Origin of the sequence: Sphingomonas sp. ABOLE, assembly GCF_003950455.1 — a bacterium.
GTDB classification, from domain to species: Bacteria; Pseudomonadota; Alphaproteobacteria; order Sphingomonadales; family Sphingomonadaceae; genus Sphingomonas; species Sphingomonas trueperi.
In genome coordinates this window covers 56,788-112,662 of the sequence record NZ_QQWY01000007.1, presented here as the reverse complement: position 1 = coordinate 112,662, position 55,875 = coordinate 56,788, and the positions used below count along the sequence as shown (strand labels likewise).

The window sequence follows — 55,875 nt, the reverse complement described above, 5'->3', positions numbered from 1 at the left end:
GACGGCGCGCGCCTCGCCGAGGAAGAAACGACCTGCATCGGTCAGCTCGATACCGCGACCGACGCGGTGGAACAGCTTGATGTCGTGCCGTGCCTCGAGCGTGGCGATGGCGGCGGACGCTGCGGACTGGGTGACGCCCACCGCCTCCGCCGCCCGCGTCATATGCTCGCGTTCGGCGACTGCGACGAAGATGCGAAGCTGTTCGAGGGTCATGTCGGGAGCGTAGCGGTTTCTCCGGATTTGTCATCGTCGGCGGCCGAGGGGGGCGACGATCGGTGATGCCCGATGGTCATGCTCCGCAGCACGCCGTCGCGCCGGACCAGCCCGTGCATCAGTGCCGCAGCGAGGTGGAGCAGGATCAGCGCGAAGAAGGCGAGCGCGATCGCGGTGTGTACCGCGCGCAGCAGCGCATAGAGCGCGAGGTCATGCGGCAGGATCGGCGGCAGCACGATGCCGTCCCCCAGTCGCACGGGATAGCCGCCGGCGGACAGCATGCCCCAGCCGATCAGCGGCAGGGCGAACAGCGCGGCGTAGAGCAGCACATGCGATCCCCAGGCGATGCGCTTCTGCAGCGGCGCCAGATCCTCCGGCAGCGCGGGCGCGCCGGTCGCGAGACGCAGCGGCAGGCGCAGCACCACGAGGACGAGAATGGCGATGCCGATCGGACGGTGCAGAGCGAGCAGCGTCCCATAGGCCGGGCCGCTGGTGGAAACCATGAAGACGCCGATGAACAGCATCGCCAGCACCAGCGCCGCCATCAGCCAGTGCAGCACGCGCAGGGCGGGGTTAAAATCGGGCGAAAGGCGGGTCATTGCTGCGCTCCCTTGGCCAGGTCTTCCCCCACGGCGCTGGGGTGTGGGCCTTCGGCGGCGCGGCGGGTGAAGGACGAGGAATAGCCCTTGGCGCGGGCGGCGAGCAGCGGATCGTCGGACAAGGCAATGCCCTCCGGCAGGATGGTGGGGTCGAAGTTGAAGTCGCGGCAGCTGCCGGTCTCTTCCGGCTGGGTGGCGCGGATCGTCAGCGTGCCGGCATCGATCGTGCGGTGCGGGCCCTGCCAGGCAACCGTGGCCTTGTCGGTCACATCGCCCGGATTGGCCTCGACCAGCAACAGGTGCCAGCGCGACGGGCCCTTGGCGGTCCGGGCGATCATCTCCTGGAACAGCGCGTCGCGGGGGAGTTGATCGAGGTGCTGCTTGTCGAGACCGGCGAGCGGCGCCTCGGGCACGAACTGCCATCGGACGAAGCGTGTCGTCCCGCCGGCATCGGTGAAGCGGAAGGCATTGATGCTGTAATAGGTCGCGTTGGCGAAGCTGTTCGGCAGCACCGCCTTCGCCATATAGCCCTGGAAAGCCTTCACTTCGGGATGCGCCGCCAGGAGGGCCTTGAGCACGGCCGGATCGGGCTTGCCGGTCTTCGGATCGGGTGTCGTCGCGCGTTGGAGCGCGATGAAGGAAGCGACATCGGCGACCGGGAAGATCGGAGTGTGGTCCAACGCCATGCGCCATTCCTGCCCGTCGGGCGTCTTCAGCAGCAGCGCCATCGAATGGAACACGTTGCGCCCGTCGCCCGCCAGCGGATTGCCGCCTGCCAGCGAAAAGCGCCCGAGCACCGGTAGCGTACCGGCATGCAGCGTTCGCGCCGTGGTGAGGGCGCTGCCCCTGCCGTTCGCCCCGAAATCGCCGGTGAAGCAAAGTCCCTTGGCATGGGCGCGACGATAGCCGGGCTTCACGCCGCCGCTATTCGCCTCGAGTGCGGTCGTGATGTCGCCGCCGCTGATGCGACGGGGGCCCAGCCAGCCGGCCGCCCAGGCAAAGCCCGTGAGCAGTGCCAGCACGGTTGCGCCGATCAGGGCGAAGGCGCTTATCGTGCGCCGGTCGAACATGGGCATATCGATTCCGGTTCAAACTGATGTCGCGGGAGTAGACGACGCAGCGCCGGCAATATTCCCGCAGTCCGGAAGAAAAAATTAGACACTGGAATAATGGCGCGCCTCGCGCGTCTCGCGCCTAGGATGGTGTCGATGTCGGTCAGCGCGGAGATGATCGCTGAAGTTCAGCCGCTGATACCTGCGTTGCGGCGCTATGCGCGCGCCATGCTGCGCCATCGCGACGATGCCGACGATCTGGCGCAGGACGTTCCGGAGCGTGCGCTCGCCCATTGGCGCAGCCGCCGTGGTGCTACCAGCCAGCGTGCTTGGCTGTTCACCATCCTGCACAATCTTGCGCTCGATCGGCTGCGTCGCCGCCCGCGCCGGGGCCCGGAAGCGGCGATCGACTCCGTGCCGGAGCAGTGGTTGGCGGTGCCGGCGGAACAGGAGCGCGCTATCGCGCAGCACGATTTGCTGGCGCAACTCGCGTTGCTGCCGGAGGATCGCGCGCGGTGCTTCTGCGCGTTGGCGTGGAGGATCTCAGCGGCCGAGGCCACGGCGGTGCTCGGCGCGCCGCTGGGCATGGTGATGTCCCGGCTGTCCCGCGCCCGCGAGCGACTCCGCCGGCAACTCGAAGAGGGGGTCGTGCAACCCACGCACTGAGGGTGGTATGATGCGCGGCGCCGATAACTGAAGCGGAACTCCAGGCCCATGTGGATGGTCGCCTTGCTCCCGAGCGGGAGTTGGAGGTTCGTGCCTGGCTTGCAGCGCATCCTGAAGACGCCGCGCGGTGCTCCGCCTGTCGCGCCCAGAAGGACGCGCTTCGGGAAGCACTGCGCGGCGTGACGGAGGAACCCTTGCCTGCCGCGCTGAACCTTCGGGTGCGGGTAGCGCGTCGCGCGCGGTGGACAGCACTGAGTCCGGCAGCCGTTGCCGCAGGTGCCGTCTTCGGGACGGCACCGGAGGCCGATCTGCACGGCGCCGCCAACATCGTTCGCTCCCCGCTTGCCCGCATCTAGGCGAACACGGCTCAGCGGCGCCCGCGGCGGCTTTTTCGCCAAGGGCCCCGGCGCCCGATGCTTCGCGACTGCAAAGCCTGCGGAAATAGGATAGACGGCGGGCGAGCCGTATCGAGGGGGAAATATGATGGCTTCGGGGTGGGGTGGGGCCCGCAACGCAGTTGATGCATCCGCTATCCGCGCGGACAGCGGGCCACCACCAGCATGGCATGCTAGGGCGCGGGAGGGGCGGTGAAGCGATGACTGCCGCTACGGTCCTGCATATAAGCTTCGATTTTCCGAGTCCGTTGGCGGCGCCGCACATGACCCGCGCGGTGGAGCGCCTGGTCGACAGCGCCGACGGCTTTCGCAACATCGTCTACAGCATGACGCGGGTCGGGAACCTCGGTCGCGAGATCGCCGCCCTGCGCTATGCACCCGATCGAGTCGCCATCGCCTATCGCGCGCTTCCCAAGGGGCTGGGATTGCGTCATGCGATGGCGCGGCTGGTGCGGTGGATCGCCGCCGACCTGCGCGACCGGGGTATCGCCATCGACCTGATCCATGCGCACAAGTTGACGACGGACGGGATCGTCGCGAGCCAACTCGCCCGCGAATTCGGCGTGCCGTATCTCTGCAGCATCTGGGGCGATGCGGACGGCTGGGTTTGGCGCGGGAGACCCGACCTGCACGGCCATTGGCGCGAAATCGCCGCCTCCGCGCATGCGCTGATCGCCACCGCGCCCTGGGCAGCCGAGCGGTTTTCGAAGATGCTCCGTCTGCCGCTGCGAGCGATCGCGGTGCTGCCGGTGATGGGCGGGGTGGCGGAGCCGACCCCCTCGAGCGTGTCCAGCGACCGGATCGTGTCGCTCTTTCATCTCGCCCATTGGCGCCGCAAAGGGATCTCGAAGCTGATCCCGGCAATGCAGGAGGTCGCCGAGACCGGGGCAGGGTGGCACCTCGACATCGTCGGCGGTGGCAATGCGCGGAGCCATCTCGAGGTGGACCGGCTGATCGCGCGTGCCGGCGCGCGCCGGCAGGTTCGTCTGCTTGGGCCGGTGCCGAATGGGTCGGTACGAGAGCTGCTCGGCGGCAGCGCGATGCTGGCGCTGCCGAGCCAGCAGGAGACTTTCGGCATGGTCTTCGTCGAGGCGCTGTTCGCTGGAATCCCCGTGCTCTATCCGGCCGGCTGGGCGATCGACGGGTATCTGCCCCCGGATCGGATCGGCTATGCCTGTCGCGCGGACGACCCTGCGGATATCGCCGCGGGCCTGCGGCATGTCATGACCAACCAGCAGGCACTGAAGGAGTCGATCGCGCGGCTACAAGCCGAGGGCGCGCTGGCGCGGTTTGCACCGCACAGCATCGCCCTCGACTATCGCCGCCACCTGTCAGCGGCGCTGGGCTGACGTTACTTCAGCGCAGTGCACCAGGTGCGCAGGCACGGCACGAGATGTTCGAGATAGGGGCGCAGCATGCCGCTGGCGCCACCCGCGCGCGCCGCTACATTCTCGGTGAACTCCGCCATCATCGTCAGATAGTCGGCAGGCGCGACCTCTGCCGAAAGGCTGAAGATCTCGATCGCTTCCTGGTTGACCATATGCGCGATATGCTCCTGCCAGATATTGCGCTGCATGTCGCCGGCCTTGCGATGTCCGATCATGGGGGCGCCGACGGTCAGCGTGTCGCCCGCGCGATCGACCAGCATCTTCAGGATGAAGCCGCCCCAGATGTCGCCATAGCGGTCGATCATCCAGTGCGGCAGCACCGGCACGTGCATCGGCAGCTGGTAGACCGCAGGGGTGACCTTGCGCCGGAACTGCATGTTCATCGAGCAGACCGACACCAGCGCGCCGGGGGCGATCGCCGCAGAGGGGATCGCGAGATCGACTTCGGGCCAGCGCCACTGCGGGCCGTTGATCTTGTCGATGCCGTTGACGTCGAACGCGTCGGTCCACAGGCCGAGGTTGAAGATCGGCGCCTCCCCGTTGGTCGCGTCGCCGATGGAAGCGCGCTGATAGGCGCCGCGGCATTCATAGGGAAAGCCGCGCGGGAACAGGTTGTCCGGCGTGCCTTCGTAGAGGTCGAGGATGTTGAGGTGGCGCAGGCCTTCGCCGAGCACCGGGCGCGGCTTGGCGGTGAGCGCCTCGGTCACCTCGGCGAAGAAGTTCTGCGACGTGACCTCGCAGTCATCGTCCAGCGCCACGATGATTTCGTCGTCGTCGCTCTCGTGCCAGGCGACGTAGAAGCCGAAATCGCGGCAGGCGCCATTGCGGCGCGGGAACCACGCGTCGGCATCGCCCAGCATCCGCTTCCGGTCTTCCCAAGTATAGATCCGGAAGCTCGGATGGTCGACGGTGACCGTTCCAGGTGAATCGTCGACCACGACGAAGCGGGCGCCCGCGTCGATCAGCGGCGCCAGGTATTCCAGAGATACCGAGCGATTGGAGGGAACCACTATGATCATGGTTTCTAGGCCTTTATATCGAACGAGATGAATGGGAGGTACGCATACTGATATTTGCGACCCTGCAGCTTTGTTCGTGCAGTTATCAGTTTTTCAGCTGTGCGCTTGAGCGCGCGCCGTGAAGAAGATTGTGATGCCAGTGATGGCTGTATCGATGTCGGCCAAGGCACTATCGGGAGGAGTCGGCGGCGGTAGGCGCCGTGGAGGTCAAGCCGCGTAGCTACTTGGCGCGATCAGCTTTCCCGGATTTCCACGGACCGTCGCTCCGTCCGGCACGTCCTCGGTCACCACGCTGCCGGGAAGCACGACCGCGCCCTTGCCGACCTTGAGCCCAGGCAAGACGATCGCTCGGGCGCCGAGCGTTGCGCCCTCGCCGATATAGGTGTGCTGCCAGACCCTGGTGGCGATGTCGTGGGTCAGCACCACGGCCTGTTCGCCGATGACTGCGCGGGCAGCGATGTGCACGCCTTTTGGAAAGGTGCGGTCGATGAGCGCGCTGTCCGCGATGACCGCGCTTGGATGAATATCCATCCCCCAGATGCGCGTTCGGACAAAGCGCCGCCATATGCGAGCGAACATGGTATCTGGCCCCCCTCCAGACTATTCGCCAATCGACTAAGCCCCTTCCCGATTCGCCTCAACCCATAATATACTGCCCGCATCATGTTGCGGTCGCTCGATCAATTGGATTTCATCCGCCTGCCACTGTATGCCTTGCGGCGTTGGTGGCTGCAGCGTCGTCACGGCATTGTGATCCATCCGAGTTCGCGCATCTCTTTGCAGGCCAAGATTCTCTCCGGCGGACCCGGCTGCATCCTGATAGGCCGCGACACGATGATCGCGTTCAAGACGCTGCTCGTCGCGCGCGAAGGCAAGGGCTTCGTTCGACCGATCATCATCGGCGATCGCTGCCTGATCGGCGGGGGTGCAATGATCCTGCCGGGTGTGACGATCGGCGATGGCTGCGTGGTCGGCGCGGGCGCGGTCGTCGCGGACGATGTTCCGCCCGGCTGCATCGCTGTCGGCAATCCCGCACGGGTCGTCAGGCGCGGGATCGAGACCGCAAGATTTGGGCGCCTCCAAGGCGTGGTAGGCAACGAAGGCCGTGATCCGCTTGCGATAGGGGACCGGGCCCGTGATCGGCGCTGTTCCAACGAAGAAGGGGAGCCGAGCGCCCTAGCGTTCGGCTCCCCAGTCGATCCCCCGCTAGAGGGGTGAGCGGTCGCAAGCGGGGGAACTGCTTCGATCAGAAGCGGGTGCCGACGCCGAAGCCGAACACCAGCGGGTTGATGTCGACGCTGGTCTGGTTGATGGCGCCGCCGGTGTTGAGCCGGGCAGTGGTGCTCATGTCGATGTACTTGACGTCGAGGTTCAGGAAGAACTTCTTGTTCAGATCGATGTCCACGCCCGCCTGCAACGCATAGCCGAAGCTGTCCTTCAGCGAGAGGCTGGTTTGGCCGAGCGCCTTGTTGAGCGAGTCGCTGGTCTTGGCCGAATAGAAGGTGGTGTAGTTGACGCCAGCACCGACATAGGGACGCACCGCGGCCTTGGGCATGAAGTGATACTGGAGCGTCAGCGTCGGCGGGAGCACCCAGGTGTGGCCGACCTTGCCGAGCGACGAGATCGCCTCGCGGCCCTGAATGTCGTGGCGGGTGCTGGAGACGATCAGCTCGGCGCCGATATGGTCGGTCGCCATGTAGGTGAAGTCGACTTCAGGCATCACCGCGTCGCCGACGCCGACCTTGGCGGTGGGGAGGGCAGGCGTGATGCCGCTCGACGATTCATTCGGGGCGACGACGATGCCGCGCAGGCGGACCAGCCAGTCGCCGGCCGTGATGCCCGCTCGGTCCTGTGCCTGGGCGCTCGCGGTCGAGGCCAGCAGACCGGCAGCGGCCAGACCGACAAAAAGCGAAGTACGCATGGTTCATTTCTCCTCGTGTTCGACGAGGCACCGGGTAGCCGCAACTTTCCGCCACGGTTTTGATCGGGCGCAACGTTGCGCGTAGGTAATGTTCCCAAGGTGGTCCCTTCGCCTGCCTGGGACCAATACGTAACGACACGCCGTACGCGCGCGATGCATGCCACGCGCGGAGGCGGATATGTTCATGGATCGAAACCAGCCGGATCTGGGTGCTGCGGAGTGGAGCCTGCCGGCGCGTTGTGCGGCTTGCGGTGTGCGAATGGCCTCCTTGTGCGGCGGCATCTCGGCGGGCGCGCTGGAGGCGCTCAACCGTATCGGGCGCAAGCGCGTGCTGCGCCGCGGCGAGGCGCTGATCTGGCAGGGCGACATCGCCGAGCAGGTCGGCATCCTCCATCACGGGCTGGTCAAGCTTTCCGCCTCGCTGGAGGACGGGCGCGAGCAGATGCTGGGGCTCGCCTTCCCGGCCGACTTCGTCGGCGCGATCGGCGACCGGCCGTCGAGCCACTGCGTCACCGCGCTGACCGAGACCGAGCTCTGCGTCTTTCCGCGCAGCGCGCTACCCGGGCTGGTCGAGGCGTATCCCGAGATCGGCCAGGCGCTGCTGACCCGCGCCTATGACGAACTCGACCAGCTCCGGAAATGGATGCTGCTGCTCGGCCGCAAATCCGCCGAGGAGCGCGTCGCCAGCCTGCTGCTGCAGTTTGCGGCGCGTGGCACCTGCAGCCCCGGCGCGCCGGTCGCGCTGCCGCTCACCCGCCAGCAAATGGCCGAGCTGCTGGGGCTGACGATCGAGACGGTCAGCCGCAAGCTGACCGCGATGAAGCGCGACGGGGTGATCGCGCTGCCCGATCTGCGCAGCTTCGTGATCCTCGATGCACCGGCACTTGCCGTGCTCGCGGCCGAGACTCCGTAACTAACCGCATGTCGGCGCGCAGTGCATCTGCCTAGCTTGCTTTCATCCAAGAAGAAGACCGGATGAAATGGAGGCGACCATGAAGAATGTACTCGTTCTGATGCATGACGACGCCGGACAGGAAGCACGGTTCCAGGCGGCGCTCGATTTGACGCGCGGGCTGGAAGGGCATCTGCGCTGCGTCGATATCGCGATGGTGCCGGCCTATGTCGGCGATTACACCGAATTCGGCGGCGGTGCCGCATTGCTCGCCGACGAGCAGACCCGCGAGGCGGCCAACCGCGTGCGGATGGAGGGGCGGCTCAAGGCCGAAGACGTGCCCTATGACTGGGTGGACGCCACCGGCTTTGCCCGCGAATGCCTGCGCGACGCTACCGCGCTAGCCGATCTGGTGGTGCTCAACCGCGAGCTTGACAAGATCGACTATCCCGACATGCGCGACCTGATCTGCGATACCATCCTCAAGACCGGCAAGCCGATCGTCGCGGTGCCGGAAAAGACGCTGGGTTTCGATCTCTACGGCCATGCGGTGGTCGCATGGGACGGCTCGCGTACTGCGGAAGCCGCGCTGCAGGCGACGGTATCGCTGCTGAAACATGCCGGAACGGTGACGATCCTGGTGGTCGACGAAGGGGCGCTGCGGCTGCCCGCCGCCGAGGCCGCGGAATATCTGTCGCGGCACGGCATCCGGCCCGAGGTGCGGGTGGTACCCAAGACCGATACGGTGGGCGGCGCGATCCTGGGGGTCGTGGAGGCGCTCAAGGCGGCCTATCTGGTGATGGGCGGCTTCGGCCACAGCCGCTTCCTCGAGGCGGCGTTCGGCGGGGTGACGCGGCGGATGCTGGCGGAAAGCCCCGTGCCGCTGCTGCTGGCGCACTGACGCGGGCGAATCGCCGGCGATTGCGATCGGCCTGAAAAAGAAAAGGGGCAGGCAACCCTGGGTGCCTGCCCCCTTTTACTGTTCGCACGGCCCCAACAGGCCGCAGCGACCTCGCTTACTTGACGTGCTTGGCGAGGTGCTTGTTCATTTCGAACATGGTGCACTTGTCGCCGCCGAAGATCGGCTTCAGCGTATCGTCGGCCAGGATTTCGCGCTTGTTCGCAGGGTTCTGCAGGTTGTGCTTCTTAATGTATTCCCACACCTTGCTGACGATCTCGCTGCGCGGCAGATCGGCGGTGCCCACAATCTTCGCCAGTTCGGGCGACGGGGTAACCGGCTTGGCAATGCCACCGCGTGCTTTGGTCTCGGCCATCGTGTCTAACTCCTGTTCGTACCCCTTATCGGGGCTATTCCTTCGTCAGCGCCTCGGGATTGAGAGGCTTCCTCCCCCTTGTCGCAACCAACGATGTACTGCGGTTCGTGCGGTGATGCACGCCCCTGTACGCCTTTGACTGCGGGAAAGGGCTTCTGTCCAGCGCAGACCGCATAGAAGCGCGGCGAACCGCTGCTTTGCGGCGCTGCGGTGGTGCAGCCGAGCAACACTTTAGGGCAAAAACGTAGCAATATTGCGCGTTCAGGCCAAGACTCGGGTCTGGACCAGCCCTTCGAAGGTGCCGCGCACGTCCGGTGATGCATCCGCCGTCAGCCGTTGGACATCGGCCAGGAAGCTCGCGGCGTCGGCGCCGGGGGCGCGATGCGCCGTTTCCCAATGGCCGAACTCGCGGCGGTCGACGATCCGGCGGGACAGCAGCACGATCGCACGATGCCGCGGATCGCACTGGATGCGCGTGAAAGCGGCCTCCACCGCAACCTCGGGACCTTCCAGCGCCTGGAGGAAACGTCCGCCATCGGCATAGAGCAGGCCGCTGATCCGGTCGCGCGCGTTGTTGCGGCGGGAGACGGTCAGGATGTCCTGGGTAGGGCAGGGCGCGGCGGGGTTGGCGGAACTGACATAGACGAGCTGCAGCATGGAAATCCTCTCCTGCGAGCGCGCGTTTTCGGCGTCGACTGGTTAATAGCAGATTAGGACGTCGATGCTCGCTTGTTTTTCAGCTATTTAGTCCAAGCTGGACAAGATCGTATAATTCCGGCATCAGGAGGGCGTGATCGACGCCCTGCGCCTTACCCTGCGACTTATCCGCCCTTAGGGGCCGATTTCGCACGCGCGCGTCTCCCCTAAGGGCAAACCGGAACTTCCCTATCGCATCACGGCTGCGCTAGGCGCGGCCAGACCTTGAAGAGAGACACGGCCCATGTTGCGCGACCCCAGCGTCAAATATCGTCCCTTCCCGCAGGTGGATCTGCCCGATCGCCAATGGCCCAGCCGCACCATCACCAAGGCGCCGCGCTGGCTCTCCACCGACATGCGTGACGGCAACCAGGCGCTGATCGATCCGATGGACGGCGAGAAGAAGACGCGCTTCTTCGAACTGCTGGTGAAGGTGGGCCTCAAGGAAATCGAGGTCGGCTTCCCGAGCGCCGGCGCCACCGAGTTCGACTTCATCTCCGGCCTGGTGCGCGAGGGCAAGGTGCCCGACGACGTGATCGTCCAGGTGCTGACCCAGTCGCGCCGCGATCTGATCGAGACCAGCTTCCAGTCGCTGAAGGGCGCCAAGCAGGCGATCGTCCATCTCTACAATGCCGTCTCGCCGGCCTGGCGCCGCATCGTGTTCGGCATGAGCCGCGACGAAATCCGTCAGATCGCCATCGAGGGCGCGAAGGTGCTGCGCGACGAGGCGGCCAAGCAGCCTGATACCGCGTGGCATTTCGAATATAGCCCGGAGACCTTCTCCACCGCCGAACTCGATTTCTCGGTCGAGGTCTGCGAGGCGGTGATGGACATCCTGCGCCCGACGCCGGAGCGCCCGCTGATCCTCAACCTGCCGGCGACCGTCGAGGCGGCGACGCCCAACATCTATGCCGACCAGATCGAATGGTTCTGCCGCAACATCCGCAACCGCGAGAGCGTGGTCATCAGCCTGCACACGCATAACGATCGCGGCACCGGCGTCGCCGCGTCCGAACTGGGCCTGCTGGCGGGCGCGGACCGCGTCGAGGGCTGCCTGTTCGGCAATGGCGAGCGCACCGGCAATGTCGATCTCGTGACGCTGGCGCTCAACATGTACACCCAGGGCCTCAACCCGGGCCTCGACTTCTCGGACATCGACGAGGTCATCCAGACGGTGGAATATTGCAATCAGCTCCCCGTCCATCCGCGCCATCCCTATGCCGGTGACCTCGTTTTCACGGCGTTTTCGGGCAGCCATCAGGACGCGATCAAGAAGGGCTTCGCCTCGCAGGCGGCGCGCAACGACCAGCTCTGGGACGTGCCCTATCTGCCGATCGATCCCAAGGATCTCGGCCGCGATTACGAGGCGGTGATCCGCGTCAACTCGCAGTCGGGCAAGGGCGGCGTCGCCTGGGTGCTCGAGCAGGACAAGGGCCTCAAGCTGCCCAAGCGGATGCAGGCCGAATTCTCGAAGCACGTCCAGGCACTGGCCGACGAGACCAGCCGCGAGCTCAACGCCGCCGACATCTGGGGCCGGTTCGAGCGGGTATATTTGCCCGGTGACAAGGATCGGATCACGCTGGTCGATTATGAGGAAACGGGCGCCGCGGGCAGCCGCGTGTTCGTCGGCCGCATTGCGATCGACGGTGTGGCGCAGTCGATCTCGGGGCGCGGCAACGGCCTGATCTCGGGTGTGGTCGATGCGCTGGCGGGCTCTACGGGGCCGCGCTTGGACGTGGTGGACTATAGCGAGCATGCGATCGGCGGCGGCGCCGATGCGCAGGCGGCGGCCTATGTCGAGTGCCGCACCGAGGATGGCCGGACGGTGTTCGGCGTCGGCATCGATGCCGATATCGCGACCGCCTCGGTGCGCGCGGTACTTAGCGCAGCGAACCGGGCCTGAGGCAAAAAGCCCCTGTCCTCGGAAGGTCAGGGGCTTCCTCTCCTATCAGTGCAGGGTCGCCAACTCGCCCGTGTGGACGGCGGCGCGCGTGCCGGCGGTGCGATCGAAGCGGAAGGCGCCGGCACGCTGCGCAAGCGCGTTGACCTCGCTCGACAGGTTGCGGATCGCCGCCGAGGTTTCCTCGACCATCGCCGCGTTCTGCTGCGTCACCTGGTCCATGCCCTTCATCGCAGTCGAGACCTGGCTGACTGCCGCCGACTGGGCGTGGTTGTCATGGTCGATGGCCGCGATCAGGTCGTGCACCGCCTCGACGTCGCTCGAGATGGTGTCGAGTGCAGTATCGGTGTCGTGCACGGCATCCGCAGCCTGGAGGATGTCGGCCTGGGTCTCGCTCAGCATGTCGCGGGCCTGCTTGGCCTGGTCCTCGGCGCGGAGTGCCAGCGCGGCGACGAGGTCGGCGACGACCATGAAGCCGCGGCCCGCCTCGCCGGCGCGGCCGGCCTCGACCGCCGCGTTCATCGCGAGCACCCGCGTCTGGAAGGCGATCTTGTCCAGGCCTTCGATCACGCCGTCGATATTCTTGGCGCTGCCGCTCGCGCGGTCCATCGCCTGCACCGCGCGGGCGGTAGTGCCGCGGCCGTCGCGCAGTGCCGTGGTCGCCTCGCCGGCGCGCTTCACCGTGTTGTCGGCTGCGATCATCGTGGCGCGCAGGCGCTCTTCGATCTTCGCCAGCGCCTCGGTCGCCTGGGCGAGGTTGGCCGCGCTCTTCTCGGTGCGGTGCGCCAGATCCTCGGAGCCTTGCGCAACCTCGGACGAGGTGTTGCGGATATTGTCGGCGCTTTCGCTGACCAGTTGGACGCGGGCGCGCAGCGAGGCGATTGCCTCGTTGATGTTGTGGCGCAGCACTTCATATTCGGCCGGGAAACGCTGGTCGATCGTGCGGCTGAGATCGCCCTCGCGCAGCGCTAGCAGGCCGTTGCCGAGCACTTCGGTGACTTCGCGCTGTGCCTCGAGCTTGCGCGCATCGGCCTCGCTCTGCGCGGCGGCGGCGGCGCGGTAATGCTCCAGGCCGCTGGCGATGCGGCCCATTTCGTCGGTGCGATCCTGATAGGGGATCGTCGCCACTTCGCCCTTGGCGAGGCGGTCGGTGAGCGCCGACAGCGTGCCGACCGGCTCCAGCACCCGGCGATACATGGTGATGTAGAAATGCGCGGCCTGGCCGCCGACGATCAGCGCCAGCGCCAGCACGATGCCGATCGCGAGGTAGAATTCGAATGCGCCGTTCGCAGCGACGCGCTGCTGGTCCGCCAATGCCATGGTGACGAGCTTGTCCACTGCGGTGCGGTGGGCGTCGTACAGGCCGGTCAGCTTGGCGTAGCTGGCCTCGATCGCGGCGCGGTCGCCCTTGCGGGCGGCGGGCAGGAAGCCCTGTTCGAGTTCGTTCCAGAAGGCCTGGGCGGCAGGGTGTGCCTGCTGGAGCAGCTGGCTGCGCAGGCTCTCGTCCACCCGCGCGGTCTGCCAATATTGGTTGCGCTCTAGGTAGAGCTTCTTGAGGCCCTCCAGCTTCTTGGCACGGGTGCCCACGGTGTCTGGATTACGGGCGATCAGCGTCGCTTCGAGAAACGGCTCGATGATATATTCGGGGGGAGGAAGGATATCTGCGATGAGGTCGGCATTGACCTGCTGGTGCAGCTGCACCTCGCCGCCCATGCGGATGCGATCCAGCCGCCAGGCCGCCAGCGAGCCGCCGACAACCAGAAGCGCCATCATGGCTAACGCGCTGTTGCGAACGAAACTTGCAATCGACATCCACGATCCTCTGGTGACAGGCGCACGCGTCCCCCAAGCGGGCCTCCGGCGAGGAAGGCCTTTGGTAGATTATAGGGGGAGGATCGGGGCGCGGTGCCTCGAATCGGGATTATTGCTGCATATTCGTAAGAATACGGACCACCTCGCAGCCGACGCGGGCGTCCGGGTAGATGTCCTGCTTGGCCGAACGGACGCGGACCTGGATGACGCGCGGATCGCGCATCGCCAGTGCGGCGACCTGCTCGCACAGCACTTCCTGCAGCTCGAAATGGCGCGAGCGGACAAGGGCGTGGATGCCCTCGCGGAGAAAGTCGTAATCGACCACCGCGTCGATCCGGTCCTCGGGCACGTCGGGGTAGCGGCAGGTCATCGCCACGTCGATGCGGACGCGCTGGGGGGCGGCGCGCTCTTCCGGGTGGATGCCGAGGCCCATCGAGACCTCCAGCGCTTCGAGATGGATCACATAGTCAGGCATCGGGGCGGTGCTCGCGTCCTTCGAACATCACGTCGCTGTCGCGCGCGAGGAAATGCTGGCCGCAATCGACATAGACATTCTGCCCGGTGATGCTGCGGCATTCGAGCAGGTGCGCGACCGTGGCGGCGATGTCGGCCGGGTCGACCGGGCGGCGGAGCAGGTTCTGGGTGCCGGTGCGGGCGAATTCCTCCGCGCTCTGGTCGAGGCTGGGCAGGGTGAGCCCAGGGGACACCGCGTTCACCCGCACCCGCGGTGCCAGCTTCTGCGCGAGCATGTGGGTGGCGCCCTGGAGCGCCAGTTTCGAGCAGGTATAGCTGAAGAAATCCGGGTTGAGATTGCCCACCTTCTGGTCGAGCAGGTTCACCACAGCACCTTCCGCCAGATCCGGCTGTGCGGCCAGCGCCATGGCGAGCCCGACAGGTGCGGCGAGGTTCACGTGCATGTGACGGTCGAGCAGCGCGTAATCGGCGATCGGCGCCTGATCATAGGCGAACAGCGATGCATTGTTGACCACTGCGTCGAGCGGGGCACCGAAGGCCGTGCGGCACGCCTCCACCAGTGCAGCGGGGGCCGCAGGATCGGCGAGTTCGGCGCAGACGATCGCGGTCGACGCGCCTGCCGCGCGGAGCTGGGCGGCAAAGGCTTCGGCTTCGTCGGGCGAGTGATGGTGGTGGATCGCCACGGCCCATCCGCGCGCGGCCAACCCCCGGCCGATCGCTGCGCCGATCCGCCGTGCGCCGCCCGTGACCAGCACCCGCCCGGGCATCAATAGCCCATCAGCTTGAGCACTTCGGCCCGGCTTCGCTCGTCCTCGCGGAACACGCCCATCATCCGGCTGGTAACCATGCCCACGCCCGGCGTGCGCACGCCGCGGCCGGTCATGCAGCCATGCTGTGCCTCGATCACCACCGCGACGCCTTGCGGGTGGAGATGGTTCCAGATGCAGTCGGCGACTTCCGCGGTGAGCCGTTCCTGCACCTGCAGGCGGCGGGCGAAGGCATGGAGGACGCGCGCAAGCTTGGAGATGCCGACAACATGGTTCCTGGGCAGATAGGCGATCGATGCCTTGCCGGTAATCGGCGCCATGTGGTGCTCGCAATGTGACTGGAAGGGAATGTCCTTCAACAGCACGATCTCGTCATAGCCGCCGACTTCCTCGAACACGCGCGACAAATGGTGCGACGGGTCTTCGCCATAGCCGGCGCAATATTCCTTCCAGGCGCGAGCGACGCGCTGGGGGGTGTCGAGCAGGCCCTCGCGATCGGGATCGTCGCCGGTCCAGCGGATCAGCGTGCGGATCGCCTCGGCGACATGCTCGGGCACGGGGATCTTGGGCGGGGGGGCGACGATGTCACCGTCTACAGGGTCATGGTGAGGATCGTGCATGTCTGTCTGTCCTTTCGCCGCGCGTGGCGGATTCGGACTGCAGAAACAGCAAAGTGGCTACAGGTGCAACCCAAGGTCAGCGTTCGAACAGCCGATCGAGCGGGCCGTCGGCCAGGCACCAGAGCAGCGCGACGAGCGCGGCGCAGGCGAGGCCGGCGGCGGGCGACGCGATCGCCACGGCGACGCCCGCCAGGTAGAGGCAGCAGGCAAGCATGCTCTTGCGCAGCGTCCGGCGGTGGTAGCGCTGGGCTTCGGCCGACTGGGCGCCGGTGCGCCGGATCACCCGCTGCAGCCAGTTGTAGGCGAAGGAGGGGAGGAGCATCACCTGCATGTACAGCAGCGTCGCCTCGCCGCTGAAATGCTGCTCGCCCAAATAGGCGGTGGCGAAGGGGATCAGGGACAAGGTGAACAGCAGCACGATGTTCGACCAGAGCAGCGCGTTGCCGGCGCGGGTGGCGAACTGGAAGAGCTTGTGATGGTTCACCCAGTAGATCGCCACATAGACGTAGCTGAGTGCATAGGCGAGGAAGACCGGCCACTGCGCGGCCAGTGCACGCAGCCCCGGCGCCTCGGGCGCGTGCAGTTCCAGCACCATGATGGTCACGATGATGGCGATCACGCCATCCGAAAACGCCTCGACGCGCTTGGCACCGTCGCGGCCTTCCTGGTCCTGCATATCCGTCCTCCTGCCCGCGGCCGTGGTGGCGCAGGCAGGAGGACAGGGCAATCAAACCAAGGGTTTACTTGGCCGAGAATGCCGCGTTGATGTGCAGCTTCACTTCGTCCGAGACGAAGGGGACGTATTTGTCCATGCCGAAGTCGCTGCGCTTGATCGCGGTGGTCGCCTCGAAGCCGAAGTTCAGCTTCTTCGACATCGGGTTGGTGCCGGCGCCGACGAGCGTGGTGTCGAGCGTGACGGGCTTGGTGACGCCGTGCAGCGTCAGGTCGCCGGTGATCTGCGCCTTGGTGCCGGTGACGACGACCTTGGTCGAGACGAAGCGGATCGTCGGATACTTGGCCGAATCGAAGAAGTCCGGCGAGGCGAGGTGCTTGTCGAGCGCCGCGACGGTGGTGACGATGCCGCTGGTGGGGATGGTGATGTCCAGCTTGGCGTCGTTCGGCTTGGCCGGATCGATCGTCAGCGAACCGGTGGTGCCGCCGGCCTGGCCGGTGAACTGGCTGAAACCGAAATGGTTGACCTGGAAGTCGACCTGGGTGTGACCGGTGTCGACGACATAGGTACCGGCGGGAACGCGGCTGGCGTCGGCTTGGCCGGGAAGTTCCTGGGCGAAGGCGACCGGAGCGGTCGCGAAAAGAGCGAGGGCAATGAGAGCGCGCATGACTGTTCCCCTTGGGTGGTTGCGTCATGCACGTAATGCGGCCGCCGGCTGCGCAAAGCTAGTGCGCAGCCGGCAACCCACGGTTTCCGCTCGTGATCAGTTCTTCGACTGATCGACCAGCTTGTTGGCGCCGATCCACGGCATCATTGCGCGCAGTTCGCTGCCGACCTGCTCGATCTGGTGGCGCTTGGCGGCGATGCGGCTGGCCTTCAGCTCGGGCTGGCCGGCGCGGTTGTCGAGCACGAAGTCCTTGACGAAGCGGCCCGACTGGATGTCCGCCAGCACGCGCTTCATTTCCTTCTTGGTCTCTTCGGTGATGATGCGCGGGCCGGTCTTGATGTCACCATATTCGGCGGTGTTCGAGATCGAGTAGCGCATGTTGGCGATGCCGCCTTCATACATCAGGTCGACGATGAGCTTCAGTTCGTGCAGGCACTCGAAATAGGCCATTTCGGGAGCATAGCCCGCCTCAACCAGCGTCTCGAAGCCGGCCTGGACCAGCGCGGTGGTGCCGCCGCACAGCACGGCCTGCTCGCCGAACAGATCGGTCTCGCACTCTTCGCGGAAGTTGGTCTCGATGATGCCCGAGCGGCCGCCGCCGACGCCCGACGCATAGGCCAGCGCCACGTCATGCGCGTTGCCCGAGGCGTCCTGGTGGATCGCGATGAGGCAGGGGACGCCGCCGCCGCGGACATATTCGCTGCGCACGGTGTGGCCGGGACCCTTGGGCGCGATCATGATCACGTCGATGTCCGCCGGCGGCTCGATCAGGCCGAAATGCACATTGAGGCCGTGCGCGAAGGCGAGCGCCGAACCCGGCTTCATGTTGCCCTTGAGGTCGGCGTCATAGATCGCGGCCTGGTGCTCGTCCGGCGCCAGGATCATCAGGATGTCGGCCCAGGCGGCGGCTTCCTTGTTCGGCAGCACCTTGAAGCCGGCGGCTTCCGCCTTGGCGGCCGAGGTCGAACCCGGGCGGAGGGCAATCGCGACTTCCTTGACGCCCGAGTCGCGCAGGTTCTGTGCGTGCGCATGGCCCTGGCTGCCATAGCCGAGGATGGCGATCTTCTTGTCGGTGATCAGGTTCAGATCGGCGTCGCGATCATAATAGACACGCATGGTGGTATTCTTCCCTTTCAAATCAGCGGTGCGCGGATGCGCGGAAAATGTCAGGCGGCTTCGCGCCCGCGCGAGATCGCGACGATACCGGTGCGGGCGACTTCGATCAGCCCCACTTCGCGCATCAGCTCGACGAACTTGTCGATCTTGTCGATCGTGCCGGTGACCTCGAACACGAAGCTGGAGATGGTCGCATCGACCACGCGGGCGCGATAGACTTCGGCGAGGCGCAGCGCCTCGATCCGGTGATCGCCGGTGCCGACCACCTTCACCAGCGCCAGCTCGCGCTCGACATGCTCGCCCTTGGTGGTGAGGTCGACCACCTTGTGGACCGGCACCAGCCGCTCGAGCTGGGCGATGATCTGCTCCATCACCGGTGCGGACGCGAAGGTGACGATGGTGATCCGGCTGATCAGATCGTCGTCGCTGATCTCCGACACGGTGAGCGACGAAATATTGTAGCCGCGCGCCGTGAACAGGCCGGCGATCCGCGCGAGGATGCCGGGCTCGTTGTCGACGATGACCGCCAGCGTATGGCGCTCGATGGCTTCTTCCTTGATGTGCATTTCTACCCCTTCGATCCTGCCCGCGCGGGCAGGATCCAAAATCCGGTCAAACCAGCGCCTTGGCCTCGTCGTCCATCTCGCCGGAGACTTCGCTCGCCTGGAGCAGCATCTCGGTATGGGCCGCTCCGCTCGGGATCATCGGGAAGCAATTGGCGAGCTTCGCCACGCGGCAATCGACCAGCACCGGGCCGTCATAGTCGAGCATCGCCTGGATGCCGTCTTCCAGCTCCGCGCGCTTTTCGATGCGGATGCCCTTCCAGCCATAGGCCTCGGCCAGCTTCACGAAATCGGGCAGCGCATCCGAATAGCTCTCGGAATAGCGCGACTGGTAGGTCAGCTCCTGCCACTGGCGGACCATGCCCATATATTCGTTGTTGAGGATGAAGATCTTCACCGGCAGCCGATATTGCGTAGCGGTCGCAAGCTCCTGGATGTTCATCTGGATCGAGGCTTCGCCTGCGATATCAATGACCAGCGCATCGGGGTTGCCGAGTTGCGCACCGATCGCAGCGGGCAGGCCATAGCCCATCGTGCCGAGACCGCCGCTGGTCAGCCACTTGTTCGGCGCTTCGAAGCCGAAATGTTGGGCCGCCCACATTTGGTGCTGGCCGACCTCGGTGGTGATGATCGGCGCCCGGTGCTTGGTCGCCTCGTACAGCGCGCGGATCGCCCGCTGCGGCATGATCGCCTCGCCCGCCTCCGGGAAGTCGAGGCAGCGGCGCGCACGCCAGCCCTGGATGCGGCTCCACCACTCGCCGAGATCGGGCTTGGGATGGGCGCGAGCCTTCCAGCTCTCGACCATCGCGTCCAGCGCCCGCGCGCAATCGGCGATGATCGGCAGATCGACGCGGACATTCTTGTTCACGCTCGACCGATCGATATCGATATGCACCTTGCGGCTGTTCGGCGCAAAGGCATCGAGCCGCCCGGTGACGCGGTCGTCGAAGCGCGAGCCCACCGCGATGATCAGGTCGGCCTGGTTCATCGCCATATTGGCTTCATAGGTGCCGTGCATGCCGAGCATGCCCAGCCACTGGTCCGACGAGGCGGGCAGGGCGCCCAGGCCCATCAGCGTCGAGGTGACCGGCGCGCCGGTCAGCGCCGCCAGCTCGCGCAGCAGGCGCGTGGCTTCGGGCCCCGAATTGATCACGCCGCCGCCGGTGTAGAAGACCGGGCGCTCGGCCGCCGCCAGCATGTCGACCGCTTCCTGAATCTTCGCCGCTTCGGGCTCGGTGGTCGGGCGATAGGTCTTGTGCTGGATCGGGCCCGGCGCCTCGTAGCGCGCGGTGGCGACTTGGACGTCCTTGGGGATGTCGATCACGACCGGGCCGGGGCGGCCCGAGACCGCGATATGGAATGCCTCATGGACGGTCGCGCCGAGCAGTTCCGGCCGCTTCACCAGATAATTGTGCTTGGTGCAGTGGCGGGTGATGCCGACCGTGTCCGCCTCCTGGAAGGCGTCGGTGCCGATCAGCGTCGTCGGGACCTGCCCGGTGATGACGACCATCGGGATCGAATCGAGCAGCGCATCGGTGATGCCGGTAATCGCGTTGGTCGCCCCCGGACCCGAGGTGACGAGGACGACGCCCGGCTTACCGGTCGAACGCGCATAGCCTTCGGCGGCGTGGGTGGCGGCCTGTTCGTGGCGGACGAGGATGTGCTTGATCCGGTCCTGCTTGAACAGGGCGTCGTAAATCGGAAGCACGGCACCGCCCGGATAGCCGAACACGACTTCCACCCCGAGGTCGGTCAAAGCCTCGATCAGGATGTCTGCGCCGCTTTTCTCGGTCACCTTTGCCTCCACGCATTCGAAAAATGGTATACAGTGCGGAAAGTGCTCCGCCGGAGAGAGGCTGCTACTCGCACGAATATGATGCGTCAACCCCTATTGAAATAATTTCCTTTCAATCTTGCTCAAATTTTCGTACGTATCTGTCTCCGCTGTCACCTCCCACCCCCCTGGAGGCTGGCGGCGGAACCAGGTGTACTGGCGTTTGGCATATTGGCGGGTGGCGGTGGCGCCCGCTTCCTGCGCCTGGTCGGCCTCCCATTCGCCCCGCAGCATCCTGCCGATCTCGTCGACGCCGATCGCGCGCAGCACCGGCGCGTCGGCGGGCACGTCGGTGCGGGCGAGCAGACCGCGCACCTCGCCCTCGGCGGTGGCGAGCATGGTTGCGAAGCGGCGATCGATGCGCTCGCCCAGCCAGGCGCGATCGGGGAGCAGGATCATCGCGGCGAGCCGGACCTGGTCGCCGATCCCGCCCTCGCGGCGATCCTGCCACTCGGTGAGCGTGCGACCGGTCGAGCGCACGACCTCGAGCGCGCGGGCGACGCGGGTGGTGTCGGTCGCATGCAGCCGCGCGGCGGCGGCCGGGTCGGCGAGCGCCAGTGCGGCATGCGCTTCGGCGACGGGCAGGGCGCGGATCCCGGCGCGGATGGCGGGGTCGATCTCGGGGATTGGCGCGATACCGTCGATCAGCGTACGCAGATACAGGCCGGTACCGCCGACCAGGATCGGCAGGCGATCCTCGGCATGCGCCTCGGCTATCGCGGCGCGGGCCTCGGCAGCCCAACGCGCGGCGGAGCAGGCCTCGGCGCCGTCGATATGGCCGAACAGCCGGTGCGGGGCGCGGGCCTCTTCCTCTGCGGAGGGGCGTGCGGTGAGGATGCGGAGATCGGCATAGACCTGCATCGAATCCGCGTTGATCACGGTGCCGCGATGCTTTTCGGCGAGCGCCAGCGCCAGCGCGGACTTGCCGCTGGCCGTCGGCCCTGCAATGAGCGCGACGCGCGACAGCCCAGGGGAAATCATGTTCATTGCGACGCTGATAGCAGAAGGTCTCACGTCAGGGCAGCTGGAGGCGGCCAAGGATCGCCTTTCGGCGGCGGGCTGCGCGGCGGGCGCTTGGCGCTGGCTCGACGAGGGCATTGCTGCGGACCTGCCGTTCGCTAGTCAGCCGGACGCCGCGCGTGCTGCGCTGGAAGGTGCGATCGCCGGGGCCGACGTGATCGTGCAGGCAGATGCGCATCGCGAGAAGAAGCTGCTCGTCGCGGACATGGATTCGACGATGATCACCGTCGAATGCATCGACGAGCTGGCTGATTATGCCGGCATCAAGCCGCAGATCGCCGAAGTGACCGAGCGGGCGATGCGCGGCGAGCTGGACTTTGCCGAGGCGCTCGATGCCCGCGTCGCGCTGCTCAAGGGCCTCCCCGAGAGCGCGATCGACCAGTGCCTCGCAGAGCGCGTGCGGCTGATGCCCGGCGCCCAGGCGCTGGTGCAGACCATGCGCGCGCGGGGTGCTCACACGATCCTCGTCTCGGGCGGCTTCACCCGCTTCGCCGAGCCGGTTGGCACGCAGATCGGCTTCGACCGCCGCATCGCCAATGTGCTGGAGATCGACGGCGGCAAGCTCACCGGCACGGTCACCAAGCCGATCGTCGACAGCAGCACCAAGGAAACCACGCTGCTCGGCGCGATGGCCGAGCTGGGCCTCGCCCCGGAGCAGACCATGGCGGTGGGCGACGGCGCCAACGACCTGGCGATGATCCGCAAGGCCGGGCTGGGCGTCGCCTACCACGCCAAGCCGATCGTCGCCGCCGCTGCCGGCGCCCGGATCGACCATGGCGACCTGACGGCGCTGCTTTATGCTCAGGGCATCGCCCGCGCCGACTGGGTCACCGCCTGAGGCCTCAGCGTACCCCGCGGCCGAAGGTGTAGCTGAGCGCGAGGCCGCCCGAGAACTGGTTCTTCGAGCCGAGCCGTTCGGTGACCGGCGACCGCGATGCGTCGCCGGTCAGCCGGTCATAGGCGAGATAGCCGTACAGGCCCCAGCGCTTGCTCAGCTGGCGGATGGCGGTAGACGCGAGGCCGACGCTGCGCACGACATTGTCGCCGACCCGGTAAACCGGAATTCCCACGGCGGCGGCGTCGCGCTGGGTCACGCCGAAATAGGCGCGGCGATATTTGGCGTCGGACAGGTTCACGCGCGGCCCGACTGCAACCAGCCAGCGATCGCCATCGCGCTGGACATAATCGAGCGCGAGCATGCTCACCACGCCCTCATGCCCGCTAACGCCCTTGCGCAGTTCGCCATAGGCACGGAGCTGCGGCGTCAGATAATAGCCGGCGAACACACCGGGTTCGACGGAGAAACCAACCTTGCTCAGGTCGGCGCCGACTCGCTTCTGGGTGCGGGCGCTTTGCAGACCGATGGCAATGCCGGCCTCGAAGCCGTGCCGGTCGTACAGCGTGATATTGGGGCTTTCGTCGGCCGCCTCATATTCGAACTGGGCATCGCCGCGCGCGGTGGCGAAGTCGAACAGCGGCCGCACCGCATTGTGATCGGCGCCGGGATAGCTCGGCACCGCCTGCGCGCCGATCGCGATGCGGTACCGACGGGGGGCCTCTTCGTCCGTGTCGGACTGCGCATGGGCAGGCGGTGCCAGCGCGAGCAGCAGGCCCGCATACATCATGGATCGTTGCATGTATTTTCTCCCCGTCAGCGCTGCACTGCCATGCAGGGCTTGATCGCGCCACAGGCTTTTTCCGCCTCGGCCTGGGAGGGGAAGGGTCCGATCAGTAAGCGCGTGAGCTGGCCGGACTTGGAATAAGTGGGCTGGCGCCCGGGGAAGCGGGTGCGGACCTGTCCCCAGAGCCGCTCGGCATTGCCCGGCGTGGCAAAGGCGCCGAGCTGAAGCCGCCAGCTGCCGGTGGCGCGCGGCGGTGGCGGTGCGGCCGCGACGGTCGGCTTAGCCGCGCGGGCGACGGCGACCGGCGGTGCTTGGCGGGCAGGGGTGCTCTTCGCGACCGGGACGGCGGCCGTGCGCGTCTCCTTGGCGTAGCGCTGCGCCAGGGCCTGCGCCTGCTGGCGATCGAGAGCCGGGATGTGCTGGTCCATCTGCGCCAGCGTTCGCGTCGCGGCGTCGAGCCCGCCGGCCGAGGCGCGGAGCATCAGCGCATAGGCGCGCACCCAATTTCTGGCGACGCCGTCGCCGTTGAACAGCATCACGCCGAGCAGATACTGCGCGCGCGGCTCGCCGTTAGCGACGGCCCGCTCGAGCCACGGCACCGCGGCTTCGCGCTTGCCGTTCTCGAACAGCATCATGCCGTAGTTCGCCTCGCCCAGATCATGCCCCTGCAGCGCGGCGAGGCGATACCATTTCTCCGCTTCGACCATGTCGACCGGGACTCCGCGGCCGAGCTTGTAGATCTGGCCGACATTATACTGCGCGTCGGCGTCGCCCTTCTCCGCCGCCGGGCGCCAGGCCTGCATCGCGCCGGCATAGTCGCCGCGATTATAAGCATCGACGCCCGCCTTTACGGCGGCGTCCTGCGCGAGCGCCGGCGCGGGGAGGGCAAGGCTGGCGAGGAGCAACAGGGCGGCAGTCAGGCGCAAGGCGAATCCCCTTTTGGTCGGCCGTTCGGAAGCGGCGCCCGTGGCTTAGCGGCTTAGAAGGCCCTCGTTAACTCGATCTTATCCGCGGCCGTGGCAAGCGAGTTGCGAGTTTCCGTCGACGTCGAGAGGGTAGATGCGCGTTCTGGCGCTGGCTTCGCAAAAGGGTGGATCGGGCAAGACGACCTTGTCCGGCCATCTGGCGGTGCAGGCGCAACGCAGTGGCGCCGGCCCGGTGGCGATGATCGACCTCGATCCGCAAGGCTCGCTGACCGACTGGTGGAACGAGCGCGAGGCCGAACTGCCGGCGCTCGCGCAGACCAGCGTTGCCCGGCTCGCCGCCGATCTCGAGCTGCTGCGCCAGCAGGGGTTCAAGCTGGTGGTGATCGATACCCCGCCGGCGATCACCCCCGCGATCCTCACCGTGATCCAGGTCGCCGAACTGATCGTCATCCCGACGCGGCCGAGCCCGCACGACCTGCGCGCGGTGGGCGCCACCGTGGAGCTGTGCGAGCGCGCCCACAAGCCGCTGCTGTTCGTGGTCAACGCCGCCACCCAGAACGCCCGGATCACCGCCGAGGCGGCGCTGGCCCTCTCGCAGCACGGCACCGTCGCGCCGATCATGCTCCACCACCGTACCGATTTTGCGGGCTCGATGATCGACGGGCGGACGGTGATGGAGGTCGATTCCGGCAGCAAGTCCGCCGCCGAGGTCGAGAGCCTCTGGGCCTATGTCTCGGACCGGCTGGAGAAGAATTTCCGCCGGACAGTCTTTGCTGCCCCCGCGGCGGCGGCCCCGTTCGCCGCGGCGCGGCCAGCGGGCGGCTTCGGTCGCCGGGTGGTGAATTGAGCGCAATGAACAAGCCGATCGCGTCGCTGAGCGCCGGGCTGCTGGCTCGCAAGGGATTCGCCCGCAAGCCGGTGCTGACGCTATCCGATGGCGATGCGATGGCAGCGCAGCTGGCCCGCACCGCGCGGGCGACCAAGGACAAGGCCGCGTTCACCCTGCGCCTCGATGCCGATCGCCGGCTGCGGCTGCGGCTGGCGGCGGTGGTTACCGGCCGCTCGGCGCAGCAGCTGGTGACCGAGGCGATCGACACGATGCTGGCCGACATGGTCGAGCTGGAACCGCTGGCGCGCCGGATCGGCGCGACCGAAGGACAAGACACCGCATGAAATCCTGCAAACTGCTTTCGATCGGCGCGGCGTTGCTCATGCTCGGCGGCACCGCCGCGACCGGGGTGATGGTGCACGGCGCCGCCTTCGCCACCGTTGCGCCCAATGCCAAGAAGGCGGCGCGCGAGGCCCGGGCGGCGCAAAAGGCGCTTGCCGCGCACAAGGCCGCCGCCGCCGTCGTCCATGCCGAACAGGCGGTGGCGAACGATCCGGAGCGGGGCGACTATCGTACGCTGCTCGGCCAATCCTATCTGCTCGCGGGCCGTTTCACCTCGGCTGCGCAGGCGCTGCGCGACGCGCTGGCACTGAACCCCGAGGATGGCCGCGCGGCGCTCAACCTCGCGCTAGCCAGCATCGGCACCGGCGACTGGGGCGGCGCACGCACGCTGCTTCAGGCGCATGCCGCGCGCATCCCCGCCGCCGATCTCGGCCTCGCGACCGCACTGGCGGGCGATCCGAACGCCGCGCTGGAGATCCTCGCACCCGCGGTGCGCGCGCCCGAGGCGACGGCCCGGACCCGGCAGAATTTCGCACTGGCGCTGGCGCTGGCCGGCCGCTGGGGTGAGGCCAAGGCGGTCGCGGCGATGGACGTCGCGCCCGACCAGCTCAATGCGCGCATGCTGCAATGGGCGAGCTTTGCCCGGCCTGCCAATGCCTATGACCAGGTCGCCGCGGTCCTCGACGTGCAGGCGGTGCAGGATGCCGGCCAGCCGGTGGCGCTCGCGCTCGCCAAGCAGCCCGATTTCGCCGCGATGGTCCCGGAACCCACGCCCGTGGCAACGCCGGAACCCGAACCGGAGCCGATCCCGGTCAGCGATCGCGTACCTACGCCCATGTTTACGCCCGCTCCGGTGCGCGTGGCGAAGCCGAGGTCGATCAAGCCGCTGGCGTCCAAGCCGGCACCTGTGGTGGCCGCCACCGGACCCTATGTCGTCCAGCTCGGCGCCTTCGCCAATGCCGGCGTTGCTCGCGATGCCTGGCAGAAGCTGCGGAGCCGAGTCTCGGCACTGCGCCCCCTCAAGCCGCAGGGCGCCACCGTGCCGAGCGGCACAGCGACGCTGTATCGCCTCTCGGTGGGCAGCTTTGCTCGCAAGGATGCCGAAGGACTGTGCCGCACGGTCAAGACCGGCGGCGGCACTTGCTTCGTCCGCATGGCGGCGGGCGATGCGGTGGCGACTTGGTACAAGCCCGCGTCCCGCGTCGGCATCGCCGCGCGCTGATCATTCAGACCAGCGCGCCGCCCTTGTAGAGGTGCAGCACCCGGCCCTGGGTCGGCAGGCGGTCGAACGGCGTGTTGCCGGCGCGCGCGTTCATCTTGCGCGCGTCGATCACCCAGGGTGTTTCCGGATCGAGCACGATCAGATCGGCCGGCAGGCCAGGCTTGAGCGCACCGCTCTCCAGTCCGAGGATCTTCGCCGGATTGGCGGCGAGCAGCGCGAACAGCTGGTCGAGGCCGAGCTTGCCGTCGCGCACCAGCGTGAGCGACAGCGCCAGCAGCGTTTCCGCACCTGCCATGCCCGGCTCGGAATCAGCGAAGGGCAGGCGCTTGGCCTCGGGCCCGCGCGGATCATGGCCGGAAGCGATCACGTCGATCGTACCGTCGGCCACGGCGAGCAGCGCGGCCTGGCGATCGCTCTCGTCACGCAAGGGCGGCGAGAGGCGCGCGAAGGTGCGGAAGTCGCTGATCGCGATGTCCGACAGCAGCAGGTGCGCCGGCGTGATGCCGCACGTAACCTGCACGCCGCGACGCTTGGCGGCACGGATCAGGTCGAAGCCCGCCGCCGTCGTTACTTGGCGGAAGTGGAGCTTGGCGCCGGTTTCCTCGGCGAGCATCAGGTCGCGCGCGATGGCGAGCGGCTCGGCGATCGAGGGCGCGCTCGGCAGGCCGAGGCGGGCGGCGGTCTCGCCCGCGGTGGCGACGGTGCCGTCGGCCAGCCCGCCATCCTCGGCATGGGCCACGACGGTGAGGTTCAGGTCGCGTGCGTAGAGCAGCGCCTTGCGCATCGTGCCGGCGTTGGCGATCCAGCGGCGGCCGGTGGCGATGGCGCGGGCGCCCGCCGAGGCGTTGATCGCGATTTCGGCCAGATCCTCGCCGTTGAGGCCCTGCGTGGCGGCAGCGAGCGGATGGACCCAGAGCTGCGGCTTGCCCGAGACGGCGGCGCGGCGGACGATGCCGGGATCGTCGAGCACCGGCGACTGGTCGGGCATCAGGCCGACGCGGGCGATCCCGCCGAAGCGGCAGGCGCCCTTGTCCACCGCGAATACGCCGAGGTCGATCAGCGCGGGGGCGAGGACCTTGCCGGCCACGTCGACAATCTCGGTGTCGGCAGGCGCATCGACCTGACCCACGGCCGCGATCGTATCGCCCTGGACGAGCAGGTCGCCTCCGGAGATCCCGCCCTCGGGGCAGACCAGCTTGGCATTGCGGAAGAGGATGCTGCTCATGCCCAGCCCTCCACCCCGCGCGACCGCCTTGTGAGCACGTCGAGGCAGGCCATGCGCACCGCCACGCCCATTTCCACCTGCTCGGTGATCGCGCTGCGCTCGGGATGGTCGGCGACGATCGAGTCGATCTCCACCCCGCGGTTCATCGGGCCCGGGTGCATCACCAGCGCGTCGGGCTTGGCCCGGGCGAGGCGTTCGGGGGTGAGGCCGTAGCGCATGTGGAACTCGCGAGTCGAAGGGATGTAGCCGCCGGCCATGCGCTCGTTCTGGACGCGGAGCATCATCACCACGTCAGCTCCTTCCAGCGCGGCATCGAAATCGGTGAAGGGGGTGACGAACATCCGGTCCATCGCCGGCGGCATCAACGTCGAGGGCGCGACCACGCGCACCTCGGCTGCCAGCGCGGTAAGGGCGAGGATGTTCGAGCGGGCGACTCGGCTGTGGAGAATGTCGCCGCAAATCACCACGCGTTGACCTGCCACCGATCCGCGGCGACGGCGGATGGTGAGCGCGTCGAGCAGCGCCTGGGTGGGATGCTCGTGCCAGCCGTCGCCGGCGTTGAGCACCGGGCAGTCGACCTTGTCCGCGATCAGCCGCACCGCGCCCGAGCTCGCATGGCGGATCACGATCACGTCGGCGCGCATCGCGTTGAGCGTGACGGCAGTGTCGATCAGCGTCTCGCCCTTCTTCACGCTGCTCTGCGCGGCGTGCATGTTGACGACATCGGCACCCAGCCGCTTGCCCGCGATCTCGAACGACAGCAGCGTGCGCGTCGAATTTTCGAAGAAGGCGTTGATCTGGGTGAGGCCTTCCAGCCTTTTGTCGCTCTTGGCGCGGCTGCGATTGGCCTCGACCCATTGTTCCGCCTCGTCGAGCAGGAACATGATCTCGTGGGGCTGGAGTCCCGAAATGCCGGTGAGGTGCCGGTGCGGGAAAACGGCGCTGCCCTGTATCTGGGCACCGGGGCGATGATCGGAGGTGTGCATTAAAGCCGCCGCCTAGAGCGGGGGCGGGCCGGGCGCAAGGCCGCGACTCCGCCCGCCCGCGTTATGCGGCCTTCTTGTCGAACAGCGACAGCAGGATCTTGGGCTGATCGTTGGCGATCGACAGGGCCTTGGCGGCGAGCTGCTGCTTGATCTGCGCCGACTGAAGCTTGGCCGATTCGACGCCAAGATCGGCATCGACGATGTTGCCCACCGCGATATCGAGCACGCCGCCGAGCTTGGTGTTGAACAGGCTGGCGATGTCGAACGAGCGCGCCTTGGTGCCGAAATGGCTGAGCGCTTCGTTGACGCGCCCCTTGGCGCCGTCGACTACGCCGATCGCGCTGCCAAGTGCGCCGAGCCAGTCGACCGAATCGAGCCCCAGACCCGTGGTGGAGAGGTCGCGCGAGCCGATGCTGATCTTCTCGCCCTTGAGACCGACCGAGACGTCATAGTTGAACGGCACGGCGCCCCTTGCCTGGCTCGTCGTGGCGCTGGTGGAAACGCTGGCGATCGGCGCCGTCTTGTCGTTGAGCGCGACGCCGGTCACTGCCCATGCGGTGCCCGAGTAGGCGCCGTTTGGGTTGAAGCGGAAGCTGAGATCGCCCTTGCTCGGGTCATAGTCGAAGCTGACGATATTCTCGCCGCTCACCGCCTTGCCCGCCGAAACCGCGCCGCCGCCCGCGGCATAGCTTTGCCCGGTGGCGGCGATGCGGGTGCCGTTCTGCCAGACTTCCATCACGTCGCCGTCGCCGAACGCGTTGAACGCGACGTCCATGCGGCCGGCCTGTTGGCCGCCGGGGACGGTGTAGCTGGCGCTGGCATTCTCCGGCGGCGTGCCGAGCGCCTTGGCGGCGCGTTCGGGGTCGCCCGCGTTTGCGCTCGGGGCGTCGGTGGTGACGGTCTGGAGCGTGCTGCCGGTGCCGTTGCTGGTCAGCGTCGATGCCGGCGGCAACGCGGCCATGGTCGGCAACGTTGGCGGGGGGTAGGCGGACGGCGACAGCGTCGTCACCGTCTTGGTGGTGGTCACCGTCGCCGGACGGCCGGTCAGCAGGTTGATGCCGTTGAGATTGCTGTTCTTGGCGATCGTGTTGATCTGGTCGACCAGCGCTTTGACGTCGCGGGAGATCGAGTCCTTCGAGCCGGCGTCGTTGCCGGTGAGGCTCAGCGCCTTTTCGCGGATGCTGTTGAGGATGTTGCTGATCTGCTCCGCACCGGCAGTGGCGACATCGCGCACCGACCCGGCATTCGCCATGCTCTTGCCGATCGCGCGGCGCCCGTCGGCGTCGCTGCGCAGTCGCTGGGCGGTAGTTTATTCGGCGCTGTCGTCCTTGGTGCTGTTGACGCGCTTGCCGGTCGCGATCCGCTCCTGGTGGACCTGCACTTCGGCGGTGGCAGCGTTGAGCGCGCGGACCGCATCCGCAGCACCGGTGTTGGTCAAGATCGACAGCATCTTTCAACGTCCCCCTGTTGATGGGAGGAGGTGTATCCTAGTCAGGGTGAAAGGATCGTGTCTTTCAGGCTTCGCCCGAAGAAAAAGTCACGTGTTTACCAAGCCATCGATGGCACCTTGCAGAATATAGGCGGCCGCCATCTTGTCGATCAGCTCGGCGCGTTTGGCACGGCTGGCATCCTGTTCGATCAGCGCGCGCTCGACCGCGACGGTCGACCAGCGCTCGTCCCACATCAGGATCGGAAAGCCCAAGTCCTTGAGATTGCGGGCAAAAGCGCGCGTCGACTGGGTGCGGGGGCTGTCGGTGCCGTCGAGGTTGAGCGGCAGGCCGATCACCATTCCGCGGACCTGCTGGGCGGTGATCAGCTCGACCAGCGCCGCCTTGTCCTTGGTGAACTTGCTTCGCCGGATCAGCTGGGCCGGGCTTGCGAAGCTCCAGCCGGCGTCGCACAGCGCGGTGCCGATCGTCTTGGTGCCGACGTCGAGGCCGATCAGGCGGCCGCCTTCCGGCAGCACTGCACGGAAATCGCTGGGAACGGTGGTGATCACCGCGCGGCTATAGGGGAGGCGGGGCGGGGCTGCAAAGGCCTCCCCGTCGCCATCCTCAGGGCTTGTAGGCTGCCAGCCGGCGCGCGGCATCGGCGCGGATGTTCGCCCAGAACAGGCTGTAGTCGAACACGTGATAGTTGTTCCCCGGCAGCACGTACTGGCCGAAGTCGGGCGGGGTCGCGCCGATCTTGAGGATGCCGCGCCCGTCGCAGCGCGCCGGCACCCGGCCGGCCTCGAGATGCGCCGACTGCAGGTTGAGGTCCGGGATCAGCGAGCCGAGATTGGCGCTGGCGGGTGCCGAGTCGTTCGGCTTGCCGGTCAATGGGTTGGTGCAGAGCATCCTGGTGCCCGCGCGCGGCTTGCCGGTGAAGCCGTTGCTCGCGTCGAAGGCATCGATGATCAGCGCCGGATCGGCGGGCTCGGCGAAGCTCTGCCAGGAGAGGATGCAGCCGGCCTGGTTCGGCCCGGTACAGGCGGGCAGGCCCATCTTCGGCAGGTCGGCGGTGAGCGACACGGGCCACCCCACCACATAGGCTGCAACGACCCGCTTCGCGATCGGAGTACCCGCGACTCGCTCGGCGAGTAGGCGGGAGAGGTGCAGTGCGCCTTGGCTGTGCCCCGCGAGGATGATCGGGCGGTCACCGGCCTCGTGCAGGAACTCCTCGAACGCCGCCGACACGTCGCGATAGGCATGGTCGAGCGCCTTTTGTGCCTGCGCCTTGCTGGTGAGGAAGGCGCCGAAGGTCGCCTGACGATAGCGCGGCGCCCAGATCGCGGCGCTTTCGTTGAACGCGCTTGCCTGGCCGCGCAGGAACAGCTCAGCGCGGGCATTAGCGTCCGGGTTGTCGAGCGGGGCGTTCCACTGCTTGGTGTCGAGGAACGAGGTTGGGTGGATGAAGAACAGCGCCGCGCGCGGATTGGCCGCGGGGGTGTGCCCGGCGGGGGTCCACAGCGCCGGGTTGCCCGGCTTGTCCGGCCGCGCGATCCACATCTCCGCCCTGGCATAGTCGCGCGGGGAGACCGGCGGCAGCTCCGCGGCGTCTCCGGCAGGCACCATGAACTGGCGCATCAATTGGATGCCGTAGAGCCGATAGGCGAACATGGATGCAACGCCGAGCATGATCAGGATCGCAACCGCATAAAGAAACTTTCGGGCCAATCGGCCTCTCCATTGTGCAATGCAGCATAAACGGGCGGCGACGCAATCGCGTTCCGGCCAGTGTTGCGTGCGAAGGATGCAACCGCAAGTGCCGATCGGGCGACGCAGGCGCTTGAAGGGGCGCGGCTCGGCTGATAGGCGCAGGCGCATGTCCGTAGACACCGCAACCGTGAAGAAAGTGGCGAGCCTGGCGCGTATCGCGATCAGCGACGCCGACGCCGAGCGCCTGGCGCCCGAACTCAACAACATCCTCGGCTGGATCGAGCAGCTCGGCGAGGTCGACACGAAGGATGTCGCGCCGATGACCGCCGTGATCCCGAACACACTGCGCCTGCGCGCCGACGTGATCACCGAGGGCAACCAGCGCGAAGCGGTGCTGGCGAACGCGCCGCAGGGCGAATTTGGCTTCTTCACGGTTCCGAAGGTGGTGGAATGAGCACGCTGACCGATCTGGGCGTCGCCGCTATCCGCAACGGCGTGCGCGACGGCGAATTCTCCGCGCGTGAGGTCGCCGAGGCGTTCAACGCCGCGGTGGCCGGTGCCGACGCGCTCAATGCCTTCATCGTCAAGACGCCTGAGCATGCGCTCGCCGCCGCCGATGCCGCCGACAAGGCGCGCGCCGCGGGCGAGACGCTCAAGCCGCTGGCCGGCGTGCCGATCGGCATGAAGGACCTGTTCGCCACCAAGGGCGTGCAGACCACCGCTGCCAGCCACATCCTCGAAGGCTTCAAGCCGGAGTATGAATCGACCGTTTCGCACCGGCTGTGGGAGGCCGGCGCCGGCATGCTCGGCAAGCTCAACCTCGACCAGTTCGCGATGGGCTCGTCGAACGAGACCAGCTATTTCGGCAACGTGATCTCGCCGTGGCGGCGGGGCGAGGGCGACACCACGCCGCTCGCGCCCGGCGGCTCCTCGGGCGGCAGCTCGGCGGCGATCGCGGCGCGGCTCTGCCCGGCGGCGACCGGCACCGACACCGGCGGCTCGATCCGCCAGCCCGCCGCCTTCACCGGCATCTCGGGCATCAAGCCGACCTATGGCCGCTGCTCGCGCTGGGGCGTGGTGGCGTTCGCCTCCTCGCTCGACCAGGCGGGCCCGATGGCGCGCGACGTGCGCGACTGCGCGATTATGCTTGAGGCGATGGCCGGATTCGACGTGAAGGACTCGACCTCGCTCGACATGCCGGTGCCGCACTGGGAGGCTGGCCTCTCCGCCGATCTGCGCGGCAAGCGTGTCGGCATCCCGGCCGAGTACCGGATGGACGGCACCCCGGCCGAGATCGAGGCGCTGTGGCAGCAGGGCATCGCCTGGCTGAAGGATGCAGGCGCCGAAATCGTCGAGGTCAGCCTGCCGCACACCAAATATGCGCTGCCGGCCTATTACATCATCGCGCCGGCCGAGGCCTCGTCGAACCTCGCCCGCTATGACGGCGTGCGCTACGGCCTGCGCGAGCTGGCCGAGGGCCAGAACCTGCAGGAGATGTACGCCGCCACCCGCGCCGCCGGCTTCGGCGACGAGGTGAAGCGCCGCATCCTGATCGGCACCTATGTGCTCTCGGCAGGCTTCTACGACGCCTATTATACCCAGGCGCAGAAGGTCCGCACGCTGATCGCGCGCGACTTCGACAATGCCTGGAGCCAGTGCGACCTGCTGCTCACCCCCACCGCGCCGAGCGCAGCATTCGGGCTGGGCGAGAAGGTCGATCCGCTGGCGATGTACCTCAACGACGTGTTCACCGTGCCGGCCAGCTTGGCAGGCGTGCCCGCGATGAGCGTGCCGGGCGGGCTGGATGCGGCGGGGCTGCCGCTCGGCCTGCAGATCATCGGCAAGCCGTTCGACGAGCAGGGCGTGCTCAACGCCGGGCTGGCGATCGAGCAGCGCGCGGGCTTCACCGCTCGGCCCAACGCCTGGTGGTAATCTACCAATCCTCCCCGGAACGGGGAGGTGGCAGGCCGACGGCCTGACGGAGGGGTGTCCCCGCTGGTAGGGCGGGGCGCCCCTTCGCCGTTTTCACCCCCTCTGTCGTTGCGCGATACCCCCGCCCTTTTTTGCAGGGGAGGATTTGGTCACCCCTGCACGATCGGCACGGCCAGATACGCCAGCCGTCGCACTTCGCGCCGGCCGCGCACCACCGTGTCGAGGATCAGCCCGGTAAAGAAGCTCAGGGTCGCGACGATCGACAGGCCGGTCACCAGTACCGCGGTCGGCAGGCGCGGGACCTGGCCCGTGTGCCAGTAGGTGATCCCCAGCGGCACGGCGAGCAGCACGGCGAGCAGCGCCAGCACCCCGGCGATGCTGCCGAAGAACAGGATCGGTCGCTCGATGCGGAACAGCGTCACGATCGTCCGCAGGATCCGCCAGCCGTCGCGATAGGTGGACAGCTTCGAGGTCGAGCCATCGGGCCGCGCCGCGTAGGCGGTGACGATCTCCGCCACCGGCATGCGAAGCTCCAGCGCGTGGATGCTGATCTCGGTCTCGATCTCGAACCCGGCGGAAAGCACCGGAAAGCTCTTAACGAACCGCCGCGAGAACACCCGGTACCCCGACAGAATGTCGCTGAAGCTGCGGCCGAAGAGCCGGGCGAGCATGCCGGTGAGCATCCGGTTGCCGAACCGGTGCCCGCGCCGATAGGCCAGCTCCACCTCGGACTTGCGTGCGCCCACCACCATGTCGAGCTGTTCGTCGAGCAGCCGCTCGATCAACGTCGGCGCGGCAGTGGCATCATAGGTGAGGTCGCCGTCGGAGAGGACGTACACGTCCGCCTCGATATCGGCGAACATGCGGCGGACGACATTGCCCTTGCCTTGCATCCGCTCGCTGCGCACCACTGCGCCGGCCGCTGCCGCGACTTCCATCGTCCGGTCGCGGCTGTTGTTGTCGTACACATAGACCGTGGCGCCGGGCAGGCTGGCGCGGAACGCCTCGACGGTGCGGGCGATCGCCACCTCTTCGTTGTAGCAGGGCAGCAGCACCGCCACCCGCAGACCCGCCACCCGTTCCTGAAATCCTGCCTTCACCGCCATGGTCCCCGACGCTTCCCGATCGGCGGCGCCTAATCGACTCGGGAGCGGGGCGCAATTGCCCGCTGGACCTGAACGCTGCGACGCGCGATAGGCGGAGGCACGCATATTTCCATTACCTTGTGAAGAGCACATGGCGACCAAGACTGCATCGAGCTACCGAATCCAGGGCGAGACCGGCGAATGGGAGGTCGTGATTGGCCTCGAAGTCCATGCGCAGGTGACGTCGAACGCCAAGCTGTTCTCCGGCGCGGCGACGGCGTTCGGCGCGGATCCGAACAGCCAGGTGAGCCTGATCGACGCGGCGATGCCCGGCATGCTGCCTACGCCCAACCGCGAGTGCATCCGCCAGGCGGTGCGCACCGGCATGGCGATCGGCGCGGTGATCAACAAATGGTCGCGCTTCGACCGCAAGAACTATTTCTACGCCGATCTGCCGCAGGGCTATCAGATCAGCCAGCTCTTCCACCCGCTGGTGGGTGAGGGCGAAGTGACGATCAGCCTCGACGACAAGGATCCCGAAGCCGAGGTGAAGACGATCGGCGTCGAGCGCATCCATGTCGAGCAGGATGCCGGCAAGCTGATCCACGATCAGCATCCGAATCGCTCCTATGTCGATCTCAACCGCGCTGGCGTGGCGCTGATGGAGATCGTCTCGAAGCCGGACATGCGCTCGCCAGCGGAGGCGGGGGCGTATCTGTCCAAGCTGCGCGCGATCCTGCGCTATGTCGGCAGCTGCGACGGCAATATGGACCAAGGCTCGATGCGTGCCGACGTCAACGTGTCGGTGCGCAAGCCCGGCGAGCCGTTCGGCACGCGCACGGAGACCAAGAACGTCAACTCGGTCCGCTTCGTGATGCAGGCGATCGAAGTCGAGGCGCGCCGCCAGGTCGAGGTGCTGGAGAGCGGCGGCCGCATCGTCCAGGAAACCCGCCTGTTCGATCCGGACCGCGCCGAAACGCGCTCGATGCGCTCGAAGGAAGACGCGCATGATTACCGCTACTTCCCCGATCCCGACCTGCTGCCGCTCGAACTCGACGACAGCTTCCTGGAAGAGTGCCGCCAGAGCCTGCCCGAGCTGCCCGACGCCAAGCGCCGCCGCTATGAGGAATCGCTGGGCCTGACCCCGTATAATGCCGCGGTGCTGACCGCCGAGGCGGAGACGGCGCGCTGGTTCGAGGCGCTGCTCGCCGAGAGCGCGCGGATCCAGAAGAAGGGCGAGCAGGAAGTCGCGCGTTCCGCGGCCAACTGGCTGCTCTCGGACCTGTACGGGGCGCTCAATCGCCTCGGCAAGGGCATCGAGGAAAGCCCGGTCAGCCCCGAGGCGGGCGCCGAGCTGCTCTCGCTGATCGCCGACGGGACGATCTCCAACACGCTGGGCAAGCAGGTGTTCGAGATCATGCTCGAGACCGGCGAGGCGCCGGGCAAGATCGTCGAAGAACGCGGCATGAAGCAGACCAGCGACACCGGCGCGATCGAGGCGGTGATCGCCGAGGTCCTGGCCAAGAACCCGAACCAGCTGGAGCAGTATCGCGGCGGCAAGGAAGCGCTGTTTGGCTTCTTCGTCGGCCAGACGATGAAGGCGATGGCCGGCAAGGCCAACCCGGCGGTGGTCAACGAGCTGCTCAAGAAGGCGCTGAGCTAAGGGAGGCGCGGGGATGCTGCGTAGACTGGTCGTCCTGGCCTTGTGCCTGGTTCCTCTGGCCGCCTCGGCGCAGACCGCGCCGGCGCTGGTGTCCCCGCCTGCCAACCCCAAGGTTGCGCTCGAGACCAGCGCCGGGCCTATGGTGGTCGAGGTGTATCTCGACAAGGCGCCGGTCTCCGCGCGCAACTTCCTGCGCTATGTCGACGCCAAGCGGCTCGACGGCGTGGTGTTCTACCGCACCGTCAAGCCGGCGGAGAATTTCGGCTTCGTCCAGTTCGGCATCCAGAACGCAGCGGCGAAGATGTACCCGCCGATCAAGCATGAGCCGACGACCGAAACAGGCATCAAGCATCTCGACGGCACGCTTTCCCTGCCGCGCCTGGCGCCGGGCAGCGCGCGCGGGGAATTTACCATCATGGTCGGCGACCAGCCCTCCTTCGATGCGGATCCGAGCAAGCCGGGCGACAATCTCGGCTACGCCGCCTTCGGTCGCGTGATCGAAGGCCGCGATGTGCTGCTCAAGATCTTCGACGCGCCCACGTCGCCGACCAAGACGATCATGGGAAGCTTCAAGGGCGAAGTGCCCGAGGCGCCGGTGAAGATCGTCACGGCACGCCGGATCGCCGGCTGATCCGCTTCAGAGCGGCTGCGGCGTCAGGTAGAGATAGCCTGGATCGAATTCGGCGAGTCGTCGAAGCGCCGGCAGGTCCTGGAACGAGACACGTCCGTTACGGAATTCGACGAGGCTGCGCTCGCGAAGTTCGCGGAGCACGCGGTTCACATGCACGGGTGTCAGGCCCAGACATTCGGCCAGTTCGGCCTGGCTGATCGCAAGCCCGTATCCATTCTCGTCCGCGAGCCCGACGACTCCCAGCCGAACGTGGAGTTCGCAGAACAGATGGGCGGCCCGCTGGATCGCCGAGCGGCGGCCGAGCGAAACCTCCCATTCGCGGTGGATCGCCGCGTCGACATTGGTGGAATACCACATCATCCGCGTCAGATGCGGCAGCGTCTCGGTGATCTCGCGCAGTCGCGTGTGGGATGCGCGTGCAATGGTACACGGCGTCAGCGCGAGCAGGGAGTGATCAAGTCGCTTGAGCGTGAAGCCGTGGAGGTCGGCAAAGTCTCCAGCGACATGCACATGCGTGATCTGTCGCTGGCCGTTCTTCAGATCCTTGTAACGGCCGACCAGCCCGTCGAGCAGCAGCGTGGAATAGTTCAGTTCCTCCCCGGCGCGCACGATGGTGCGGCCCGCAGCGTGTACGACGGTGTCGACGATCGTACCCCGCAGCGCAGCCTCTTCTGCCGCGTCGATCTTGTCGCGGAGCCGGAGCTTGAGCAGATGGCGTTCGATCATCGCGATGGTAATCTCCAACAGATGACAGCGGCTCTACCATGTTGGGGTGGGGCCGCTGCCATCGCAGGTTAGGGGAGGGACTTATTGCTGGTTTAGGTCCTGGTTCTTCACGACCCCGTCGGCGCCGTTTTCGCCGCCAGCGCCCAGCGGCACTGCCTTAGTTAGCGGCGTGCCTTGCTCGGCCGCGGCATCTGCGGCGTCGGAGCGGGCTTCGACCGCCTGCTGGATGTCGGGGCGGGGATCGTCGCGATCGTTGATGACGTTCGGCATGAAATGCTCTCCTGGTTCAGGCGACCGGCTGGCCGGGGGTGATGCCGGGATCGATGCTCGGCGTGGTCTCGGGTGCCGGCACGTCGATGTCGGGGCCCGGCGGATCGATCTCCGGCGGCGGGCCACCGGGCTGGCCGGGATTGGGCGCGGGCGCTTCGGGCGGCGGCGTGGTGGGCTGGATGGGGGGCTCTACCGGCATGGGACATCTCCTGATTGTTGCAGCCCCAACGCCTTGCGACACCCAATCGTTGCTTCGTGCTTGCCCCGAACCCCATGACTGCTATAGAGCCCGCCGACCGGCGGTGTCCCCTGCGGGCGTGGCGGAACTGGTAGACGCGCTGGATTTAGGTTCCAGTATCGAAAGATGTGGGGGTTCGACTCCCTTCGCCCGCACCAGTCCCTCGCGGCTGTTGTGTGGTACACCGCAATTCCGATTCTTTGAGAAAGCGTGAGAATGCAGACTGTCGAGACGTTGAACGAGGGCCTGAAGCGCGCCTTCACGCTGAAGATCACCGCCCAGGACATCGACTCGAAGGTCGATGCCGAGGTCAAGCGGGTCGCTCCGCAGATTCGCATGCCCGGGTTCCGCCCCGGCAAGGTGCCGATCAACCTGGTCCGCAAGATGCACGGCGAGGCGCTGACCCAGGACGCGCTCAACAGCTCGATCCAGGAAGGCATCCAGCAGCTGATCGCCGATCACAAGCTGCGCCCGGCGATGCAGCCGTCGGTGAGCCTCGAGGGCGAATATGCCGTCGGCGGCGACGCGGAAGTGAAGGTCGAGCTGGAAGTGCTCCCGGACGTTCCGACCCCGTCGATCGATGGCCTGAAGCTCGAGCGCCTGACCGTGCCGGTGCAGGATTCGGAAGTGCAGGAGCAGCTGAAGCAGCTCGCCGACCAGCAGAAGCGCTGGGACGACGCGGCCGAGGGCCATGCCGCGACCACGGGTGACCAGGTCGTGATGGACTTCGTCGGCAAGGTCGACGGCGTCGCCTTCGAGGGCGGCACCGGCGAGGGCATGGCCGTCGAGCTCGGCTCGGGCCGCCTGATCCCGGGCTTCGAGGAGCAGCTCGAAGGCGTGAAGGTCGGCGACGAGAAGCAGCTCAACGTCACCTTCCCGGACGATTACGGCGCCAAGGACCTGGCCGGAAAGGCCGCGACCTTCGACGTCAAGATCACCGCAGTGCAGACCGCCGGCGAGACCAAGATCGACGACGACATGGCGAAGGCGTTCGGTCTCCAGGACCTGGAGCAGCTGACCGGCCTGCTGAAGGGCCAGATCGAGCAGCAGCTCAATGGCCTGACGCGCACCCACATGAAGCGCAAGCTGCTCGACCAGCTCGCCGCCGGCCACGACTTCCCGGTGCCGCCGTCGATGGTGGAGGCCGAGTTCGACCAGATCTGGCACCAGCTGGTCCACGAGACCGAGCATGAGGAAGATCCGGCCGCAGCGCTTGCCGAGCTCGAGAGCGAGCGTGACGAATATCGTGCGATCGCCGAGCGCCGCGTGCGCCTGGGCCTGCTGCTCAGCGAGATCGGCACCGCCAACGGTGTCGAAGTGACCGCGCAGGAAATGAACCGCCTGATCGCGCAGGCCGCGCAGCAGTACGGCCCGCAGGATCGCCAGCGCTTCATCCAGTATGTCCAGCAGGAGCCGATGGCGGCTGCCCAGCTGCGCGCGCCGCTGTTCGAGGACAAGGTCGTCGACTTCCTGTTCGACAAGGCCGAGATCACCGATCGCGAAGTGACCAAGGAAGAGCTGGAAGCCGCGATCGAGAGCGACGACGGCTTCTCCTCGGGCACCCACGTCCACGATCACGACAACCACAAGCCGAAGAAGAAGGCCGCCAAGAAGGCCGACGCTTCGGACGAGGCCGGTGAAGAGAAGCCCGCCAAGAAGCCGGCTGCGAAGAAGGCCAAGCCCGAAGACGCCGAGCCGGCCGCCGAGGGCGATGCCGAGCCGGTGAAGAAGCCGGCGGCCAAGAAGGCGGCGAAGGCCGAAGGCGAGGGCGAAGACGCCGCGCCGAAGCCGAAAAAGGCAGCGGCCAAGAAGAAGGCCGACGCTGAGTGATTTGAGAAGGGGCCGGAACGAACGTTCCGGCCCCGTTTTCTTTCTGATCCCCCTCCCGCAGGCGGAAGGGGGGCGCAGGCGTCGGCCGCAGTAGTGGGTTTCAGCGCAGCGCGACGAGCAGCGTGGTGACCGCCTTGGGTTCCGCCAGCGCCTCCGCCGACATCGCCGCCGCATCGCGCGTGGCATCGGTGACGATCCGCTCCACCACGCGCGCGCCCGGCACGCCGATCGTCACCCGCCGCGGCACCACGCCGCCATTGACGTGCACCAGCACCAGCCGTTTGCCGTCCGGCGAGACCGCGCCGACCGTGTCTTCATCGTCCACCGGCACCAGCCGATAGCCCGGCCGGATGTAGCGGCTGAACTGCGCCATCGCCCAATATTTGCGGGTCACGTGGATCGGATGCTCGGCGGCGGTGGCAGGCGTGTAGGCCATCTTGACGATGCCCCAGTTGCTGCCACCGGCGCTGCCGTCGCCCTTGTCGCTGCTCTGGCGCTCCACCGCCTGCCAGAACACCCAGGCGACGGGCTCAAGGCGCTTGAGATCGTGGACGACATGCTCGGCAAAGGCGAGCGGGCTCGCCATGCCGTCGAAGCTTTCCGGATCCTTGTCGAGCGGGGTGTCGTTCTCGCTCATCCACAGGCGAATGCCGTGCGCGCGGGCGATGTCGCGGACCGCGGTCTGGTGCACCGTGCCATAGCTATGGACGTTGAGCTGGCCGATCCGCGCGCGCGTCGCCGCCGGATAGCCTTCCCAATCGCGCACGAAGAGGTGCGCGTTGGTCTCGTCGGGCGCGGCGATCACCGTCTTGAGGCCGTGCGCCTTGAGCGCGCGGTCGGACGCGTCGATCATGAGCGCCTGCCGCGCGGGGCTCCAATGGGCACCTTCCTGCGTGTTCTTGGCGAACCAGTAATCGGTGTTCGGCTCGTTGACCGGCGACAACGTGCGAAAGGTGATGCCGTGCGCCTGTTGCAGCTTGTCCACCACGATCGCCAGATACTCGGCGAAGCGCGCCTCCTGGTCGGGGCGGAGATTGTCGTCGGTGCCCTTCTCGGCGCCCGAGACCTTGCCGCTGACGGTCATGAACCAGGGCGGCGAGTTGGAGAAGGCCTCGAAGATCGGCGCCTTCACCCTGCGCTTGATCGCATCGAGCCACCAGCGCTGGTTGGCATCGGCGGACCAGTCCCACATCGCCGGATCGGCCGGGTTCCACCAGTCGGTGCCGGTCGCGCCTGCCGGGCGACGCCAGAAGCCGGGCACGTCGGCGCCGGGGCGGAGATAGGGCTTGGTCTCGGGCGCGTCGCCGCCGCCGATATTGTAGCGCGCGATCGTCCAGCCGAGCCCCCCGGGCCCGTAGAACAGGTCGGCGAGCTTCTCGCGCACGGGATCGGGATAGCCGCCGGTGACGTGCGCGAACCAGGCGAGCGCGGTGCCCCAGCCCTCGAAGGGTTGCCCGGGCCGCTGGAGATCGGGCCGCAGCGTCAGCGTCACCGCCGGCTCGGTTGCGGAGGGCGGCGCGCTGGTCTGGGCTAGCGCGGCGGGGGAGGCTGCGAGCAGCAGCGACAAGGCAAAAGTGCGGATCATGCGGGGATCACTCGGTAAAGGGCGGCGCCGTGCGGCGGCAGCGGGCGGGCGAGGCGGAGCGGGCTGGGGCCTTCGTCCTTGCCCGCCCACAGGTTCCGGACCTGCACACTGCCCGACAGGCCGAGCAGCCGCAGGTCGAACGCTGCCTCGCCCGGCTTGTCGCCGGTATTGAACAGCGCGACATAGTGGCCGCCCTTGGCCGCGCGCGCGGTCCAGATCCGGCGATCGTCGGCGACGAACCAGGGGCGGTTCTCGCTGCTCGCCTGGTTGACCGCGATCACCTCGTGGTTGGTGAGCAGCGCGCGGGTGGGCGCATCGAGGTGGCGCAGGTCGCCGCCCATGATCAGCGGCGAGCGGGCGATCGACCAGAGCGTCATCAGCGTGCGCTGCTCGTCGGGGGTGAACTTGGTGTCGCGCTGGCCGAGCGCGAGGCGGCCGAGCGGCAGCATGTCGGCATCGGGCCAGGCACCGGGGCGGGCGTGCGGGCTCCAATTCTCCAGCCGGGTGAACTGCGCCTCCAGCATCTTCCAGTCGTCCCAGAAATCGTCCGAGATGCGCCACATCTGCGCGTGGGCCGCGACATGGTCGGCGCGCGGCACCGGGGTTTCGCCTGGCGAGAGGCTCAGCAGGATCGGGCGGCTAGTGGCTCGGATCGCCTTTGCCGCGGCCTCGATCTCCGGGGCGTGGGCGTCATAGGGGCGGCTCATGTCGTCCATCTTGACGAAGTCGACGCCCCAGGAAGCGAGCAGCGCGAAGACGCTGTCATAATATGCCTGGGCGCCGGGCTTGCGCATGTCGACGCCGTACATGTCGGGGTTCCACGGGCAGATGCTCGCCGTGTCGGCGATGTCGGCGGCGCGGATGCCGTTGGTGCCGAGGACCGGCAGGTTGCGCTCCACCGCCAGCCGGGGAATGCCACGCATCAGGTGCACGCCGAACTTCATGCCGAGCGCATGGACCTTCGCCGCGATCGGCGCGAAGCCCTTGCCGTTCGCGGCCGAAGGAAAGCGGTTGGGCGCGGGGAGCAGGCGGCCATGTCCGTCCAGCGTCGGCACCGGCTTGGCGTTGTAGGTGTAGCTGCTCGCCTCGGGCTCGTACCATTGGATGTCGATGGTGAAGACGTCATAGCCGAAGGGCAGCAGCTCGCGCGCCTGGATCGCGGCGGTTTCCAGCGCCTGCGCCTCGGTGATCGTCGTGGCGAAGCTGTTCCAGCTGTTCCAGCCCATCGGCGGGGTAGGGGCGAGAAGCGGCGCCTTTGCCGCGGCGCCGGCGCGAGGGGCTGCCGCGAGGCCGCCGACGAGCGCGGCGCCCTTCAGCACGCTACGCCGGCCGATCCCTCCCTCTTGTGCGATCGTGTCAGGCATCGGCGTCTCCCTATTGTTTTGTCTGACTATAAATGAGCTGAGGATGACGTCAACGCCGGCCGCTCATGCCTTGAGCGACGACTCCGTGTCTTCCTGTGCCTGGAGAATCAGCGTGATCGTGGCGGCGCGGGCGGCCGCCGGATCGCCGTCGGTGATTGCCGCGAACAGGTCGCGATGCAGCGGGATCGAATCGCGCAGCTGTTTGGCCTTGCGGTGCTTGAACAAGGTGGTCGCGCGCACCGCCGCGCCGATACTGCCCGACAGGCTGATCAGCAGATCATTGGCCGTCGCCTCCAGGATGATGTTGTGGAATTGCTGGTCCGCCGCCTGGCCCTCGGGGCTCGACAGCCCGGCTTCCTCCATCACCTCCAGCGCATGGCCCATGCGGCCGACATGCCGGCTCGAGCGCAGACGTGCCGCCAGTTCGGCAGCAGCTGGCTCTACGATCATACGGAGTTGAAACAGACTTTCGACGAACGCCATGGGCGGCTCGCCTTCGAACATCCAGGCGAGCAGGTCTGGGTCGAGCAGGTTCCAGTCGGCGCGTGCCCGCACCCGCGTGCCGGCCTTGGGACGGCTCTCGATCAGCCCCTTGGCGGCTAGCATCCGCAATGCTTCGCGGACCACGCTGCGCGACACGCCGCGCGATTCGGCAAGATCGAGTTCGCCCGGCAGAATTGTGCCCGGCAGATATCGGCCCGTCGCAATCGCGACCCCGATCTCGCGTGCAATCGATTGGTGCGCTGGGTTGCGCTTTCGCTGTTCGGTCAATGCTTTGCCCCCATGTGGTGAGGCGATTTTGGAGCGAGTTCAGGCGCTGCGCCAGCCCCAATCACGCGCCACGAAAAGCACTTGTCTTACAAATACGACAGGATATGTTGTCGGACAACTGGTCGGCACCGCACGGAGATGCGGCATTTCCGGGCCAGCGGATTTGGGGAGGTTTGTCATGAGAATGCACCATCATACTTCGTTGCTCGGCGTCTCGGCGCTCGCGCTGGCGATTGCCGGCGGGGTCGCGCCCGCCTTCGCCCAGCAGGACGGCGCACCGGCGGGCAGCAGCGGGGACGATATCGTCGTCACCGGCGTGCGCGAGAGCTTGCGCTCTGCCGCGGCGCTGAAGCGTAACGCCGATCAGATCGTCGACTCGGTCCAGGCGCAGGACATCGGCAAGCTGCCCGACGCCAATACCACCGAAGCGCTGCAGCGGATCACCGGCGTGCAGATCCAGCGCCGCTACGGCGAAGGCGCCACCGATTTCGACCATCGCACCCAGCCGGCGATCACCGTGCGCGGCCTCACCCAGGTGCAGAATTTCCTCGACGGCCGCGCGGTCTATTCGGCTTCGGGCGGGCGTGCGTTCGACCTGGAAGGCGTGCCGCCGGAACTGCTCTCGGGCATCGATGTCTACAAGAACGCGCCGGCCAACATCATCGAGGGCGGCGTGGGCGGTGCGGTGAACCTGCGCACCCGCAAGCCGTTCGATTCCCCCGGCCAGGTGATCAGCGCCACGATCCGCGGCAATTATTACGACCGCATCGACAAGCCGGGCTATGCCGTGTCGGGCCTGTACAGCAACCGCTTCCAGGCGGGCGAGGGCGAGATCGGCGTGCTGATCAACGCGGTCTATTCCAAGAGCCAGTATCGCCAGGACGGCCTGCTCGCGGGGCCGTTCGACACGGTGGCGCCGGGCTCGATCGCGGGTGCGCCGGCCAATGCCCAGGTGCCGTACGGCTTCGAGATCTACGACGACAAGGGCGACCGCAAGCGCCTCGGCGTCGCGGGCGCGGTCCAGTGGAAGCCGAGCGACGCGCTGCTGGTCACCGCGCAGGCCCAGGTCACCAAATACTGGTTCAATCGTACCGGCGCCTATTATTACGACTACAACAATCGCTCGAACGTTCGCGATGAAACCGGCAAGGTCATCAAGTACGGTACGGCGCCGGCGCCCGGCGCGGCGTTCACCTTCAACAACGAAGGCTATGCGACCAGCGGGACGCTGTACCCGCAGACCTTCGAGACCGGCCGCTACGACCAGCAGCTGTGGAGCGCGAGCAAGAACTTCACGCTGAACGCTGCCTGGAAGCCGACCGATCGGCTGAAGGTGAATTTCGACGCCCAGTATCTGACGTCCTATTACAATGCCGATCGCAACGGCCATGTGCTGTCGCTGTACGATCGTTCCGGCCAGGACGCGCTGAGCGCACCCCACAGGCTGAGCGTCGATTTCGACCTGCGCGGCAAATATCCGCGCTGGGACGTGCGCGAGCAGGGGGTGCTCAACAATCCGGCCAACTACACCACGCCCTATGTCGCGGATGCGCTGCAGCGGAACGACGCGGACACCTATGCCCTGGCCTCGGACATCGAATATGAGGTCGAGGGCGACTTCCTGAAGAAGCTGCGCGCCGGCGTGCGCTATGCCGACAACAGCATCGACCTGCGCGGCACGTGGCACGGCGTGTGCATCACTGCGCTGGGCGCCGATCCGGGCTGCAACGCGCCGGCGGGCACCCCGCTGGTGCCGCTCAGCAAGAACCCGCAGTTGGCGATGCCGGGGCCGTCCAAGAACTGGTTCGACGGCAACACGGTCAAGGGCGGCCTGCTCTATCCGGCGTTCCCGGCAGGTGATGGTGTGTGGGCGCAGACCAAGGCGCTCTACGCGCTGCTCGGCGCGACGACGCAGGACAGCTTCAAGCCCGGCGACCTCAACAGCCAGACCGAGAAGACCTATACCGGCTGGGCGATCGCCGATTACGGCTTCGAGCTGGGCGGCATCGCGTTTGACGGCGGCGTCGGCGTCCGCGTGGTGAAGACCACGACGACCTCCGTCGGTACCCAGTTCAACAATGACGGCACCTCATCGCCGATCAGCGTGAGCAAGGATTATACCAAGGCGCTGCCGAGCTTTAACCTTCGGGCGAAGCTTACCGACACGTTCCAGATGCGCTTCGCCTATTCGAAGGGGCTGGCGCGGCCGAACTTCGACCAGCTTTCGACCAATCTGACGCTCAACAACCCGAACCAGATTAACCCGGTCACCGGCCATCCCAGCGCCAGCTCGGGCAACCCGCTGCTCAACCCGATCCGCTCGGACAATTTCGACGTGACCGCCGAGTGGTACTTCGGGCCCACCAGCTCGCTGACTGGCGGCCTGTTCTACAAGAAGGTCAACGGCTTCCTGGCGGGCGGCATCGTCACCGGCGTGTACAACGGCGTCACCTACGACATCAGCACCCAGGTGAATTCGGGCAACGGCACGGTGAAGGGTGCCGAGATCGGCTACAACCAGTTCTTCGACTTCCTGCCCGGGCCGCTCAGCGGGCTCGGCCTGCAGGCCAACTACACCTATGTCGACTCCAGCGTGAGCAACCCGTTCGCCTCGACCGATCCGAACAGCCCGCGGCAGCTGCCGCTCGAGAAGCTGTCGAAGCACAGCTACAACATCGTCGGCCTGTACGAGAAGGGCCCGGTCACCGCGCGCGTGGCGTGGACCTGGCGGTCGAGCTATCTCGACCAGACCCAGGGCAGCGGCGCCAACGGCATCCCGCAATATGCCGCGCCCTATGCCTCGCTCGATGCCTCGGTCAGCGTGAACCTGACCCAGCAGGTGGCGATCTCGGCGGACGTGGTGAACCTCAACAACCGGATGAACCGGATCTATATCGGTACGGCGGCCGCGCCGCTGCGCTACGAGCTCAACGACCGGCGCTTCGGCCTGTCGCTGCGGGCGACCTATTGACCCTGTCGGCCGGGGCAGACGACTGCTCCGGCCATCTTCTACTGGAGGACGGCGCAGGGTGATGGCTTTCCACCTTTCGACTTTCAACGAGCGGCGTGCGGCATGAGCGCGCCGCTTTCGCATGTCGCGATCATCGGCGGCGGCACCGCGGGCTGGATGGCGGCAGCCGCGCTGGGGCGGGTGCTCGATACGCGCGCGATCGCCATCACCCTGGTCGAGTCCGAGGCGATCGGCACGGTCGGCGTGGGCGAGGCGACGATCCCGCCGATCCAGGCGTTCAACGCGCTGCTCGGCATCGACGAGGGCGAGTTCCTCCGCGCGACCAAGGGCACGGCCAAGCTCGGCATCGAGTTCGTCGACTGGCGCGCGAAGGGTACGCGCTATTTCCACCCCTTCGGCATTCACGGAATCGATTTCGGCGGGATCCCGTTCGAGGCGCTGTGGCAGCGCGCGCGGCTGGCGGGCGTGGCGGCGCCGCTCGAGGCCTATTCGATCTGCGCCGAGGCGGCGCGGCTGGGCCGCTTCCAGCGCCCGGCGACCAGCGGCAAAAACCCGCTGACCCATCTCGGCTATGCCTATCATTTCGATGCGGCGCTCTATGCCGGTTTCCTTCGCGAGAAGGCCGAGCAATGGGGCGTGCGGCGGCAGGAAGGCCGGATCGTCACCGTCGAGCGGGGCGAGGACGGCGCCATCGCGGGCGTGGTGCTGGAGGACGGCACCCGCATCGCCGCCGACTTCTACATCGACTGTTCGGGCTTCCGTTCGTTGCTGCTCGGCGAGGCGCTGGGCGTAGCGTTCGAGGATTGGGCGCAGTGGCTGCCCAACGACCGCGCCGTCGCGGTGCCCTGCGTGCTGGGCCCGGAGGGGCGCTCGCCCTTCACGCGCTCCACCGCGCGGGGGGCAGGGTGGCAGTGGCGCATCCCCCTCCAGCACCGCGTCGGCAACGGGCTGGTCTATGCGAGCGCGCATTGCTCGGATGCCGAGGCCGAGGCGCAACTGCTCGGGAGCCTCGAAGGCACGCCGCTCGCCGAGCCGCGCCTGCTCCGCTTCCAGGCGGGGCGCCGCGCACGCTTCTGGGAGAAGAACTGCGTGGCGCTGGGGCTCGCCAGCGGCTTTCTCGAACCACTGGAGTCGACGAGCATCCATCTCGTCCAGGCGGGCATCGCGCGGCTGCTGGAAATGCTGCCGGTCGGCGGCGGCACGCCCGCCGACATCCGCCGCTACAACCGGCTGATGGCCACCGAGTTCGAGACGATCCGCGACTTCCTGATCCTCCACTTCCACGCCACCGCGCGCGACGACACCGACTATTGGCGGCAGCTGCGCAGCATGGAACTGCCCGATACGCTGGCGGAGCGCATCGCCATCTACCGCGCCAGCGGCCGGCTCTACCGCGAGGCGGACGAGCTGTTCTCCAAGACCAGTTGGCTGGCGGTGCTGCATGGGCAGGGGATCGACCCCAGCGGCTATGACCCGATCGCCGACGGCATGCCGCGCGACGAAGCCGCCGCGCGGCTGGCGCGGATCGCCGAGGTGACCGCGCTGGCAGCGGCGCGGATGCCCACGCACGAGGCGTTCCTGCAGGAGAGCGGGGCGCTGCAACGATAAATTACACGGAAATTACTCCGAGAAATTTGACCGAAACAATCAGCCTTTGCAGTATACCCCAATGGGGCGGGAGGAATCAGCGTGAACAAGTACGGGTTGCTGGCGGCGGTGGGGACGGTTGCGCTCGCCTCCGGCATGGGGATGGCGCAGGACGGGCCGAAGATCGGCGACGCGCCGCAGGTCCAGCCGGTACAGGTCGATCCGCGCCGCCCCGACTGGGAAAACCCGGCGGTGTTCGCGCGCGGCAAGATGCCGGCCAGCGCCACGCATTTCCCGTATGAGAGCCGCGCCGCCGCGCTCGCGGGTGATCCCGCCAGGTCGAGCCGCTACCTGCTGCTCGACGGCCAATGGTCGTTCCACTTCTCGCCCTCCTCGGACGCGGTGCCGAGCGGCTTCGAGAAGCCGGACTATGACGTCGCCAAGTGGAAGCGCATCAAGGTTCCCGCCGACTGGCAGACCGAGGGCTATGACCAGGCACGCTACAACAACATCACCTATCCGTTCCCGGCCAACCGCCCGCTGATCCCGCACGCGACCAACCCGGTCGGCTCGTACCGGCGCGACGTGCAGCTGCCGGCGAACTGGTCCGGGCAGGACGTGATCCTGCATATCGGCGCGGCGGGTTCGGCCTATCAGGTGTGGGTGAACGGCGTCGAGGCGGGCTACTCGCAGGATTCCAAGCTGCCTTCCGAGTTCGACGTGACCAGGCTCGTCCATGCCGGCCGCAACACCATCGCCATCCAGATCCATCGCTGGTCGGACGGCAGCTATCTCGAGGACCAGGATTTCTGGCGCGTCTCGGGCATCGAGCGCTCGGTCTATCTCGCGGCGGCACCCAAGGCGCGGATGGCCGACCTGTTCGTCCATGCGGGGCTCGACGCCGCGTACAAGGACGGCAAGCTCTCGACCGAGCTGACGCTGACCGATCGCATCGAGCCGCTTACCGCGCGGATGACGCTGCTCGATGGCGACAAGCAGGTGCTGGCGCGGGAGACGCTGCTTCCTGCCGGTGCCGCGCAGAAGGTGACGCTCGCTGCCGACGTGCCGGGCGTCCGCCCCTGGACCGCCGAGACGCCCAATCTCTACACGCTGCTCGTCGAGCTGGTCGATGCCGAGGGCAAGGTGGTGCAGGCCACGCCGCAGCGGATCGGCTTCCGCACCGTCGAGATCAGGAACGGGCTGGTCAGCGTCAACGGCAAGCCGATCACGATCCGCGGCGTCAACCGCCACGAGCATGATCCGGAGACCTTCCACGTCGTCAGCCATGCGTCGATGGAGCACGACATCCAGCTGATGAAGCGTGCGAACATCAACGCGATCCGCACCTCGCACTATCCGAACGACCCGTATCTGTACGAGCTCGCCGATCGCTACGGCCTCTATGTGATGGACGAAGCGAATATCGAGAGCCATGCGTATATGGATTATGCCAACAAGCATGGCGAACTCCGCTCGCAGTTCCAGGTCGGCTTCGATCCGGCGTGGAAGGACGCGCATGTCAGCCGCGTCGTCAACATGGTCCAGCGCGACAAGAATCATCCCTCGGTGATCTTCTGGTCGCTGGGCAACGAGGCGGGCATCGGGCCGAACTTCGAGGCGGCGGCCGCGGCGGCCAAGGCGGTCGATCCGGGCCGGCTGGTCTCCTATCTCGGCTGGGGTACCTGGGACGGGATCCAGGACCACCGGCCGAACTATTATGCCGACATCTACGCGCCGATGTACGATCCGGCGGTGAAGCTGGAGGATTACGCCACCAACTGGAACTTCAAGCAGCCGGTGATCCAGTGCGAATATGCCCATATGATGGGCAATTCGGGCGGCAACCTGAAGGAATATTGGGACACCATCTACGCCCATCCGGACAAGCTGCAGGGCGGTTTCGCTTGGGACTGGGTCGACCAGTCGATGTATCGCTATACCAAGGACGGGCGGCGTTATTGGGGCGATGGCGGCGAGTACGGCCCGAACCCGGGCGGCGACATCGAGTTCGGCGACGGACTGCTCCAGGCGGATCGCACGCCCAACCCGCAGCTCTACGAGCTCCGCAAGGTCTATGCGCCGGTCCAGTTCGACGGCTTCGATGCCGCGGGCGGCACGGTGACGGTGCGCAACCGCCACGACTTCCGCGACCTGTCCGGCTTCACCTTCGACTGGGAAGTGCAGGAGAATGGCGTCGCGGTGGCCAATGGCACGCTGGCGGCGCCGGACGTGGCGGCGCACGGCGCGGGCACGATCGCGCTGCCGCTGGCGGGCATCGCGCGCAAGCCGGGTGCCGAGTATTTCGTCACGATCCGCGCCCGCGCCAAGGCCGATGCGGTGCCGCTGGTGCCCGGCGGCACGGTCATCGGCTGGGAGCAGTTCGCGCTCGATCCGGCCTATCGCATGGGCGAGGTCGCGGCGCCCAAGGGCAAGGTGACGACGCAGGACGGGCAGGGGGCGATCACCCTCTCGGCCGGCGGCGCCACGCTGGTGGTCAACCGCGCGACCGGCCTGGTCGATCGCTATGCCGCCAAGGGCCAGACGCTGCTCAGCGGCGGCGCCCCGCATTTCTGGCGCGCGGTGACCGATAACGACATCGGCATCAGCACCGACAAGCAACTCGCCGCCTGGAAGGGGATGAGCGAGACGCGCACCGTCTCCTCGGTGCAGGTGCAGGATCTGGGCGCGGACGGTGCCGAGGTGCGTGTCGTCTACACCATGGGCGCGGGTGCGGTGCGGTTCACCAGCGTGTACCGGATGGCGAGCGACGGATCGGTGGCGGTCGACGGCAAGTTCGAGCCGGTCTCGGGCCAGCTGCCGCCGCCGTTCCGCATCGGTCTGGCGTTCACCACGCCGGGCAGCCTCAAGACCGTCGAATGGTATGGCCGCGGGCCGCACGAAAGCTATGTCGACCGCAAGACCTCGGCGCCGATCGGGCTGTGGCGCGGCGCGATCGCCGAGCAGAACCATGATTACATCCGCCCGCAGGAGACCGGCAACAAGGTCGATGTCCGCTGGATGGAACTGATCGGCGGCGGCGCGGGCCTGCGCGTGGCGGGCGATACGCCGCTGATGATGAACGCGCTCGCCTTCCCCTATGCCGATCTCGACCGGCACGAACCTGGCACCTGGAAGAGCACCGATGTGGTGCCCAAGGCCCAGGGCACGCTGCTGATCGACGCTGCGCAATGGGGCGTCGGCGGCGACACCCAGTGGAGCGAGTTCGGCAAGCCGCTTCCGAAGTACCGCACCCAGTTGGTGCCGACGAGCCTGCGTTTCCGCCTTACGCCCTTCCTGGGCGAAGGCACTACACCAGCAAAAGCGCGCCCCGCGCGTGCAACGGAGAGAGAATGATGCGGACCCTTATCAGCGCGATCGCGCTTATCGCGGCGATGCCGGCCATGGCGCAGACCGGCGGCGATGCCGTGACGGTGCATGGCGACAAGCCCGGCGCGAAATATGACCGCCGCCTGTTCGGCCAGTTCGCCGAGCATCTCGGCACCGGCATCTATGGCGGTCTCTATGTCGGCACCGACAGCAAGATCCCCAACGTAAAGGGCTTCCGCCGCGACGTGATCGACGCGCTCAAGGCGATCAAGGTGCCGGTGATCCGCTGGCCCGGCGGCTGCTTCGCCGATGAATATCACTGGCGGGAAGGCATCGGGCCGAAGTCCAAGCGCTTGGTGAAGGTCAACACCAATTGGGGCGGCGTGACCGAGGACAATGCCGTCGGCACCAACGAGTTCATGGACTTCACCGAGGTGGTGGGCGCCGAGGCCTATGTCTCGGGCAATGTCGGCACCGCCAATCCGAGCGAGATGGCCGAGTGGGTCGAGTATATGACCTCACCCACCCAGTCCACCATCGCCAACCAGCGCCGTGCCAATGGCCGCGACAAGCCGTGGAAGCTGCCCATGTTCGGCATCGGCAACGAGCTGTGGGGCTGCGGCGGCGACATGCTGCCGGAGTACGCCGCCGACGTGACCCGTCGCTACGCCACCTTCCTCAAGGTGCCCGAGGGGCAGAAGCTGATGAAGATCGCCAGCGGCGCCAATTCGGCCGATTACAACTGGACCGACGTGATGATGCGCAAGGCCGGCGACAAGATCGACGGCATCGGCGTGCATTATTACACGGTGCCCGGGCCCTGGGAGAAGAAGGGCGCGGCGACCGGCTTCGACGAGGAAAGCTGGGCGCGCACGCTCTCCAAGACGCTCAAGATGGAAGAGCTGCTCACCGAGCACGGCAAGATCATGGATAAGTACGACCCCAAGAAGCGGGTCGCGCTGCTCGTCGACGAATGGGGCACCTGGTACGATGTCGAGCCGGGCACGAACCCCGGCTTCCTGTATCAGCAGAACAGCCTGCGCGACGCGATGGTCGCCGCGCTCAACTTCAACATCTTCGCGCGCCATGCCGACCGCGTGCGCGGCGCCAATATCGCGCAGATGGTCAATGTGCTGCAGGCGATGCTGCTGACCGACGGCGCCAAGATGGTGAAGACGCCGACCTATTGGGCGTTCGACCTGTACAAGGACTATATGGACGGCACGGTGCTGCCGGTCGACGTCCAGTCCCGCTGGTACAACAAGGACCAGTGGACGATGCGCGCGGTGAGCGCCAGCGCGGTGCGAGGCACCGACGGCGTGGTCCATGTCGGCCTCGTCAATGTCGATCCCAACCAGCCGGCGAGCGTCAGCGTGAAGCTCGACGGCGTGAGCGGCACGGCAGTGACCGGCAAGGTCCTCACCGGCGCCACGATGGACGCGCATAACGACTTCCAGGCGCCTGACGCGATCAAGCCGGCGGCGTTCACCGGGGCGACGCTTTCGGGCGGGACCCTGACGGTGCAGGTGCCGGCCAAGGCGATCGTGATGCTCGACATCAAGTGAGCAAGGCGGTTCTTCTGATGGTGGCGGCGGGCTTGCTCGCCGCCGCCGACGCGCCCGCGCCGCGCTGGGACGCGGCCGGCGACGGCAACCCGCTGCTCCCCGGCTATTTCGCCGATCCCTCGATCGTGCGCGATGGCGGGAAGTGGTACATCTACGCCACCATCGATCCCTGGGGCGCCGACACGCTGGGAATGTGGACCTCCAGCAACGGCCGGGACTGGAGCTTCTCCACGCCGGCTTGGCCGACCAAGGCGGCGGCGACCAGCCCCACCTCGGGTGACTCCAAGGTCTGGGCGCCGTCGGTCGTCAAGGCGAAGAACGGGCGCTGGTACATGTATGTCTCGGTCGGCTCCGAGATATGGGTGGGCAGCGCGCCGTCGCCTGCGGGGCCCTGGGCCGATGCGCATGGCGGCAAGCCGCTGATCGCGAAGGACTTCGCGCCCGCCTACCACATGATCGACGCCGAGGCGTTCGTCGACGACGACGGTACTGCGTATCTGTACTGGGGCTCTGGTCTAAACTGGACCAACGGCCGCTGCTTCGTCGTCAAGCTCAAGCCGGATATGGTAAGCTTCGACGGCGAGCCCAAGGACGTCACCCCCGCCAATTACTTCGAGGGCCCGTTCCTCGTGAAGGCGGGGCGGCACTATGTCCTCACCTATAGCGACGGCAAGACGACCGAGGACACGTACAAGGTGCGGTACGCGATCGGCGACACGCCGTTCGGGCCGTTCCGCGAGGGGCCGGACAGCCCGATCCTGTCCACCGACAAGACCCGCGACGTGATCAGCCCCGGCCATCACGCGATCTTCCGCGTCGGGAGCCAGCCCTATATCCTCTACCATCGCCAGTCGCTGCCCTGGCCGCGGCCGGGCGACGATGCGACGCTGCGCCAGATCGCCGTCGATCCGCTGACGATCCATGAGGACGGCAGCATTGCGAAGGTGACGCCGAGCCATGGCAGCGCGGTGACGGGCTTCGTTGCTCGCCGCACGCGCGGCCTGCCGGTTACGCTCAAGGGCGCGGCCGTGGATGTGGTGCATGCGGCCGAACGGGCAGGGGACGACAACTATGCGACGCTCTGGCGCCCGGCGCCCGGCGCAGCGCCGTTGCTGGTCGCCGATCTCGGCAAGGTGCGCACGGTCCGCACGACACAGCTACGGATGGAATATGCCCACCGCAGCTACGACGTCGCGATTGAGGCCTCGGTCGATGGCACGCATTGGCGCCAGGTGGCGGCCAAGCCCGACGCGAGCGGCTCGCCCATCGCGCTGCCGCTGAACGTGTCCGCCCGTTATCTCCGCCTGCGCGTGCCCGCAGGTGCCGGCGTGTGGGAGTGGCAGCTCTTCTGATCGGCAGCATCGATCAGGGGCGAAACAAAAAATGTTGCGGCGCGAGGCCGTCCCATGCGTTAGGCGGGCGGACAAGCTTTCCAATTCCAAGAGGAGCATGACATGGCCTTCGAACTTCCCGAACTGCCGTACGCCAAGGACGCGCTCGCGCCGCACATGTCGGCCGAGACCTTCGACTATCACCATGGCAAGCATCACAAGGCCTATGTCGACAACTGCAACAAGCTGGTTGCCGATATTCCCGAGCTGGCCGGCGCCAAGCTCACCGACGTGATCGCCTATGCCAAGGAGAAGGGCAACAAGGGCCTGTTCAACAACAGCTCGCAGATCTGGAACCACAGCTTCTTCTGGCAGTGCCTGACGCCCAACTATGCGGCGCCCACCGGCAAGCTGGCCGAGATGATCACCCGCGACTTCGGCAGCCAGGAAGCGCTGGTCGAGAAGCTGAAGGCGGAATCGGTCGGCCACTTCGCCAGCGGCTGGGGCTGGCTGGTGCTCGACGGCGACACGCTGAAGGTCACCTCGTTCCATGACGGCGATTCGCCCGTCGCGCACGGCGTGAAGCCGCTGTTCACGATCGACGTGTGGGAACACGCCTATTACATCGACTATCGCAACGCGCGCCCGTCGTTCGTCGATACCATCCTGACCAAGCTGGCGAACTGGGAGTTCGTCGCGCAGAACCTCGACGGCGAAGGCGCCGCCCGCGCCGACCAGCAGGGCTGAGGCCTTCCGGTCCTTCCGCCCGGTATCCGGGCGGAGGGATCAACTTTCCCCGTACAAGTCGCGCTGGGCCTTTTCCAGCTCCTCGGCATAGCGGCGGCGTGCATGGCTTTCGGTGATGAGCCCCAGCACCTGCCCGTCGCTTGCAAGCACCGCCAGATCGTCCGCCACGCTCGCGTCGAAGGCTTCGAGCACTTCCGCGATCGTCATGTCCGGCGACAATGCGCGATCCGCGAACTTCGCCATGCTGCCGACGCGCTCCGCCTGATCCGCGGAGGGGCTCCACACGGCGGCGGTCTCGGCGATCCCGGCATAATGACCTTGGGCATCGAGCAGCACGACGCGCTTGGTCGAGCCCAGCGGGAAGCGCGCGCGGAAGCTCGCGATGTCGGTGTCGGCAGC

General features: G+C 67.1%; 54 protein-coding genes, 1 tRNA gene and 1 pseudogene (2 of these 56 cut by a window edge). 22 read left to right on the top strand and 34 right to left on the bottom strand.

The features are described from left to right. The 3 genes in view from CA234_RS06475 to CA234_RS06465 are tightly spaced (each overlapping or abutting the next) and all read right to left on the bottom strand, a layout consistent with a single transcriptional unit that may run on beyond the window. A protein-coding gene (locus CA234_RS06475) for a LysR substrate-binding domain-containing protein (protein ID WP_125973513.1) crosses the window boundary here: on the bottom strand, positions 1–213 show its beginning. Its footprint begins 678 nt before the window's first position; the window shows 213 of its 891 coding nt (coding positions 1–213); the start codon lies at positions 211–213; its stop codon lies off the left edge, out of view. Next, the gene (locus CA234_RS06470) at positions 210–812 is read right to left on the bottom strand and encodes a cytochrome b/b6 domain-containing protein (protein WP_125973511.1); all 603 of its coding nucleotides are present in this window, start codon (positions 810–812) and stop codon (positions 210–212) included. The genes CA234_RS06475 and CA234_RS06470 overlap by 4 nt, the downstream gene beginning before the upstream one ends. Then, positions 809–1,882, bottom strand: a complete 1,074-nt coding sequence (locus CA234_RS06465; RefSeq protein ID WP_241213294.1) for a catalase family peroxidase — start codon at positions 1,880–1,882, stop codon at positions 809–811. The genes CA234_RS06470 and CA234_RS06465 overlap by 4 nt, the downstream gene beginning before the upstream one ends. Positions 1,883–2,020: 138 nt before the next feature. On the opposite strand from CA234_RS06465, the gene CA234_RS06460 reads away from it, so the two are divergent. Both CA234_RS06460 and CA234_RS06455 read left to right on the top strand, forming a co-directional pair. Next, positions 2,021–2,530: an RNA polymerase sigma factor gene (locus tag CA234_RS06460; RefSeq protein WP_126001165.1), complete on the top strand. Its 510-nt coding sequence runs from the start codon at positions 2,021–2,023 to the stop codon at positions 2,528–2,530. 658 nt (positions 2,531–3,188) lie between these two features. Then, positions 3,189–4,274 carry a glycosyltransferase family 4 protein gene (locus CA234_RS06455; protein ID WP_164521728.1) on the top strand — a complete coding sequence of 362 codons (1,086 nt, stop codon included), beginning with the start codon at positions 3,189–3,191 and terminating at the stop codon, positions 4,272–4,274. 2 nt (positions 4,275–4,276) lie between these two features. Here CA234_RS06455 and CA234_RS06450 read toward each other — a convergent pair whose 3' ends face one another. Together CA234_RS06450 and CA234_RS06445 are read right to left on the bottom strand one after the other, a co-directional pair. Beyond that, positions 4,277–5,332 carry a hypothetical protein gene (locus CA234_RS06450; RefSeq protein ID WP_125973505.1) on the bottom strand — a complete coding sequence of 352 codons (1,056 nt, stop codon included), beginning with the start codon at positions 5,330–5,332 and terminating at the stop codon, positions 4,277–4,279. A gap of 207 nt (positions 5,333–5,539) precedes the next feature. Beyond that, a complete protein-coding gene (locus tag CA234_RS06445) occupies positions 5,540–5,911 on the bottom strand; it encodes an acyltransferase (protein ID WP_125973503.1) in 372 nt (123 codons plus the stop codon). A gap of 84 nt (positions 5,912–5,995) precedes the next feature. Here CA234_RS06445 and CA234_RS25160 point away from each other — a divergent pair, with 84 nt between their 5' ends. After that, on the top strand, positions 5,996–6,550 hold the full coding sequence (locus tag CA234_RS25160) for a DapH/DapD/GlmU-related protein (protein WP_125973501.1): 555 nt from the start codon (positions 5,996–5,998) through the stop codon (positions 6,548–6,550). Between the two features lie 28 nt (positions 6,551–6,578). Here CA234_RS25160 and CA234_RS06435 read toward each other — a convergent pair whose 3' ends face one another. Continuing rightward, complete coding sequence (locus CA234_RS06435) at positions 6,579–7,253, bottom strand: OmpW family protein (protein WP_125973499.1); 675 nt, start codon at positions 7,251–7,253, stop codon at positions 6,579–6,581. Between the two features lie 259 nt (positions 7,254–7,512). Here CA234_RS06435 and CA234_RS06430 point away from each other — a divergent pair, with 259 nt between their 5' ends. Both CA234_RS06430 and CA234_RS06425 read left to right on the top strand, forming a co-directional pair. Next, positions 7,513–8,166 (top strand): Crp/Fnr family transcriptional regulator, encoded by a 654-nt coding sequence (locus CA234_RS06430; RefSeq protein ID WP_241213293.1) that lies wholly within the window; start codon positions 7,513–7,515, stop codon positions 8,164–8,166. A gap of 79 nt (positions 8,167–8,245) precedes the next feature. Then, on the top strand, positions 8,246–9,046 hold the full coding sequence (locus CA234_RS06425; protein WP_164521727.1) for a universal stress protein: 801 nt from the start codon (positions 8,246–8,248) through the stop codon (positions 9,044–9,046). Between the two features lie 115 nt (positions 9,047–9,161). Here the strand turns inward: CA234_RS06425 and CA234_RS06420 are convergent, their stop codons facing one another. Both CA234_RS06420 and CA234_RS06415 read right to left on the bottom strand, forming a co-directional pair. Next, on the bottom strand, positions 9,162–9,419 hold the full coding sequence (locus CA234_RS06420; RefSeq protein ID WP_125973493.1) for an SWIB/MDM2 domain-containing protein: 258 nt from the start codon (positions 9,417–9,419) through the stop codon (positions 9,162–9,164). Positions 9,420–9,680: 261 nt separating this feature from the next. Next, entirely contained in the window at positions 9,681–10,076 is a 396-nt protein-coding gene (locus tag CA234_RS06415; RefSeq protein WP_126001162.1) for a BLUF domain-containing protein, read from the bottom strand. 283 nt (positions 10,077–10,359) lie between these two features. On the opposite strand from CA234_RS06415, the gene leuA reads away from it, so the two are divergent. Next, complete coding sequence (gene leuA, locus CA234_RS06410; RefSeq protein ID WP_125973489.1) at positions 10,360–12,018, top strand: 2-isopropylmalate synthase; 1,659 nt, start codon at positions 10,360–10,362, stop codon at positions 12,016–12,018. A 45-nt stretch (positions 12,019–12,063) separates the two neighbouring features. Here the strand turns inward: leuA and CA234_RS06405 are convergent, their stop codons facing one another. The 10 genes from CA234_RS06405 to miaA form a co-directional block, all read right to left on the bottom strand. Next, positions 12,064–13,788, bottom strand: coding sequence for a methyl-accepting chemotaxis protein (locus CA234_RS06405; protein ID WP_241213292.1), 1,725 nt, complete (start codon positions 13,786–13,788; stop codon positions 12,064–12,066). 148 nt (positions 13,789–13,936) lie between these two features. Next, complete coding sequence (locus CA234_RS06400; RefSeq protein ID WP_125973485.1) at positions 13,937–14,302, bottom strand: dihydroneopterin aldolase; 366 nt, start codon at positions 14,300–14,302, stop codon at positions 13,937–13,939. Continuing rightward, complete coding sequence (locus CA234_RS06395; RefSeq protein WP_126001161.1) at positions 14,295–15,068, bottom strand: SDR family oxidoreductase; 774 nt, start codon at positions 15,066–15,068, stop codon at positions 14,295–14,297. The genes CA234_RS06400 and CA234_RS06395 overlap by 8 nt, the downstream gene beginning before the upstream one ends. Continuing rightward, a complete protein-coding gene (gene folE / locus CA234_RS06390; protein WP_125973481.1) occupies positions 15,068–15,688 on the bottom strand; it encodes a GTP cyclohydrolase I FolE in 621 nt (206 codons plus the stop codon). Before folE ends, CA234_RS06395 begins: the two co-directional genes overlap by 1 nt. Positions 15,689–15,764: 76 nt before the next feature. Next, on the bottom strand, positions 15,765–16,364 hold the full coding sequence (locus tag CA234_RS06385) for a TMEM175 family protein (protein WP_126001160.1): 600 nt from the start codon (positions 16,362–16,364) through the stop codon (positions 15,765–15,767). A 64-nt stretch (positions 16,365–16,428) separates the two neighbouring features. Next, entirely contained in the window at positions 16,429–17,028 is a 600-nt protein-coding gene (locus CA234_RS06380) for a YceI family protein (protein WP_125973477.1), read from the bottom strand. A gap of 96 nt (positions 17,029–17,124) precedes the next feature. Continuing rightward, positions 17,125–18,144, bottom strand: coding sequence for a ketol-acid reductoisomerase (ilvC, locus tag CA234_RS06375; RefSeq protein ID WP_125973475.1), 1,020 nt, complete (start codon positions 18,142–18,144; stop codon positions 17,125–17,127). Between the two features lie 50 nt (positions 18,145–18,194). After that, positions 18,195–18,710, bottom strand: coding sequence for an acetolactate synthase small subunit (gene ilvN, locus CA234_RS06370; protein ID WP_064309708.1), 516 nt, complete (start codon positions 18,708–18,710; stop codon positions 18,195–18,197). A gap of 46 nt (positions 18,711–18,756) precedes the next feature. Then, a complete protein-coding gene (locus CA234_RS06365; protein WP_125973473.1) occupies positions 18,757–20,502 on the bottom strand; it encodes an acetolactate synthase 3 large subunit in 1,746 nt (581 codons plus the stop codon). 93 nt (positions 20,503–20,595) lie between these two features. Beyond that, positions 20,596–21,528 carry a tRNA (adenosine(37)-N6)-dimethylallyltransferase MiaA gene (gene miaA / locus CA234_RS06360; protein WP_125973471.1) on the bottom strand — a complete coding sequence of 311 codons (933 nt, stop codon included), beginning with the start codon at positions 21,526–21,528 and terminating at the stop codon, positions 20,596–20,598. Here miaA and serB point away from each other — a divergent pair. Next, a complete protein-coding gene (gene serB, locus CA234_RS06355; RefSeq protein ID WP_125973469.1) occupies positions 21,521–22,399 on the top strand; it encodes a phosphoserine phosphatase SerB in 879 nt (292 codons plus the stop codon). The two genes, miaA and serB, sit on opposite strands and share 8 nt — an antisense overlap. Positions 22,400–22,403: 4 nt before the next feature. On the opposite strand, the gene CA234_RS06350 is transcribed toward serB, so the two are convergent. Further along, positions 22,404–23,198, bottom strand: a complete 795-nt coding sequence (locus CA234_RS06350; protein ID WP_126001159.1) for a MipA/OmpV family protein — start codon at positions 23,196–23,198, stop codon at positions 22,404–22,406. A gap of 14 nt (positions 23,199–23,212) precedes the next feature. Further along, complete coding sequence (locus CA234_RS06345) at positions 23,213–24,109, bottom strand: SPOR domain-containing protein (protein ID WP_125973465.1); 897 nt, start codon at positions 24,107–24,109, stop codon at positions 23,213–23,215. A 133-nt stretch (positions 24,110–24,242) separates the two neighbouring features. Here CA234_RS06345 and CA234_RS06340 point away from each other — a divergent pair, with 133 nt between their 5' ends. The 3 genes from CA234_RS06340 to CA234_RS25155 are packed head-to-tail and all read left to right on the top strand — an operon-like array spanning position 24,243 to position 26,502. Beyond that, entirely contained in the window at positions 24,243–24,956 is a 714-nt protein-coding gene (locus tag CA234_RS06340) for a ParA family protein (protein WP_125973463.1), read from the top strand. 5 nt (positions 24,957–24,961) lie between these two features. Beyond that, positions 24,962–25,282, top strand: a complete 321-nt coding sequence (locus tag CA234_RS06335) for a hypothetical protein (RefSeq protein WP_125973461.1) — start codon at positions 24,962–24,964, stop codon at positions 25,280–25,282. After that, positions 25,279–26,502, top strand: coding sequence for an SPOR domain-containing protein (locus CA234_RS25155; RefSeq protein WP_126001158.1), 1,224 nt, complete (start codon positions 25,279–25,281; stop codon positions 26,500–26,502). Before CA234_RS06335 ends, CA234_RS25155 begins: the two co-directional genes overlap by 4 nt. 4 nt (positions 26,503–26,506) lie before the next feature. On the opposite strand, the gene CA234_RS06325 is transcribed toward CA234_RS25155, so the two are convergent. The 6 genes and pseudogenes from CA234_RS06325 to CA234_RS06305 form a co-directional block, all read right to left on the bottom strand. Continuing rightward, a complete protein-coding gene (locus tag CA234_RS06325; protein ID WP_126001157.1) occupies positions 26,507–27,727 on the bottom strand; it encodes a dihydroorotase in 1,221 nt (406 codons plus the stop codon). After that, the gene (locus CA234_RS06320; RefSeq protein WP_084581839.1) at positions 27,724–28,713 is read right to left on the bottom strand and encodes an aspartate carbamoyltransferase catalytic subunit; all 990 of its coding nucleotides are present in this window, start codon (positions 28,711–28,713) and stop codon (positions 27,724–27,726) included. The genes CA234_RS06325 and CA234_RS06320 overlap by 4 nt, the downstream gene beginning before the upstream one ends. A 61-nt stretch (positions 28,714–28,774) precedes the next feature. Continuing rightward, positions 28,775–29,449, bottom strand: a complete 675-nt coding sequence (locus CA234_RS25320; protein WP_241213316.1) for a flagellin — start codon at positions 29,447–29,449, stop codon at positions 28,775–28,777. Positions 29,450–29,764: 315 nt separating this feature from the next. Then, a pseudogene (locus CA234_RS25315) lies at positions 29,765–30,163 on the bottom strand (flagellin); the annotation flags it as partial. An 87-nt stretch (positions 30,164–30,250) separates the two neighbouring features. Next, positions 30,251–30,712 (bottom strand): Holliday junction resolvase RuvX, encoded by a 462-nt coding sequence (gene ruvX / locus CA234_RS06310; protein ID WP_126001155.1) that lies wholly within the window; start codon positions 30,710–30,712, stop codon positions 30,251–30,253. A 55-nt stretch (positions 30,713–30,767) separates the two neighbouring features. Continuing rightward, positions 30,768–31,871, bottom strand: a complete 1,104-nt coding sequence (locus CA234_RS06305) for a DUF3089 domain-containing protein (RefSeq protein WP_126001154.1) — start codon at positions 31,869–31,871, stop codon at positions 30,768–30,770. Positions 31,872–32,019: 148 nt separating this feature from the next. Between CA234_RS06305 and gatC the strand changes: the two genes are divergently transcribed. Next, positions 32,020–32,307 (top strand): Asp-tRNA(Asn)/Glu-tRNA(Gln) amidotransferase subunit GatC, encoded by a 288-nt coding sequence (gene gatC / locus CA234_RS06300; protein ID WP_093292944.1) that lies wholly within the window; start codon positions 32,020–32,022, stop codon positions 32,305–32,307. After that, a complete protein-coding gene (gatA, locus tag CA234_RS06295) occupies positions 32,304–33,785 on the top strand; it encodes an Asp-tRNA(Asn)/Glu-tRNA(Gln) amidotransferase subunit GatA (protein ID WP_125973449.1) in 1,482 nt (493 codons plus the stop codon). The genes gatC and gatA overlap by 4 nt, the downstream gene beginning before the upstream one ends. Positions 33,786–33,934: 149 nt before the next feature. On the opposite strand, the gene CA234_RS06290 is transcribed toward gatA, so the two are convergent. After that, entirely contained in the window at positions 33,935–34,891 is a 957-nt protein-coding gene (locus CA234_RS06290; RefSeq protein ID WP_126001153.1) for a glycosyltransferase family 2 protein, read from the bottom strand. A 130-nt stretch (positions 34,892–35,021) separates the two neighbouring features. Between CA234_RS06290 and gatB the strand changes: the two genes are divergently transcribed. Both gatB and CA234_RS06280 read left to right on the top strand, forming a co-directional pair. Further along, positions 35,022–36,533 (top strand): Asp-tRNA(Asn)/Glu-tRNA(Gln) amidotransferase subunit GatB, encoded by a 1,512-nt coding sequence (gatB, locus tag CA234_RS06285; protein WP_125973445.1) that lies wholly within the window; start codon positions 35,022–35,024, stop codon positions 36,531–36,533. A 13-nt stretch (positions 36,534–36,546) separates the two neighbouring features. Continuing rightward, positions 36,547–37,164, top strand: coding sequence for a peptidylprolyl isomerase (locus tag CA234_RS06280; protein WP_125973443.1), 618 nt, complete (start codon positions 36,547–36,549; stop codon positions 37,162–37,164). 6 nt (positions 37,165–37,170) lie between these two features. On the opposite strand, the gene CA234_RS06275 is transcribed toward CA234_RS06280, so the two are convergent. The 3 genes from CA234_RS06275 to CA234_RS06265 all read right to left on the bottom strand — a co-directional run bounded on the left by CA234_RS06275 (position 37,171) and on the right by CA234_RS06265 (position 38,359). After that, positions 37,171–37,890, bottom strand: coding sequence for a Crp/Fnr family transcriptional regulator (locus CA234_RS06275; RefSeq protein WP_125973441.1), 720 nt, complete (start codon positions 37,888–37,890; stop codon positions 37,171–37,173). An 81-nt stretch (positions 37,891–37,971) separates the two neighbouring features. After that, the gene (locus tag CA234_RS06270; protein ID WP_125973439.1) at positions 37,972–38,160 is read right to left on the bottom strand and encodes a hypothetical protein; all 189 of its coding nucleotides are present in this window, start codon (positions 38,158–38,160) and stop codon (positions 37,972–37,974) included. Between the two features lie 16 nt (positions 38,161–38,176). Beyond that, positions 38,177–38,359 (bottom strand): hypothetical protein, encoded by a 183-nt coding sequence (locus CA234_RS06265; protein WP_125973437.1) that lies wholly within the window; start codon positions 38,357–38,359, stop codon positions 38,177–38,179. 112 nt (positions 38,360–38,471) lie between these two features. On the opposite strand from CA234_RS06265, the gene CA234_RS06260 reads away from it, so the two are divergent. Together CA234_RS06260 and tig are read left to right on the top strand one after the other, a co-directional pair. Then, positions 38,472–38,556: transfer RNA gene (locus tag CA234_RS06260), tRNA-Leu, on the top strand. Positions 38,557–38,614: 58 nt separating this feature from the next. Beyond that, positions 38,615–40,228: a trigger factor gene (gene tig / locus CA234_RS06255; protein WP_125973554.1), complete on the top strand. Its 1,614-nt coding sequence runs from the start codon at positions 38,615–38,617 to the stop codon at positions 40,226–40,228. 100 nt (positions 40,229–40,328) lie between these two features. Here tig and CA234_RS06250 read toward each other — a convergent pair whose 3' ends face one another. The 3 genes from CA234_RS06250 to CA234_RS06240 form a co-directional block, all read right to left on the bottom strand. Continuing rightward, complete coding sequence (locus CA234_RS06250) at positions 40,329–41,813, bottom strand: glycoside hydrolase (RefSeq protein ID WP_125973435.1); 1,485 nt, start codon at positions 41,811–41,813, stop codon at positions 40,329–40,331. Next, positions 41,810–43,177: a glycoside hydrolase family 27 protein gene (locus CA234_RS06245; RefSeq protein ID WP_126001152.1), complete on the bottom strand. Its 1,368-nt coding sequence runs from the start codon at positions 43,175–43,177 to the stop codon at positions 41,810–41,812. The genes CA234_RS06250 and CA234_RS06245 overlap by 4 nt, the downstream gene beginning before the upstream one ends. Before the next feature lie 63 nt (positions 43,178–43,240). Next, positions 43,241–43,948: a FadR/GntR family transcriptional regulator gene (locus CA234_RS06240; RefSeq protein WP_125973431.1), complete on the bottom strand. Its 708-nt coding sequence runs from the start codon at positions 43,946–43,948 to the stop codon at positions 43,241–43,243. A 184-nt stretch (positions 43,949–44,132) separates the two neighbouring features. On the opposite strand from CA234_RS06240, the gene CA234_RS06235 reads away from it, so the two are divergent. The 6 genes from CA234_RS06235 (at position 44,133) to CA234_RS06210 (ending at position 55,476) form a co-directional block, all read left to right on the top strand. Next, on the top strand, positions 44,133–46,919 hold the full coding sequence (locus CA234_RS06235) for a TonB-dependent receptor (protein WP_241213285.1): 2,787 nt from the start codon (positions 44,133–44,135) through the stop codon (positions 46,917–46,919). A gap of 102 nt (positions 46,920–47,021) precedes the next feature. Then, positions 47,022–48,527, top strand: coding sequence for a tryptophan halogenase family protein (locus CA234_RS06230; protein WP_126001150.1), 1,506 nt, complete (start codon positions 47,022–47,024; stop codon positions 48,525–48,527). Between the two features lie 81 nt (positions 48,528–48,608). Further along, on the top strand, positions 48,609–51,860 hold the full coding sequence (locus tag CA234_RS06225; protein ID WP_126001149.1) for a glycoside hydrolase family 2 TIM barrel-domain containing protein: 3,252 nt from the start codon (positions 48,609–48,611) through the stop codon (positions 51,858–51,860). Continuing rightward, the gene (locus CA234_RS06220; protein WP_126001186.1) at positions 51,860–53,398 is read left to right on the top strand and encodes an alpha-L-arabinofuranosidase C-terminal domain-containing protein; all 1,539 of its coding nucleotides are present in this window, start codon (positions 51,860–51,862) and stop codon (positions 53,396–53,398) included. The genes CA234_RS06225 and CA234_RS06220 overlap by 1 nt, the downstream gene beginning before the upstream one ends. Continuing rightward, the gene (locus tag CA234_RS06215) at positions 53,395–54,750 is read left to right on the top strand and encodes a family 43 glycosylhydrolase (protein WP_241213283.1); all 1,356 of its coding nucleotides are present in this window, start codon (positions 53,395–53,397) and stop codon (positions 54,748–54,750) included. Before CA234_RS06220 ends, CA234_RS06215 begins: the two co-directional genes overlap by 4 nt. A 102-nt stretch (positions 54,751–54,852) precedes the next feature. After that, positions 54,853–55,476 (top strand): superoxide dismutase, encoded by a 624-nt coding sequence (locus CA234_RS06210; protein ID WP_125973422.1) that lies wholly within the window; start codon positions 54,853–54,855, stop codon positions 55,474–55,476. Positions 55,477–55,515: 39 nt separating this feature from the next. Here the strand turns inward: CA234_RS06210 and CA234_RS06205 are convergent, their stop codons facing one another. Continuing rightward, a protein-coding gene (locus CA234_RS06205) for a chloride channel protein (RefSeq protein WP_125973420.1) crosses the window boundary here: on the bottom strand, positions 55,516–55,875 show its final stretch. It continues 1,398 nt past the right edge of the window; 360 of the gene's 1,758 nt are visible here — the last part of the coding sequence; its start codon lies off the right edge, out of view; the stop codon is at positions 55,516–55,518.

Bases quoted from the DNA above. Each gene is read 5' to 3' on its own strand.
- ilvC (WP_125973475.1), bottom strand. From the start codon at position 18,144: ATGCGTGTCTATTATGATCGCGACGCCGATCTGAACCTGATCACCGAC.
- leuA (WP_125973489.1), top strand. From the start codon at position 10,360: ATGTTGCGCGACCCCAGCGTCAAATATCGTCCCTTCCCGCAGGTGGAT.
- CA234_RS06265 (WP_125973437.1), bottom strand. From the start codon at position 38,359: ATGCCGGTAGAGCCCCCCATCCAGCCCACCACGCCGCCGCCCGAAGCG.
- ilvN (WP_064309708.1), bottom strand. From the start codon at position 18,710: ATGCACATCAAGGAAGAAGCCATCGAGCGCCATACGCTGGCGGTCATC.
- CA234_RS06250 (WP_125973435.1), bottom strand. From the start codon at position 41,813: ATGATCCGCACTTTTGCCTTGTCGCTGCTGCTCGCAGCCTCCCCCGCC.
- CA234_RS06335 (WP_125973461.1), top strand. From the start codon at position 24,962: ATGAACAAGCCGATCGCGTCGCTGAGCGCCGGGCTGCTGGCTCGCAAG.
- CA234_RS06210 (WP_125973422.1), top strand. From the start codon at position 54,853: ATGGCCTTCGAACTTCCCGAACTGCCGTACGCCAAGGACGCGCTCGCG.
- CA234_RS06395 (WP_126001161.1), bottom strand. From the start codon at position 15,068: ATGCCCGGGCGGGTGCTGGTCACGGGCGGCGCACGGCGGATCGGCGCA.
- CA234_RS06450 (WP_125973505.1), bottom strand. From the start codon at position 5,332: ATGATCATAGTGGTTCCCTCCAATCGCTCGGTATCTCTGGAATACCTG.
- CA234_RS25155 (WP_126001158.1), top strand. From the start codon at position 25,279: ATGAAATCCTGCAAACTGCTTTCGATCGGCGCGGCGTTGCTCATGCTC.
- CA234_RS06220 (WP_126001186.1), top strand. From the start codon at position 51,860: ATGCGGACCCTTATCAGCGCGATCGCGCTTATCGCGGCGATGCCGGCC.
- CA234_RS06230 (WP_126001150.1), top strand. From the start codon at position 47,022: ATGAGCGCGCCGCTTTCGCATGTCGCGATCATCGGCGGCGGCACCGCG.
- CA234_RS06235 (WP_241213285.1), top strand. From the start codon at position 44,133: ATGCACCATCATACTTCGTTGCTCGGCGTCTCGGCGCTCGCGCTGGCG.
- CA234_RS06415 (WP_126001162.1), bottom strand. From the start codon at position 10,076: ATGCTGCAGCTCGTCTATGTCAGTTCCGCCAACCCCGCCGCGCCCTGC.
- CA234_RS06405 (WP_241213292.1), bottom strand. From the start codon at position 13,788: ATGATGGCGCTTCTGGTTGTCGGCGGCTCGCTGGCGGCCTGGCGGCTG.
- CA234_RS06270 (WP_125973439.1), bottom strand. From the start codon at position 38,160: ATGCCGAACGTCATCAACGATCGCGACGATCCCCGCCCCGACATCCAG.
- CA234_RS25160 (WP_125973501.1), top strand. From the start codon at position 5,996: ATGTTGCGGTCGCTCGATCAATTGGATTTCATCCGCCTGCCACTGTAT.
- CA234_RS06340 (WP_125973463.1), top strand. From the start codon at position 24,243: ATGCGCGTTCTGGCGCTGGCTTCGCAAAAGGGTGGATCGGGCAAGACG.
- gatA (WP_125973449.1), top strand. From the start codon at position 32,304: ATGAGCACGCTGACCGATCTGGGCGTCGCCGCTATCCGCAACGGCGTG.
- CA234_RS06430 (WP_241213293.1), top strand. From the start codon at position 7,513: ATGGCCTCCTTGTGCGGCGGCATCTCGGCGGGCGCGCTGGAGGCGCTC.
- CA234_RS06325 (WP_126001157.1), bottom strand. From the start codon at position 27,727: ATGAGCAGCATCCTCTTCCGCAATGCCAAGCTGGTCTGCCCCGAGGGC.
- CA234_RS25320 (WP_241213316.1), bottom strand. From the start codon at position 29,449: ATGGAAGTCTGGCAGAACGGCACCCGCATCGCCGCCACCGGGCAAAGC.
- serB (WP_125973469.1), top strand. From the start codon at position 21,521: ATGTTCATTGCGACGCTGATAGCAGAAGGTCTCACGTCAGGGCAGCTG.
- CA234_RS06420 (WP_125973493.1), bottom strand. From the start codon at position 9,419: ATGGCCGAGACCAAAGCACGCGGTGGCATTGCCAAGCCGGTTACCCCG.
- folE (WP_125973481.1), bottom strand. From the start codon at position 15,688: ATGCACGATCCTCACCATGACCCTGTAGACGGTGACATCGTCGCCCCC.
- CA234_RS06380 (WP_125973477.1), bottom strand. From the start codon at position 17,028: ATGCGCGCTCTCATTGCCCTCGCTCTTTTCGCGACCGCTCCGGTCGCC.
- CA234_RS06280 (WP_125973443.1), top strand. From the start codon at position 36,547: ATGCTGCGTAGACTGGTCGTCCTGGCCTTGTGCCTGGTTCCTCTGGCC.
- CA234_RS06425 (WP_164521727.1), top strand. From the start codon at position 8,246: ATGAAGAATGTACTCGTTCTGATGCATGACGACGCCGGACAGGAAGCA.
- CA234_RS06400 (WP_125973485.1), bottom strand. From the start codon at position 14,302: ATGCCTGACTATGTGATCCATCTCGAAGCGCTGGAGGTCTCGATGGGC.
- tig (WP_125973554.1), top strand. From the start codon at position 38,615: ATGCAGACTGTCGAGACGTTGAACGAGGGCCTGAAGCGCGCCTTCACG.
- CA234_RS06245 (WP_126001152.1), bottom strand. From the start codon at position 43,177: ATGCCTGACACGATCGCACAAGAGGGAGGGATCGGCCGGCGTAGCGTG.
- CA234_RS06470 (WP_125973511.1), bottom strand. From the start codon at position 812: ATGACCCGCCTTTCGCCCGATTTTAACCCCGCCCTGCGCGTGCTGCAC.
- CA234_RS06445 (WP_125973503.1), bottom strand. From the start codon at position 5,911: ATGTTCGCTCGCATATGGCGGCGCTTTGTCCGAACGCGCATCTGGGGG.
- CA234_RS06350 (WP_126001159.1), bottom strand. From the start codon at position 23,198: ATGCAACGATCCATGATGTATGCGGGCCTGCTGCTCGCGCTGGCACCG.
- gatC (WP_093292944.1), top strand. From the start codon at position 32,020: ATGTCCGTAGACACCGCAACCGTGAAGAAAGTGGCGAGCCTGGCGCGT.
- CA234_RS06320 (WP_084581839.1), bottom strand. From the start codon at position 28,713: ATGCACACCTCCGATCATCGCCCCGGTGCCCAGATACAGGGCAGCGCC.
- CA234_RS06385 (WP_126001160.1), bottom strand. From the start codon at position 16,364: ATGCAGGACCAGGAAGGCCGCGACGGTGCCAAGCGCGTCGAGGCGTTT.
- gatB (WP_125973445.1), top strand. From the start codon at position 35,022: ATGGCGACCAAGACTGCATCGAGCTACCGAATCCAGGGCGAGACCGGC.
- CA234_RS06275 (WP_125973441.1), bottom strand. From the start codon at position 37,890: ATGATCGAACGCCATCTGCTCAAGCTCCGGCTCCGCGACAAGATCGAC.
- CA234_RS06435 (WP_125973499.1), bottom strand. From the start codon at position 7,253: ATGCGTACTTCGCTTTTTGTCGGTCTGGCCGCTGCCGGTCTGCTGGCC.
- CA234_RS06455 (WP_164521728.1), top strand. From the start codon at position 3,189: ATGACCCGCGCGGTGGAGCGCCTGGTCGACAGCGCCGACGGCTTTCGC.
- miaA (WP_125973471.1), bottom strand. From the start codon at position 21,528: ATGAACATGATTTCCCCTGGGCTGTCGCGCGTCGCGCTCATTGCAGGG.
- CA234_RS06465 (WP_241213294.1), bottom strand. From the start codon at position 1,882: ATGTTCGACCGGCGCACGATAAGCGCCTTCGCCCTGATCGGCGCAACC.
- CA234_RS06290 (WP_126001153.1), bottom strand. From the start codon at position 34,891: ATGGCGGTGAAGGCAGGATTTCAGGAACGGGTGGCGGGTCTGCGGGTG.
- CA234_RS06460 (WP_126001165.1), top strand. From the start codon at position 2,021: ATGTCGGTCAGCGCGGAGATGATCGCTGAAGTTCAGCCGCTGATACCT.